Origin of the sequence: Burkholderia sp. 9775_39, from assembly GCF_015712225.1 — a bacterium.
In the GTDB taxonomy this organism is placed as follows: Bacteria; Pseudomonadota; Gammaproteobacteria; order Burkholderiales; family Burkholderiaceae; genus Burkholderia; species Burkholderia cenocepacia.
Genome location: NZ_JACCQC010000003.1, coordinates 227,125 through 284,795 on the forward strand (window position 1 = coordinate 227,125; position 57,671 = coordinate 284,795).

The 57,671-nt window shown below is 69.0% G+C and carries 46 protein-coding genes (1 of these 46 running past the window's edge); 32 read left to right on the forward strand and 14 right to left on the reverse strand.

Features of this window, described 5'->3' with window-relative positions:
• The 9 genes from H0X90_RS06190 to H0X90_RS06230 all read left to right on the forward strand — a co-directional run.
• On the forward strand, positions 1-474 hold the 3' portion of the coding sequence (locus tag H0X90_RS06190; RefSeq protein WP_077189660.1) for a DUF3304 domain-containing protein. 147 nt of this gene lie to the left of the window's left edge; the window shows 474 of its 621 coding nt (coding positions 148-621); its start codon lies off the left edge, out of view; its stop codon occupies positions 472-474.
• On the forward strand, positions 471-2,870 hold the full coding sequence (locus tag H0X90_RS06195; protein WP_077189661.1) for a DUF2235 domain-containing protein: 2,400 nt from the start codon (positions 471-473) through the stop codon (positions 2,868-2,870). Before H0X90_RS06190 ends, H0X90_RS06195 begins: the two co-directional genes overlap by 4 nt.
• Positions 2,871-2,931: 61 nt before the next feature.
• Positions 2,932-6,579, forward strand: coding sequence for a type VI secretion system Vgr family protein (locus H0X90_RS06200; RefSeq protein WP_196438134.1), 3,648 nt, complete (start codon positions 2,932-2,934; stop codon positions 6,577-6,579).
• Positions 6,576-7,502: a hypothetical protein gene (locus H0X90_RS06205; protein ID WP_048989008.1), complete on the forward strand. Its 927-nt coding sequence runs from the start codon at positions 6,576-6,578 to the stop codon at positions 7,500-7,502. Before H0X90_RS06200 ends, H0X90_RS06205 begins: the two co-directional genes overlap by 4 nt.
• A gap of 343 nt (positions 7,503-7,845) precedes the next feature.
• Complete coding sequence (locus H0X90_RS06210; RefSeq protein ID WP_077191093.1) at positions 7,846-10,638, forward strand: type VI secretion system Vgr family protein; 2,793 nt, start codon at positions 7,846-7,848, stop codon at positions 10,636-10,638.
• Between the two features lie 5 nt (positions 10,639-10,643).
• Complete coding sequence (locus tag H0X90_RS06215) at positions 10,644-11,534, forward strand: DUF4123 domain-containing protein (protein WP_206532957.1); 891 nt, start codon at positions 10,644-10,646, stop codon at positions 11,532-11,534.
• Positions 11,531-11,905 carry a DUF805 domain-containing protein gene (locus H0X90_RS06220; protein ID WP_077191092.1) on the forward strand — a complete coding sequence of 125 codons (375 nt, stop codon included), beginning with the start codon at positions 11,531-11,533 and terminating at the stop codon, positions 11,903-11,905. Before H0X90_RS06215 ends, H0X90_RS06220 begins: the two co-directional genes overlap by 4 nt.
• 8 nt (positions 11,906-11,913) lie before the next feature.
• A complete protein-coding gene (locus H0X90_RS06225) occupies positions 11,914-12,393 on the forward strand; it encodes a DUF3304 domain-containing protein (protein WP_077191091.1) in 480 nt (159 codons plus the stop codon).
• A 5-nt stretch (positions 12,394-12,398) separates the two neighbouring features.
• Positions 12,399-14,522, forward strand: coding sequence for a DUF2235 domain-containing protein (locus H0X90_RS06230; RefSeq protein WP_077191090.1), 2,124 nt, complete (start codon positions 12,399-12,401; stop codon positions 14,520-14,522).
• A gap of 65 nt (positions 14,523-14,587) precedes the next feature.
• Here the strand turns inward: H0X90_RS06230 and H0X90_RS06235 are convergent, their stop codons facing one another.
• The 3 genes from H0X90_RS06235 to H0X90_RS06245 all read right to left on the reverse strand — a co-directional run bounded on the left by H0X90_RS06235 (position 14,588) and on the right by H0X90_RS06245 (position 17,384).
• Positions 14,588-15,811, reverse strand: coding sequence for a transglycosylase SLT domain-containing protein (locus tag H0X90_RS06235; RefSeq protein ID WP_077191089.1), 1,224 nt, complete (start codon positions 15,809-15,811; stop codon positions 14,588-14,590).
• Positions 15,812-15,898: 87 nt separating this feature from the next.
• Positions 15,899-16,201, reverse strand: a complete 303-nt coding sequence (locus H0X90_RS06240; protein WP_155123395.1) for a hypothetical protein — start codon at positions 16,199-16,201, stop codon at positions 15,899-15,901.
• Between the two features lie 22 nt (positions 16,202-16,223).
• Positions 16,224-17,384 carry a porin gene (locus H0X90_RS06245; RefSeq protein WP_077191087.1) on the reverse strand — a complete coding sequence of 387 codons (1,161 nt, stop codon included), beginning with the start codon at positions 17,382-17,384 and terminating at the stop codon, positions 16,224-16,226.
• Positions 17,385-17,878: 494 nt separating this feature from the next.
• Between H0X90_RS06245 and H0X90_RS06250 the strand changes: the two genes are divergently transcribed.
• The 4 genes from H0X90_RS06250 to H0X90_RS06265 all read left to right on the forward strand — a co-directional run bounded on the left by H0X90_RS06250 (position 17,879) and on the right by H0X90_RS06265 (position 22,995).
• Positions 17,879-18,388, forward strand: a complete 510-nt coding sequence (locus H0X90_RS06250; protein WP_077191086.1) for a sigma-70 family RNA polymerase sigma factor — start codon at positions 17,879-17,881, stop codon at positions 18,386-18,388.
• 3 nt (positions 18,389-18,391) lie between these two features.
• Positions 18,392-19,375 carry a FecR domain-containing protein gene (locus H0X90_RS06255; protein ID WP_077191085.1) on the forward strand — a complete coding sequence of 328 codons (984 nt, stop codon included), beginning with the start codon at positions 18,392-18,394 and terminating at the stop codon, positions 19,373-19,375.
• A 295-nt stretch (positions 19,376-19,670) separates the two neighbouring features.
• The gene (locus H0X90_RS06260) at positions 19,671-22,190 is read left to right on the forward strand and encodes a TonB-dependent receptor (protein ID WP_077191084.1); all 2,520 of its coding nucleotides are present in this window, start codon (positions 19,671-19,673) and stop codon (positions 22,188-22,190) included.
• Between the two features lie 55 nt (positions 22,191-22,245).
• On the forward strand, positions 22,246-22,995 hold the full coding sequence (locus tag H0X90_RS06265) for a hypothetical protein (protein WP_077191083.1): 750 nt from the start codon (positions 22,246-22,248) through the stop codon (positions 22,993-22,995).
• Between the two features lie 15 nt (positions 22,996-23,010).
• On the opposite strand, the gene H0X90_RS06270 is transcribed toward H0X90_RS06265, so the two are convergent.
• On the reverse strand, positions 23,011-23,901 hold the full coding sequence (locus tag H0X90_RS06270) for a LysR family transcriptional regulator (protein ID WP_077191082.1): 891 nt from the start codon (positions 23,899-23,901) through the stop codon (positions 23,011-23,013).
• A 112-nt stretch (positions 23,902-24,013) separates the two neighbouring features.
• Here H0X90_RS06270 and H0X90_RS06275 point away from each other — a divergent pair, with 112 nt between their 5' ends.
• Positions 24,014-24,439 (forward strand): VOC family protein, encoded by a 426-nt coding sequence (locus H0X90_RS06275; protein WP_059721295.1) that lies wholly within the window; start codon positions 24,014-24,016, stop codon positions 24,437-24,439.
• A gap of 132 nt (positions 24,440-24,571) precedes the next feature.
• Positions 24,572-25,156 carry a flavin reductase family protein gene (locus tag H0X90_RS06280; protein WP_006481567.1) on the forward strand — a complete coding sequence of 195 codons (585 nt, stop codon included), beginning with the start codon at positions 24,572-24,574 and terminating at the stop codon, positions 25,154-25,156.
• A gap of 39 nt (positions 25,157-25,195) precedes the next feature.
• Here H0X90_RS06280 and H0X90_RS06285 read toward each other — a convergent pair whose 3' ends face one another.
• Positions 25,196-26,092: a LysR family transcriptional regulator gene (locus H0X90_RS06285; RefSeq protein WP_006497545.1), complete on the reverse strand. Its 897-nt coding sequence runs from the start codon at positions 26,090-26,092 to the stop codon at positions 25,196-25,198.
• Between the two features lie 97 nt (positions 26,093-26,189).
• Here H0X90_RS06285 and H0X90_RS06290 point away from each other — a divergent pair, with 97 nt between their 5' ends.
• From H0X90_RS06290 to H0X90_RS06300, 3 genes are read left to right on the forward strand one after another with little or no spacing between them, the layout of a single operon-like run.
• Entirely contained in the window at positions 26,190-27,488 is a 1,299-nt protein-coding gene (locus tag H0X90_RS06290) for a CitMHS family transporter (RefSeq protein ID WP_077191081.1), read from the forward strand.
• Positions 27,489-27,527: 39 nt separating this feature from the next.
• Positions 27,528-28,886, forward strand: coding sequence for an acyclic terpene utilization AtuA family protein (locus H0X90_RS06295; RefSeq protein ID WP_077191080.1), 1,359 nt, complete (start codon positions 27,528-27,530; stop codon positions 28,884-28,886).
• Entirely contained in the window at positions 28,886-29,197 is a 312-nt protein-coding gene (locus H0X90_RS06300) for a hypothetical protein (protein WP_058901356.1), read from the forward strand. The genes H0X90_RS06295 and H0X90_RS06300 overlap by 1 nt, the downstream gene beginning before the upstream one ends.
• 33 nt (positions 29,198-29,230) lie before the next feature.
• Here H0X90_RS06300 and H0X90_RS06305 read toward each other — a convergent pair whose 3' ends face one another.
• The gene (locus H0X90_RS06305) at positions 29,231-30,052 is read right to left on the reverse strand and encodes a carbon-nitrogen hydrolase family protein (protein WP_077191079.1); all 822 of its coding nucleotides are present in this window, start codon (positions 30,050-30,052) and stop codon (positions 29,231-29,233) included.
• 387 nt (positions 30,053-30,439) lie between these two features.
• On the reverse strand, positions 30,440-31,237 hold the full coding sequence (locus H0X90_RS06310; RefSeq protein ID WP_077191078.1) for a LuxR C-terminal-related transcriptional regulator: 798 nt from the start codon (positions 31,235-31,237) through the stop codon (positions 30,440-30,442).
• 260 nt (positions 31,238-31,497) lie between these two features.
• Here H0X90_RS06310 and H0X90_RS06315 point away from each other — a divergent pair, with 260 nt between their 5' ends.
• Positions 31,498-32,322: a hypothetical protein gene (locus H0X90_RS06315; protein WP_006497539.1), complete on the forward strand. Its 825-nt coding sequence runs from the start codon at positions 31,498-31,500 to the stop codon at positions 32,320-32,322.
• Between the two features lie 40 nt (positions 32,323-32,362).
• Here H0X90_RS06315 and H0X90_RS06320 read toward each other — a convergent pair whose 3' ends face one another.
• The 3 genes from H0X90_RS06320 to H0X90_RS06330 all read right to left on the reverse strand — a co-directional run bounded on the left by H0X90_RS06320 (position 32,363) and on the right by H0X90_RS06330 (position 34,352).
• Positions 32,363-33,292 (reverse strand): phosphatidate cytidylyltransferase, encoded by a 930-nt coding sequence (locus H0X90_RS06320; RefSeq protein WP_006481850.1) that lies wholly within the window; start codon positions 33,290-33,292, stop codon positions 32,363-32,365.
• Between the two features lie 37 nt (positions 33,293-33,329).
• A complete protein-coding gene (locus tag H0X90_RS06325) occupies positions 33,330-33,962 on the reverse strand; it encodes a lysophospholipid acyltransferase family protein (RefSeq protein WP_006481857.1) in 633 nt (210 codons plus the stop codon).
• Positions 33,963-34,064: 102 nt separating this feature from the next.
• A complete protein-coding gene (locus tag H0X90_RS06330) occupies positions 34,065-34,352 on the reverse strand; it encodes a hypothetical protein (protein ID WP_153260034.1) in 288 nt (95 codons plus the stop codon).
• A gap of 76 nt (positions 34,353-34,428) precedes the next feature.
• Here H0X90_RS06330 and H0X90_RS06335 point away from each other — a divergent pair, with 76 nt between their 5' ends.
• The 13 genes from H0X90_RS06335 to H0X90_RS06395 all read left to right on the forward strand — a co-directional run bounded on the left by H0X90_RS06335 (position 34,429) and on the right by H0X90_RS06395 (position 54,346).
• Positions 34,429-35,034, forward strand: a complete 606-nt coding sequence (locus tag H0X90_RS06335) for a CDP-alcohol phosphatidyltransferase family protein (RefSeq protein WP_077191077.1) — start codon at positions 34,429-34,431, stop codon at positions 35,032-35,034.
• A 78-nt stretch (positions 35,035-35,112) separates the two neighbouring features.
• Entirely contained in the window at positions 35,113-36,882 is a 1,770-nt protein-coding gene (locus H0X90_RS06340; protein ID WP_006497536.1) for a bifunctional alpha/beta hydrolase/class I SAM-dependent methyltransferase, read from the forward strand.
• Positions 36,879-38,288, forward strand: a complete 1,410-nt coding sequence (locus H0X90_RS06345; RefSeq protein WP_077191076.1) for a phosphatase PAP2/dual specificity phosphatase family protein — start codon at positions 36,879-36,881, stop codon at positions 38,286-38,288. Before H0X90_RS06340 ends, H0X90_RS06345 begins: the two co-directional genes overlap by 4 nt.
• The gene (locus tag H0X90_RS06350) at positions 38,288-38,740 is read left to right on the forward strand and encodes a hypothetical protein (RefSeq protein ID WP_048988994.1); all 453 of its coding nucleotides are present in this window, start codon (positions 38,288-38,290) and stop codon (positions 38,738-38,740) included. The genes H0X90_RS06345 and H0X90_RS06350 overlap by 1 nt, the downstream gene beginning before the upstream one ends.
• A gap of 850 nt (positions 38,741-39,590) precedes the next feature.
• A complete protein-coding gene (bcsB, locus tag H0X90_RS06355) occupies positions 39,591-41,924 on the forward strand; it encodes a cellulose biosynthesis cyclic di-GMP-binding regulatory protein BcsB (RefSeq protein WP_034200704.1) in 2,334 nt (777 codons plus the stop codon).
• 3 nt (positions 41,925-41,927) lie between these two features.
• Positions 41,928-43,157, forward strand: a complete 1,230-nt coding sequence (gene bcsZ / locus H0X90_RS06360; protein WP_034195702.1) for a cellulose synthase complex periplasmic endoglucanase BcsZ — start codon at positions 41,928-41,930, stop codon at positions 43,155-43,157.
• The gene (locus H0X90_RS06365; protein ID WP_077191075.1) at positions 43,142-47,047 is read left to right on the forward strand and encodes a cellulose synthase subunit BcsC-related outer membrane protein; all 3,906 of its coding nucleotides are present in this window, start codon (positions 43,142-43,144) and stop codon (positions 47,045-47,047) included. Before bcsZ ends, H0X90_RS06365 begins: the two co-directional genes overlap by 16 nt.
• Before the next feature lie 16 nt (positions 47,048-47,063).
• Complete coding sequence (bcsE, locus tag H0X90_RS06370; RefSeq protein WP_006499000.1) at positions 47,064-49,043, forward strand: cellulose biosynthesis protein BcsE; 1,980 nt, start codon at positions 47,064-47,066, stop codon at positions 49,041-49,043.
• Positions 49,040-49,273, forward strand: a complete 234-nt coding sequence (locus H0X90_RS06375; RefSeq protein WP_012492530.1) for a hypothetical protein — start codon at positions 49,040-49,042, stop codon at positions 49,271-49,273. The genes bcsE and H0X90_RS06375 overlap by 4 nt, the downstream gene beginning before the upstream one ends.
• Complete coding sequence (bcsQ, locus tag H0X90_RS06380; protein WP_077191074.1) at positions 49,270-50,049, forward strand: cellulose biosynthesis protein BcsQ; 780 nt, start codon at positions 49,270-49,272, stop codon at positions 50,047-50,049. The genes H0X90_RS06375 and bcsQ overlap by 4 nt, the downstream gene beginning before the upstream one ends.
• The gene (bcsA, locus tag H0X90_RS06385) at positions 50,046-52,583 is read left to right on the forward strand and encodes a UDP-forming cellulose synthase catalytic subunit (RefSeq protein ID WP_196438135.1); all 2,538 of its coding nucleotides are present in this window, start codon (positions 50,046-50,048) and stop codon (positions 52,581-52,583) included. The genes bcsQ and bcsA overlap by 4 nt, the downstream gene beginning before the upstream one ends.
• Before the next feature lie 27 nt (positions 52,584-52,610).
• Positions 52,611-54,167, forward strand: coding sequence for a cellulose biosynthesis protein BcsG (gene bcsG, locus H0X90_RS06390; RefSeq protein ID WP_077191073.1), 1,557 nt, complete (start codon positions 52,611-52,613; stop codon positions 54,165-54,167).
• Positions 54,149-54,346 carry a hypothetical protein gene (locus H0X90_RS06395; RefSeq protein ID WP_006482672.1) on the forward strand — a complete coding sequence of 66 codons (198 nt, stop codon included), beginning with the start codon at positions 54,149-54,151 and terminating at the stop codon, positions 54,344-54,346. Before bcsG ends, H0X90_RS06395 begins: the two co-directional genes overlap by 19 nt.
• A 50-nt stretch (positions 54,347-54,396) precedes the next feature.
• Here the strand turns inward: H0X90_RS06395 and H0X90_RS06400 are convergent, their stop codons facing one another.
• The 4 genes from H0X90_RS06400 to H0X90_RS06415 are packed head-to-tail and all read right to left on the reverse strand — an operon-like array spanning position 54,397 to position 57,617.
• On the reverse strand, positions 54,397-55,281 hold the full coding sequence (locus H0X90_RS06400) for a pirin family protein (RefSeq protein WP_058901365.1): 885 nt from the start codon (positions 55,279-55,281) through the stop codon (positions 54,397-54,399).
• Positions 55,282-55,313: 32 nt separating this feature from the next.
• Positions 55,314-55,706 carry an OsmC family protein gene (locus tag H0X90_RS06405; protein ID WP_006482674.1) on the reverse strand — a complete coding sequence of 131 codons (393 nt, stop codon included), beginning with the start codon at positions 55,704-55,706 and terminating at the stop codon, positions 55,314-55,316.
• Positions 55,707-55,750: 44 nt separating this feature from the next.
• On the reverse strand, positions 55,751-57,331 hold the full coding sequence (locus tag H0X90_RS06410) for a sodium:proton antiporter (protein ID WP_077191072.1): 1,581 nt from the start codon (positions 57,329-57,331) through the stop codon (positions 55,751-55,753).
• 25 nt (positions 57,332-57,356) lie between these two features.
• Positions 57,357-57,617: a XapX domain-containing protein gene (locus H0X90_RS06415; RefSeq protein ID WP_006482681.1), complete on the reverse strand. Its 261-nt coding sequence runs from the start codon at positions 57,615-57,617 to the stop codon at positions 57,357-57,359.
• Positions 57,618-57,671 lie beyond the last annotated feature (54 nt).

Genomic DNA, 57,671 nt, shown 5'->3' on the forward strand with positions numbered 1-57,671 from the left:
GGCGCAGGTGCGGCGGCCGCATCCGGCACGATGGGGCTGAAGCTGAATGCCCTCAACTACACCGACGTTCCGATCGGCGCGTTCTACGTCGACGGCACCTGGGGCGGGACGGTGCCGGCGCGCATCGGCAGCGGCGGCGGCGCGATCATCTGCTGCGTCGCGTTGCCGAAACAATGGCATCCGGGACTGACCGTCAACCTGCAGTGGCGGGACGACAACCTGTACAGGAAGGATCCGAAGGCGCTTGCGAGCCGGGTCGTACCGGTTGAGCGCTACGACACATTCTCGGACGGCTTCCTGTGGGTCCTGTTCTTTCCGCACGATCGAATCAAGGTCTATGCGTCTCAGTGGATGCCCGGCTACCGGGGCTTCCCCGAAAATCTCCAGGCGCCCGATGAAGCGTGCCCGGGGAACTTCACGTTGCGCAACAGCGACCCGCAGTGCCCGAATCCCGACAAGAGGATCATGCAATGAGTTTCCGCTTCGCGAGTGCCGACCGGCCTGACGTCGGCGTCGTCACCCGGGAGGAGCAGGACGCGATCATGCGTCGGCTGCACGACGACGACGGGATGAGTTGCTGCAAGACGCTGCATGTCGGCATCTTCTTCGACGGCACGCGCAACAACGCCGATCGCGATCGCACGGGCGGCAAGCACAGCAACGTCGCGCGGCTGTTCGACGTGTTTCCGCGCGACAAGTATCACAGTGCCATTTACGTGGCCGGCGTCGGCACGCCGTTCGTCGACGAGATCGGCGACCAGGGCGTCGGACTGCAGGCCGCGGCCGGCGCGGCGACGGGATGGGCCGGCGAGGGGCGCATCAACTGGGCGCTGCTGCAGATCCACAACGTCGTGCATGCGCACGCGTTCGGCAATTCGCTGTCCGCGGCGCTCGGCAAGAGCGACAAGGAGCTCGCGAAGGCCGTCAGCGTCGACCTGAATTTCAAGGGCATCGATCTCGGCGGCACTCCGCCCAAGCCGGGCAGTCTCGGCGACATCAACGCGCGCGGCAGTTCGAGCGTCGGTGCGCTCAAGCTGATGGCCGCCGAGCAGAACGGGATCGAACTGACCTGGGATCGCGACACGATCTGGGCGCAGCTCAAGGGCGAAGTCGATACGGCGAACTGGACCGCGACGATGCGCGCATGGGACGAGAAACGCCGCGTCGCATTGCGGGCCCGGTGCGCGCAGCTGAAGGCGCGCGTCGGCGATCTGCTGGTGAAGGGCAAGCCGAAACTGCAGCGCATTCGGCTGTACGTGTTCGGTTTTTCGCGCGGGGCGGCCGAGGCCCGCACGTTCTCGAACTGGCTGGCCGATGCGCTGGACCCCGATTTCAGCCTGTGCGGCGTGCCCGTGTCTTACGACTTTCTCGGCATCTTCGATACGGTCGCGTCGGTCGGCATCGCGCAAAGCACGGCCGCGACGCTGTTCGACGGGCACGGCGGCTGGGGGCGCAAGGAATTGATGGGCGTGCCGCGCTACGTGCGCCGCTGCGTCCATATGGTCGCCGCCCACGAGCCGCGCGGATCGTTCCCGCTCGACCTGATCGATGCGTCGCGGGACGGGCATGAGGAAATCGTCTATCCGGGCGTGCATTCGGATGTCGGCGGCGGTTACGGGCCAGGCGAGCAGGGGCGCGGCACCGGCGACGCGGACAAGCTGTCGCAGGTGCCGCTGCTCGACATGTATCGCGAAGCGCGCAAGGCCGGTGTTCCACTCGATATCAAGGGGCCCGGTGTCGCTGCCGAAGCCGCGGCGGCATTCGCGATTTCTCCCGCGCTCAAGCGCGCCTTTTCCGCCTATGTGAGCACGAGCGCCGACTATTACTACGCGAAGGAGCACGGCACGCCGGGCCTGATGCGCGCGCACTACGGGCTTTACCTGCGCTGGCGCAAGATGCGGCTCGACAATTTGCGTTCGCAACCGTCGTTTCTCGCCGCCAAGGCTGCCTATCCGCAGGATGCCGTCGATCTCGACAGCGCGAACGAGGAACTGCGGCTCGAATGGCGCGACCTGCTCGAATGCGAGAAAGAAGGCGGACCGACCGTGAGCCGGTACGCGGGCAACACGGTCAGCCGGAAGATCACCCAGAACCCGAAGGCGGCGGCCGTCATTTCGCCGGCCGTCCTGCCGATCGCCGCGGGCCTGCAGTCCGCGATTCCGTTCGTGGGCCCGCTCGTGCGCGCGAGCGCCAAGCGCGCCGAGGATTTCTTCCAGCTGCAGCTCGAAGAGAAATGGAAGCAGTGGCTCGAGGTGCGCGGCGACTGGAACATGGGGCCGCCGGAAGCGCCGATCAGCGCGCTGTACGACAACTTCATGCATGACTCGCGCGCATGGTTCAAGCCGCTGGGCGACGACGACGACGTGTGGAACCACAACCAGATCAAAGCGCTGAAAACGCGCCAGGCCGAGTTCGAGCGCAAGCACGCCGAGTGGAAGAAGCGCCAGCAACTTGGCGTGCCGGGACCGTCGCAGATCATGCAGATGATGGGGGCGGGTGCGCTCGGGCTCGGGCCGGCCGCCAACGTCGCGCCGGAGCCCGAACCGCGTTCGCCGCTGACCGCGCAGCAGGCCGGCATCCTGAAACGTTACGACGCCGCGCAGCAGGCTGCACAGAAAGCCCGCGCGGCCCGGGATGCCACCGCGCCGACCGACAGCGCCGTGCTGACCGACCCGAAAGTCATCGGTGGTCTCGCGCTGCAGGATTCAGGGCGCGAGTTTTCGTTCGTCTGGGGCTACCTGCGCTGGCGCACCGTCTACGTGAACGGCGTGCGCTGGGACGCGCCCCATGTGCCGAGCGTGCAGGAAGACATGGAGGCGATGCGTCAGCAGATGCAGCGCAACGTCGACATGAGCAAGCTGTTCCGATGAACCGATTGGACACGAACCAGCCGGCGCGACACGCATTCGCGCGCGATTGCCGAGAAACGACATGGATCTAGTTGCCGCATTAACGGGGTACGGGCAAGCGACCCGTCATATCCAGATCGATACCGCGATGCCGGACGCATTCGTCGTAGAGCGCTTTCACGGTCGTGAAGGGATCAGCGAATCGTTCCGGTTCGAGATCGACGTGCTGTCGAGCGAGCCGTTTCTCGATCTCGCGCCGCTGATCGGCAGCGCCGTGCGGCTGCGTCTCGCGACGGCGGCGGGCGAACGATGCTGGAACGGCTACGTCACGCATGCCGCTTATGCGGAGAGCGACGGCGAGTTCACGCGCTATCGGCTCACGATGGAATCGTGGCTCGCGCTGCTGAAGCTGCGCCGCAATTGCCTCTATTTCGTCGACCTCGATGCCGCGGGGATCTGCGAGCGTGTGTTCGGCGACTATCCGGAAGCGCACTGGCGCTATGAACTCGTCGAGCCGCTGCGATCGTTTCGCTTGCGCGGCCAGTATCGCGAAACCGATCTCGATTTCGTGTCGCGGCAGTTGTCCGAGGCCGGGTTGTCGTTTCGCATCGAGCACGGACAGGACGCGGGGAAGGCGCCGTCGGGCGACCATACCGTCGTTGTGTTCGACCGCCATGCGCGGCTGCCCGACGGCAGCGCCATCGCATTCAATGCGCAGGACGTCGGCGACCCGGACGGCGTGATGACGCAATTCTCCGATCGGCGTCAGCTGGTGCCGGATCGCGTGGTGGCGACGAGCTGGAAAGCCAGCGAACTTCATGCGCTTGCCGGCCATGCGCAACAGCCCGCCGATGCCGACGCGCCGTTGCTGCCGGTGCGGGAGATCTACGACGGCCAGCGCGCAGGCCGCTTCGACACGAGCGGCGATGCGCAGCGTTACGCCGAACAGCGTCTCGACGCGCTGCAGCTCGCGAAACGGGTCTACCGTGGCGGCGGGTCGTCGCGCACGCTCGAGACCGGCAAGGTCCATACGCTGAACGACTATCTGGGCGGCACCGTGCGATTCGTACCGCTGTCGATCGAGCACGAAGCCGTCAACAACCTCGGCGCGCAGATCGGCCAGCTGTTCGGACGCGGCGAGCTCGACAAGGGGCTGTATCGCAACCGCTTCGTCGCGGTGCCGGAGGGCACGCCGATCGTGCCGCCGTTCCGCGACCGGCCGACGGTGTACGGGGTGCAGACTGCGATCGTCGTCGGCGAGCCGGGTGGGCGCGTCAGCAGCACGCGCGATCACCAGGTCCGCATCCAGTTTCCGTGGATGCGCGGTGTCGCGCCGCTGCCGGGCGGGTTGACGGATACGGCAAGCCGGTCCAATCCGACCGGCCACGCGCCGGGCGATCACCGTTCGGGCATTCTGGTTCGCGTCGCCGAACAGGCGGCCGGGCCGAATTTCGGTCATGCGTTTGTACCGCGCGTGGGGGCGGAAGTGGTGGTCGGCTTCGAGTCGGGCAACATCGATGCGCCGGTCGTGCTCGGCCAGGTGTACGGCGGGCGTGTGCGTCCGCCGTTCTCCGCGGGCGAAGGCAGCGACGCGAATCATTCGGGAACACTGACGGGCCTGCAGACGCAAACCCTCGATGGGCAACCCGGCAGTCGCTGGGTGATGGACGACGCGGCCGGACAACTGCGTCACGAGCTGAGCAATTCGACTGCCGACACGCGCCTCGCGCAGGGCTATCTGATCGACCAGCAGGGGACGATGCGCGGCGCCTATCGCGGTGAAGGCTTCGAACTGGCGACGCAGGGATGGGGTGTCGTGCGGGCCGGCGCGGGCGTGCTGATGTCGAGTACCGCGCGCCGGCTCGGCGCGTCGACGCAGATGGATGTCGCCGAGCGCGTGGAGCAATTGAAGGACGCGGCGAAAACGGCGCAGGAACTCGACACGGCGGCGACCGGTGCGGAGGCGGCCGGCCTGAGCGCGAACAAGGCGCAGACTGATTTCCTCAAGGCGATCGATCCTGCGCAGGACGGCAAGTACGCGGGCAGCGTGGGTGGTCAGAGCGCGACCAAGCCGACCGGGACGCAGCGCGACGGCGGCGATCCCGTCGAGCGATTTGCGACGCCCGTGGTGCTGATGGAGTCGCCGGAGAACATCGTGGTGACGACGCCGGAGAGTGCGGTGTCGTATGCGGCGCAGCACGTTCATCTGACGTCGCAAGGCGATGCGCATGTGGGCGCCGGTGCCACCGTGGCCGCGGCGACGGGCGATGCGATGAGCTTGTACAGCGTGGCGGGCGGGCTCAAGGCAATCGCGGGCGAAGGGCCGGTGAGCGTCGAGGCGCATGCGTCGACGATGGAGATTCTCGCGGACCAGACCGTGCGCGTGACGTCGACCGACGAGCGCGTCGACGTGCTCGCGCAGGACGCGATCGTGCTGCAGCAGGGGCCGAACCGGATCACGTTGAAGGGTGGCGATATCGTCGTCGAGACGCCGGGGCAATTCGCGGTGAAGGCGGGCGGGCATCCGTTCCCGGGGCCGCGGGCGACGAGCGTGAAGCTGCCGGCGCTGCCGGTGTTGCCGCAAGGCGATCCGTGCGACTTTCTCGTGCAGGCGCTGGCGGCGAGTTCGATCGTCGGTGCGACGCTACCGACAGCGAGCGGTGCCATGGGCGCGGCGCAGGCATTTTCCCGTGCGCCCGGTCAACCGCTGCCCGCGCCTTCCGCGGCTGCACCCACGGCGGCGGAGAGGGGATCCGGTCCCTCTCTCGGTTATTCGACGCCACCACCCGTGTCCAGTGAGCTGGAGGGCATGCCGAAAAAAGGCGCGGCTGCGCACAGTGGACCGTGCAACCTTCACGTCCCCGCGATCAAGAAGGAAGAGCATACCGTCAGTATGGGGTCCGCCGACTATTATGAGACGGATGAGAGTGGCAATCCGAAGTTGAAGAATGGGCAACTCAACTGGCTTCAATATGCGGCATCGACCGGGACGTACGATATCGGCTATGCACCTGCGACGGCGACGTTGACGGCAACCGTCCGTATCAAGGTTCATCTGAAGGATCAATACTGGATCAACCAGGGGCGCGTCCATATGGATCCGGCGACGGGCAAGCCGTTTTCGGTGCCGTACAACAGCGATGGCATACGGCAAGGCTTGATCATCAGGGTAGTGGACCGACCCGGTGGTCTTGCTGCCGTGTCGGGCTTCAAGAAGCGCATCGAGGAAGGACTGAACCGGGGGAATTACTCGATGCAGCCGAAGGCGTGTCCGCTCGGCAAGGCATGTACATGCAAGGTCAAGGTGAAACTTGAAGTCGAACTCGTTCAAAACGGGAGATGCCATGCCGAGATCAATCTTTTTCCCAAGGTGACGCGAGCGAACTCGGAGAATTGGGGGGAAGTGCAAGTCGAGTGGAACCCGCAGCAGCAACGGTTTGTCCCGGTATCGACCCAGAATGCGATCGCGCATGAGAGCGGGCACTTGTTCGGCTGGCCGGATGAGTACTTTGTTGACGGCGGCGCCGTGTTCGGGAAGTACATCAACTCGCGACATCTGGTCGACGTGACGATGGCACAGCTCGACGACAACTGGCAGCGCTCCACCGAAACGAACTTGATGGGCCGCGGAATGTACACGCAAAAGCCGGAAATTCCGAAGTACTACATGTACGGCTTCCGTGACTGGTTCAACGAAAAGACCGGAATTGACTGGGAAGTGCTGAAATGAAGCGCTTTTTTCTCGTTGTTGTGATGTCGATGATTTCTTTCGGAGTGTTGGACATGGCGCTTGCGCAAGATCGCCCGGATTATTTCGAGATTCGTAGTGGACAGGGGCAGATGAATCCGTCGCCGTCGATGGTCTTCACGGCCGATGGCCACACGGTGTCGTATTTTTCGCGGGGCCGGGATATCGACCCGATGCCGCCATCGAGTTACTTTGGAATCGGAAAATATACGGCGAGTCTCACAGGAACCTATCGCCAGCATGTCGACCTGGTGAAGGCGACGTTGAGCAGCAGGGCGATTCCCCAGATCCATGCAATCAACAAGGGGGCCGTGCTCGTCTATTCGTTTGACAAGGGCGGCCACCATTACGAGGGCACGTACAACTACCAGTTCGACGATCAATTCAACGACAAGCTGTCGGTACTTTACGATCTTGCCCATGATTTGCTGGCGCGCGGCACCCCGGAAATCAATCTGCATCCGACATTATCGGTGCGGCCCGCGCAAGAGCATCTTGTGATCGAGGTAACGTTCTCGAACGATGGCAAGCAGGACGTGACGGTCGATGGTCCGGATCATTGGTCGGCGGATTTGGCGCGTCCCGATTTGCAATATGTGCAGATCGGTGGCGGCAGCGACAATGTGGAATTCGACGTCAGGCTCGTCAGCAAATATCTGAGCGACACGTCCCGCCGTTACCGCCGCGAAATCGTCGTCAAGCCGGGCCAGCCCGAGCGGGTGGAATTCGTGGTGCCGTACTCTGCGCTGACCTTTACCGATCATTCGGCGATGCGGCGCGTCGATGCCGGCAACTATATTTTCGTCGGCACGGTGAACCTCGACATTCTTCGTCCGAAGGAAATGGACGGGCGGTTCTTTACGCCGATGGACCGGCTGGAAAACGTGAAACTGACGGGAAAGTGACCCTGACGTGGCGCAGGCCACACGCATCGTCGTCGGGCACTGTCGATTCGCTCCGACTCGAATCGCATGCCGGTCGAACTCGAATTCAGGCGGTGAAGGCGGCACGGGGCGCGCATCGATGGAATGGACATTTGGACAAGCAATCTTGCGATCCCGAGTCGGCAATATGCCGAGGTCGGGCAAAGCAACGGCGCGGGAGCGGCGTGATGCGGATTGACGTTTCCCCGTGTGCGGAGCCGATCGGGATATGGACATCATGCCGGCGGCGAAATATACGGGCATCGAAAAAATACATGGCAGAACTGATTTGAGAAATCGCCCAGCGAACCCCGAGCCAAACATCATGTCGACCCAATCCGATCTCATCCAGGCATTCTTCCGCGGCTGGTCGCAGCACGACCGGTTTCTGTGGCTGACCACGCCGCTCGGCGCGGACAAGCTTGTCGCCGAGAGCCTGCAAGGATGGGAGTCGCTCGATCGCGGCGGCTTCCGGTTTCAGCTCACCGCGCTGACCGAGCGGCCCGACCTGCCGCTCGACAAACTGATCGGCGCGTCGGTCCTCATCGAATGGCAGGTCGCGGACGGGCAGGACGCACGACGCCCGTTCCACGGCCATGTGACGGCCGCGGAACGCGTCGGCTACAACGGCGGGCTCGCGCGTGTGCGGCTCGTCGTCGAACCGTGGCTCGCGCTGCTGCATCAGCGCGTCGACAGCTACAACTTCGTGAACGCGAGCGTGGTCGAGATCAGCGAGCAGATCTTTGCGCACTATGCGCGTGGCGCGATCGCGCCGGCATGGCGCTGGGCGCTGGCCGACCCGGCGAAATATGCGAACCGCAGCCTGACCGCACAGGCCGGCGAATCGGATTTCGCGTTTCTCGAACGACTGTGGGCGGAAGAGGGCATCTTCTACTGGTTCGAACACCAGGGCGACGCGCACTCGACTGACCTGGGCAAACACACGCTCGTGCTGGCCGATACGAACCAGCGTTTCGCCCCGGCTGAACCCGAAGTCATCGGCTTCCATCAGACGAGCGACGGCGACCCGCGCGGTGGCATTCGGCAATTCATGAATGCGCGCCGCTGGCGCATCGGCAGCATCGCACGCGCAAGCTGGGATCACCGAAGCCTGTCGACCCGTCCGTCCAGTGTGCGTGCGAGCGGTGCGGTCGCGCCGGGCGAGGATCGCGATGTCGCAGGCCCGTACGCGTTCCAGACCGCCGCGATCGGCGACCAGCGCGCGCAGCAGCAACTCGACGCGCAGCGTGTGCCGGCGCTGCAAACCGAAGGCAGCGGCACGCGTCGCGATTTGCGGCCCGGGCTGCGTTTCGCGATGTCGCGGCATCCGTCACTCGATCCATCGCGCGCGTTCGTGTGCCTGCGCGTCGAGCACGACGCGCGTGCGAACGTGAGCGCCGATGTGCACGGCGCGATCGCGCAACGGCTCGGCGCGATTCCGCCGGGACTCGATATCGCGCCCGGCGAGCCGGGCGGCGCGCAGGCGCTGCACGCGGCATTCGACGCCACGACGCACGCCGGCGGCGCGCTGGTAGACGGCGACGAGGTGTACCGGAACCGCTTCGCCGCGCTGCCGTTCGACCAGGCTTACCGGCCGTTGGCGCCGAGCGGGCATGGCGCACGCGTGCATCCGGTCGCGGTGATGCCGGGCGCCCAGACGAGCATCGTGGTCGGCGCGGGCGATCCGGTTCATACCGAACGCGATCACCGGATCCGGATCCAGCATCATGCGCAGCGCGGGCAGAATTCCGCGAGTCGCGACGAACATCCGCGCGCGGCGAACGCGCCGGCCGATCGTGGCGCGGGCACCTGGACGCGCATGGTGACATCGATCGGCGGCGACAACTGGGGCGGGGTGAGCGTGCCGCGCGTCGGTCAGGAAGTCTGGACCGAATGGCTAGAAGGCCAGCCCGACCGGCCGGTCGCTGTCGCCGCGCTGTACAACGGGCAAGGCAACGCGGACGCGCAGCACAATGCGCTGGCGGGCGGCCCGAGCGGCAGCACGGCCAATGCGGCGGCCTGGTTTGCCGGCAACGACCACGCAGCCGTGCTGACCGGGTTCAAGACGCAGGACCTGAATGCGAGTCAGACCGGCGCGGGTGGCTCGCGACAATTCATGCTTGACGATACGGCTGGGCAGTCGAGTGCGCGCCTTTATACGACCGATCACGGCAGCGGCCTGACGCTCGGGCACATCAAGCAGGTGCAGGACAACCGGCGTCTGGCCGATCGCGGCTACGGCGCCGAACTGTCGACGCAGGCAGCCGCCGCGCTGCGCGCCGGCGCCGGCTTGTTGATCAGCACGGCGCCCGGCGTGAACCAGATGGACGCGAGTGCAGCGAGCCAGGTGCTCGCGCAGCAACGCGAGATGCTGCAGGGGCTCGCGAAATTCGCGCGCAAGCAGGGTGCGGAGCCGGGCGCGAGCACGGCGCAGCCCGATGGTGTCGCGTCTGTCGGCGACACGACATCGCCGCTCGTGGCGATCGAGGGCCTGCAGCAAAGCCAGGTGTCGCTCGGCGCAACGCGCGAAGGCAGTGGCGCGGGCGGTGCGGTTGCGTGGCAGCATCCGCATCTCGTCGCGCACGGCGCGGCCGGCGTCGCCGCGCTGACGGCGCAAAGCCACGTGTGGACGTCGGGCACGCAAACCGTACTGAGCGCCGGACGCGACGTGCAGGTCACGGTCCAGGGCAAGTCGAGCATCGTCGCGAAGGAAGGCATTGCGCTGTACACGCACGGCACCCCGGGCGGCAGCCGTCCCGTGCCGGCCGCCGGGATCGCGCTTCATGCTGCGACGGGCGCCGTCACCGTGCAGGCGCAGAACGGCGGCACGCTCGACGCCAGTGCGCAGCGTGCGGTGACTGTATCGAGCGCGAAGGCAAGTGTCGCGCTGCAGTCGCCGAAGCGGCTGCTGCTGACGGCGGCCAACGCGTTCCTGAAGATGGAAGGCAACGACATCGTGATCGGCGCGCCGGGCAAAGCGACGTTCCATGCGGCCCAGCACACGCTGACTGGCCCGCGATCCGCGAACGTCCAGTTGCCGTCGATGAACAAGCCCGCATGTGTCGAATGCATGCGGGATCTCGCGCATCGCCACGAAGCGATCGCCACGCGCGGGTGACGACGATGACTGCGCTGCTCCAGACATGGGAAACGACGGCGGCCGCCGAGCATGCAGCGTTTCCGGATGCCCATCGCTACCTGTTGGCCGATGCGTCGCAGTTGCCGATCAACGCGGCGCCCTGGCGCGAGTTGATTGCGGCGGGACAGGTTCACAACGTGCTGGCTGGCCAGCCCGAGGCGAGCAATCCGGAGGTCTGTGCGCTGGTGTGCGACTATCGTGCACCGCACGTGCCGGCGTTGCTCGAACGGCAGCTCGCGCGGCGGCCGTTCGCGTTTCTGTCGCTGGTCAGCGTCTATCCGCTCGATGAACTCGTGCCGAAACTCGGCGTCAGGACGCGCGTGACGCTGCCCGACGATCGCGACGGACTGCTGCGGTTCTACGACGCGGCGGTGTTTCAGACACTGGCGGGCGCGCTGTCCGAGTCGCGTTATCAGGCGCTGTTGTCGCCGTGCGTGTCATGGACCTGGGTGCGTCGCGATGGCACCGTCGGTACGGTGCGACATCCGCGCCGGCACGAACGAATCTTCTACGCATGCGTGGATGCACGCGAGCTCGACGCTTTGCGGCGCGGCAGCCGGCCGGACGCCGTGCTCGCCGAATTGCGACGCAACGGCCGGATCCCCGTCGACGCGGATCCGTTCGATACTTACGCGCGCATGCGTCGTCTGATCGGCGTGCTGGATGCGCAGGGATTGGGTGACGACCGCCTTGCCTACCGGATCGGTGCGACACTGGCGATGGTCGGCCACGTGGAGCTCGACGATGAGCGCGTCGTTGCCGAGTGCATTGCTGCGTATCGGCATGATCACGACGCGTTGTGCGACGCATTGCTCGATCGCCTGATCGAGATCGATGCCGCGAATGCCGAGACGAAACAGGAGGCGCGGCAATGAACGCGGCCGCCCTGTTTTCGTTCCGCGGCCGGGCCGGGCGCATCGAGTGGTGGGGCGTGACCGTGCCGTGGCTGATTGCGGGCTCCGTGTTGGACGTGCTCGCCGACCTGCCTGCAGCGCAACGTATCGCGACGTTCGTCGATGTCGTCGGCTGGGCATTCGCGATCGTGATGATCTGGATGCTCGTCGCGGTGTCGGTGCGGCGCTGGCACGACATCGGCAAGTCCGGATGGTGGACGCTTCTTCATGCGACCCCGGTCGGAGGCGCGTTCATCACCATTGCGATGAACGGGTTTTATCGCGGGGACGACGCGCGCAACCGCTTCGGTCCGCCATCGCCGGATGCAGGCAACAACGACGCAAGTTTGTGAGGGTATCGATGAAATTCAGAGCAGGGATGCACGTTGTGGCGCTGGTCGGGCTTGGCGTGCTTGCCGCATGCAGCAAGCACGGTGTCGACGTATCGGCGGAGCCGCATAACGTGTGCGTCACCGGGTACAACGAGTACGGGCGCAAGCTCCACGAATTCTGGCTCGACAACGAGCACAAGTCGGGATGCTTCGGCAATCCGTCGGCGCGCGAGGACGGCGAGGCATTCGGCGGCGGCGGCGGCTTTGCCTGTGGTTGCAAGGTAACGCCGGGACAGAAGGTGAAGCTGTTCTGGGAATTTGCGCAGCCGCTGGACGACATTCAGCGCGGCATCCAGCCCGAGCGCAAGACGATCGACGTGACCATTCCACAGCCGCAATCGCCGACGTCGCGCTATCTGCGTGTGTATTTCCGCAAGAACGGCACGGCCGAGCTGCAGTGGGTCGACGACATGAACGCGCCTGAACTCAAGCCGACGCAGGAGAAGTAAGTGCCATGGCCGAAATCAATCTGAAGAAGGACGCCGTCTCCGCAGAGACGGACCGCGTCAAGGCGGAGGCCGAGCAAATGTGTCCCGCATGCGAACACATGCTGTGGGTCAGCTTCTATTTCGACGGATTCGGCTTCGGCGAGAAGGACGGTCCGCGAACCAATATCCTGAAGCTGTTCAACGCCGCGTACGACAAGAAGAACAAGAACATGCGGCGCTTCTACTATCCGGGACTCGGCGCGAATTTCGACCCAGAGGCCGGTGTGCTGCGCGAGGTCCTGAAGGACAAGGCGACGGATACGGTCAGCGAGAAAGCCGGCGACAAGCTCAAGGAGCAGACGGTCGACAAGGTCAAGGAAAAGGCGCAGAAGGCCGCCGAGGACGCGTGGAAGCAGAGTGGAAAGATCAGTGATCCTACGTTCGGAAAGCGCGTGAGCGACACGTTCGACACGCTGGTCGGCAAGACGAAAGACGGCTTGGGCGACGCGCGCAAGCGGATCGAGCGCGCGATCGAGCGGCCCGGGTCGGAAAAGAATCGTGCGCTGCGCTATCTGCGGCACGAATGGAAGGGCTTCTGGCGCGACGTCGTCAAGTATCCATACCGGATTCCGAAAACCGTGCTGAAGGAGGTCGGCAAGGAATCGCTGGGCGCGGCGGCCGAGTCGTTCCAGCTCACGCGCGATACGAAGCTGGGCGCCGCGCTATTCAATACGGGCGTGGATACGCGCCTGAAGGCGGCGGTAGAGGATTTCAAGGCGGCGGTGGCCGGCGCGAAGCAGGCCGGCACGGTGAACAAGATCCATGTCGCGATCTTCGGCTACGACATGGGCGGCGGCCTTGCGCTCGCCTTTGCCAGGCAATTGCTCGACGAGGTGGCCAAGGGGGGGAAATACGATGGCGTTTCGGTCAAGATCAAGTTCATGGGGCTGTTCGATTGCGTGACGAACCGCTTCGACGACAACCTGCTGACGGGCTACATCCCGCTGAGCAACGCGGTGTCGTCGGATCTGATCCTGTCGCCGGACATCGAGAAATGCGTGCACTACGCGGCCGCCCACGAACTGCGCGTGTACAAGCCGCTGACGATGCTCGGCGTCGACCCGTCCGACATGCGCGGTCGGCGGCAGGAGCGCCTGTTTCCCGGTGCGCAGGTGGACGTGGGCGGCGGCGCGATCGAAGGCGAGGACGGCATTTCCGACAAGCTGGCGCGCGTGCCGCTCGAGATGATGTACCACCGCGCGTACGGCGCCGGCATTCCGATGCCCAGCCTGACCGCGCTGGCCAACGAGGACGGTGCGCTGTATCAGCAGATCGTCGCGCCGCCCGAGATCCAGAATTTCCAGCTCGACTACCGGCTGGCAGTCAAGAAGCTCGTGGCGACGACACGCGAGATTCCGCCGCTCACGCCGCTGGGCACAGGTATCGGCTATCCGTCGGCGACGCTCAAGCCGTCGATCGGGCCGCTCGATTTCCTCAATCCGAAGCCCGTGCCTGACATGACGGACGGTTGCCGCGTGCCCGATCCGGCGCCGCCGCGCCCGATCGTCGTGACCGATCTGCCGAAGGACATCCAGGGCGAACTCAAGGGCCACATGGTCGTGTATATCCAGTGGCTGCGCATGTGGTACGACCAGGCCGAGAATCGCGCGGCCGCGGCGCAGCGCAAGCCGGGCTGGCTCGGCGGCGCGGCCAATCCGCTAGCGTACGGACGTTACGAGAAGCTGGTGCGCGAGATCGATTTCCAGAAGCAGCACGGTACGCGCCCGGGATATGGGTTCGATGGCAAGCAGGCAATGAAGCAGCTCGGCGGCGAGTTGCCACCATCGATATTCAACACCGATCCGCAGGCGCAGGCGCTGTTCTGGCTCTGGAACAATCCGGGCGAGCGCCTGCCCCAGGTGGAGGCGATGTATCCGCTGTTCGTGAAGCACGTGCACGACAGCATGGCCGAGAGCGATGTCGAGGCGGTGTGGAGCCACCTCGTGTCGATCAAGAACTACCTGAACACGAGGGCGATGCAGAAAATCGCGACCGCACCCGACAAGTCGTTCCTGGACCGCGTCGCAGACATGTATCAGTCGCTGGTATCGACCGTATCGGCACCGTCCGGCACGACGGCCGTTCGATAGGCCCGATCGTCCGGTAGTCCGCCGCTCGCCGACGCCGGCTGCCTACAGGCAGCCGGGCCCGCGCGTTACTTCGAGATGTACCACAGCGCATCCGCGCTGACACGCGACGGCTGCGCGGCCGCGGCCGGTGCTTGGGCCGGCGCGGGCGGCGGCGTGTTCGACGTGATGGCCGTCGGCAGCGTGGCCGGAACATTCGCGGTCGACGGCGACGCCGTCGCGGTGCCCGACGTCGACGGCGTATTCACGTACCACAGCGCATCGGCCGAGGCCGTGCGTTTCGCGGCCGTATTGGCTGCCGCGTTCGTCGTCGTATTCGCCGCCGTACCGGCCGACTTCTTCGATGCCGATGCCGATGCGCCGGCTGTCGCCGCACCCGCCGTTCCGGCCTGCGCGGTCATGCCCGCGGCTGCCGCGCCGCGCTGCGCGCGCGCTTCGAACGGCCCGAGCTGGAAGATTAACGTTTGCGCGGGACGCGTCACGACGGCATACGGAAACTGCAGCTCCCACGACATCAGCACGCGCCCGGCCGACGTCTCGGTGAAGATCGCCGGCACGTGCTTCATGTCGCTGAACTGCACGTAGATTCGCGCGCCGTCGTCGAACACCTGGGTCGGCTTGGCCTGGTCGGCGCCGGTGACCGTCCAGCCGAAGTTGTACGTGCCGGCCGGACCGGCGGGGCCGCCCTGCGGCGGGGGCGGCGGGGCCGGCGATACGGTGCGCGCACGCGTGACGGGCGGCGCCGACACGCTCAGGCTCGCGAACGGGTTGTATGTCTGCGCCTGTTGCGGCGGCGTAAAGGACGGTGGCAGGATGGGCATGGGAGTATCCGGCGAATCCGGCATGGTCCGGATTGCATCATAGACCTTGCGCGCATACGCGAGGCGCTTGTCGGGCGACGCGGAGTTGTACGCGCCGATCGCGTTCCAGTTGGGGCCGAGCTGGCGGATGTTCTGTGACAGGATCCACGCGCCGACGTACGCGTTCGTGCACGCATCGAACAGGCTTTCCCGCGTGATGCCTTCGCGCGCGAGCGTCGGCAGCCACGTGCTGTTGATCTGCATCAGCCCGATGTCGACCGTGCCGTTGGTATTCGTGTTCACCGCGTTCGGATTCATCCCCGATTCGACTTGCGCGATGCCGCGCATCAGGCTGACGCTCACGTGCTGGAACGCGGCCGCGTCGTCCAGGCAATCGGCCCGCGCGACGCCGCAGAGCGCGCACGACAGCGCGATCGTCGAGACGAGGGTCAGCGTGTCGCGGCTGAGCGGGCGAGTAGTATGACGCGGCATGGCAGGTTGGGGCGGAATCCGGCCGCCCGGTGCAAGGAAATTACGCAGACGCGAAGTGTGCCATAGCGGGCGGGCAAATGGCTCGCGTCAAACTTTCCTTTGCATTTGCCGGCGCGTTCGCCGCGCATTTTTATCGCGCCGGATCACGGCCCGCGGCGATGCGTGATCGGTAAAAACGGCCGGCATTTGCGCAAATGCCGTTGCAATGGTGGCGTCCCAAACCTGACGTATTGCGTCACTCGCGCGATGAAACTGGAGATCGAGCGAGCGAAAGGGAAAATCGCTTGTCGGCCGTTCACCGAAGCGAAAGAAAGCGACAAAAAATTGGCGGCCGAAGCCGCCGTCTGCGAAATCCGAAGTCGACCGGCCGCGCGGCGCGCGGTCAGCCATTTCCCGGTATCGCGATGCGCGATCAGAAGCGGTGACGCAGGCCGAGGTTGACCATCGTCTGCGAGCTCGTGCCCGCATAGCCGTACGAACCGATCGACGCCTGCGCGGCCATCGAGCCGCCCTTGCCGTCGCCGGTCTGGCCGCTGGCGTGCTGGTACGCGGCGGTCAGGTAGACGTCGGTGCGCTTCGACAGGCTGTAGTCGGCGCCGGCCGAGACCTGGTGATAGGTTGCCGACGTGTCGCCGCCCGAGCGCGTGTAGCTGTAACCGACGCCGACGAGCAGCGCATTCGTCGCCTGGTAGTTCACGAAGCCTTGCCCCGTGTTGTAGTGCTCGTTCGAGCCGAACACCGAGCTGGCGTCGCGGCGGTACTGCGCGTTGCTGTAGCCGACGCCGAACGTGAACGGGCCGGCGACGTACTGGCCCGCGATGCGGCCGATGCCAATCGAGTGCGCGCTCGCGTAGCCGTTGTTGATCGGGCCGTCGAACGTGCCGTCCGACGAGCTGGTCCAGCCGGTGCGCAGGCCGCCCGACGCGGGGCTGTTGGTCGCGTGGAAGTAGCCGCCGGCGACGCTGAACGGCCCGTTGTTGTACGACACGGCGGCCGAGTACGACTGCGCGGCGCCGGTGCTGCCGGCGATGCCGCCGAACGAATACATCGCCGAGAACTGCAGGCCCGAATAGACGGCCGACGTGTACTTCACCGCGTTGTCGACGCGGAAGCTGTTGTCGTAGTTGTCGACGTCGCCCGGCGTCGCGAACACGCTGCCCAGATAGTTGTCGGCGGTGATGCCCTGCACGAGATCGACGAGCGGGTCGTACTGGCGGCCGAACGTGAGCGTGCCGTAGCGGTCGCTCGTCAGGCCGACGAACGCTTGCCGGCCGAACAGGCGGCCGCCCTGACCCTGCCGGCCGCTGCTCGGATCGAAGCCGTTCTCCAGCTGGAACAGCGCCTTCAGCCCGCCGCCGAGATCCTCGGTGCCTTTCACGCCCCAGCGGCTGCCGGCGAGGTTGCCCGCGCTGCTGTTGCCGAGCATCCACGCGTTGTCCTTGCCTTGTTCATGGTTCACATAGGTGATCGACGTGTCGATCACGCCGTACAGCGTGACACTCGACTGCGCATGCGCGACGGGCATCGCCGCGAACGACGCGAGCGAAATCAGCGAGAGGGTCGTGCGTTTCATGTCATCTCCTTGGCGCATTGGTGTGGGTTCGTGATCCGGAATGGCAGGAGACTACAGAGCCGCACTAAAACGGCAAAAATGAAATTCTTCGTTGTGGTCTGATGCAGACAGGGACGTTCCTGGAAATTCACCATTGAGGGATTTGCACTATTGATAGACGCGTATCAATGGGTTGTCATTCCATCGGTTTTTCATTGCATTTTGCGTGTGCCGTGATAATTCGGCGTGATTGTCGGGCGATTTACCGCAATCCCAATATTGTTATCGATCCGTCAAATTACTATTTAACGAATCGAATTGGCCCGGCCGGAGCGAATGTGATAACCGAACGGGCGGTTCGCATCCGGCGGCGGTATCGCGGTATCGCGGTTGCGCCAGGCGTCGCGGCGTCGGCGTCACCCTCGTGCCGAAACCGGGTCGCTATCTCACTTTTGTATATAATAATCATTCTCATTTACAAAGTGGTTGATGCTCGCGCACCCCGGAACCCGGCCATGTCCGCTGACAAGCTGTCCCTCCATCGAGAAATCGACGCCCTCTATGCCGACCACCACGCGTGGTTGCGCGGCTGGCTGAGCCGCAAGCTCGGGTGCGCGCACCGCGCCGCCGACCTCGCGCATGACACGTTCGTACGCTTGCTCGCGCGCGACGAGCCGATCGGCGCCGACGAGCCGCGCGCGTTCCTGACGACCGTCGCGCAGCGGGTGCTGAGCAACCACTGGCGGCGCGAGCAGATCGAGCGCGCGTATCTCGACGTGCTCGCGCAGCGCCCGGAAGCAGTGGCGCCGTCGCCGGAAGAGCGGGCCGTCGTCGTCGAGACGCTGCTCGAGATCGACCGGCTGCTCGACGGCGTGCCGCTCGCGGCGAAGCGCGCGTTCCTGCTCGCGCAGCTCGACGGGCTCACGCAGGCCGAGATCGCGCGCGAACTCGGCGTATCGCTCGCGACGGTGAAGCGCTATCTCGTGAAGGCCGGCACGCAGTGCTTTTTCGCGATGGCGGCCTGACCGATGGCCGCCCCGGGAGCGCCGGCGGTGCCGCCGCACGTTGCACGTCGCGCGGTCGAATGGTGGGTCGACCGGCAATCCGGCCGTACCGACGACGCATTCGTCGCCGCGCTCGCGCGCTGGCGCGCGGAAGATCCGGCGCACGACGCGGCGTGGCGTCACATCGAAGCGATGCAGGGCCGGTTCGGCCGGCTGGCGGCCGGGCTCGATACGCAGGCCGCGCACGCGGCGCTGTTGCCGAAGCGGGCAGGCCGCCGCGCGGCCGCGAAGGCGCTGGCCGTGCTGCTGTTCGCGGGCGGCGCCGCATGGATGGCCGAACCCGCGCGGCGCGCGGCGATCTGGCCGGCCGACCTGCGCACGGCGGTCGGCGAGCGGCGCACGGTGACGCTCGCGGATCGCACGGTCGTCGTGCTCGATACCGACACGGCGCTCGACGTGCGCTTCGACGATGCGGCGCGCCGCCTGCGCCTGCTGCGCGGCACGATCATGGTGACCAGCGGCCACGACGATCGTCTGCCCGCGCGGCCGCTCGTCGTCGTGACCGCGCAAGGCGAGCTGCGGCCGCTCGGCACGCGCTTCGCGGTGCGGCAGCGCGACGGCGCGACGCGCGTCGAGGTGTTCGCCGGCGCCGTCCAGGTGCGGCCGGTCGATGCGTCGGCCGGCATGCGCGTGATCGCGGCCGGGGAGGGCGCGGATTTCACGCGCGATGCGATCGACGCGCCGGCGCCGCTCGATCCGTATGCAGCCGCATGGACGAACGGCATGCTCGTCGCGTCGCGCATGCGGCTGGCCGATCTCGTCGCCGAGCTCGACCGCCATCGCCGCGGCAGCCTGCGCTGCGATCCGGCCGTGGCCGAGCTGCGCGTGTCGGGCACCTATCCGCTCGACGAGCCGCAGCGCGTGCTCGATACGCTGGCGGCGACGCTGCCGATCGACGTCCACTACCTGACGCGTTACTGGGCGACCGTCGTGCCGGCCCGTTCGTGAGCGCGCCGGAAAATTTTTTCGCCGACCTGAGCTGTTTCTCGATGTTCGCGTGACATGGGTCATGAAAGCAGCCTAGGGCCTGTTCACGCTAATAACGGGCTTGCGAACGTGCCTTTCCGCCCGCAGTGCAAGGAATAAGGAGCGCCGTGTGGCCGTGCCAAACAAGCGACGCACGACGCCGCAATGTGGGCGGAAAGGCACGTTCCCCTGTTTGGAAAAATGCATTCGTGGGGCCAGCGCAAGCCCGTTATTAGCGTGAACAGGCCCTAGCCCATCGTCCACCGACTCTCCGATCATGGCTTCCATCCGTCTCACGTATCGGCGCCGTCCGGCGCCCGCCCGTCATCTGCCGCGCGCGTCGCGCCCGGCCGCGCCGGGCCGTCTTGCCCGCCGGCTCGCCGGCGCGGTCCTGCTGTCGGCACTGCTGCCGCTGCCCGCGCTGGCCGACACCGACGCCGATGCGGCGCCCGCGGCGCAGCGCGCGTCGCGCCGCGCGTTCGACATTCCGGCCGGCCCGCTCGAAGCGGCGCTGAACCGGTTCGGCCGCGACGCGGGCATCCTGCTCGCGTTTCCGGCCGAGCTGACGGCGGGCCTGACGAGCGGCGGCGTGCACGGCCGGTTCGACGTCGACGGCGCGTTCGATCGCCTGCTGGCCGGCACGGGGCTCGTCGCGCTGCGCCAACCGGGCGGCGGCTACACGCTGATGCGCGCCGACGGTTCGGCGGCCGGGCCTGTCGCGGCCGGCGCCGCGCCGGCCGCCGAGTTGCCGACGATCAACGTGCGCTCCAGCGCATTGCGCGCCGAAAGCTATCGCGCGCCGAAGGAGGCCGGCGTACTGCGCTCGGACATTCCGCTGCTCGACACCGCGCAGGCCGTCAACATCGTGCCCGCGCAGGTGCTGCGCGACCAGCGGCCGCGCAATCTCGACGACGCGCTCGGCAACGTGAGCGGCATCACGCAGGGCAACACGCTCGCGGGCACGCAGGACACGATCATGAAACGCGGCTTCGGCGGCAACCGCGACGGCTCGATCATGCAGAACGGCATGCCGCTCGTGCAGGGCCGCGCGTTCAACGCGGCGACCGACAGCGTCGAGGTGCTGAAGGGACCGACGTCGCTGCTGTACGGGCTGATGGACCCGGGCGGCGTCGTCAACGTCGTCAGCAAGCAGCCGCAGCTCACGCGCTACAACGCGATCTCGCTCGGCGCATCGACGTTCGGGCACGGCAAGAACGGCGGCAGCGCGACCTTCGACTCGACCGGGCCGGTCGGCGATTCGCGGCTCGCGTACCGGCTGATCGTCGACCAGTCGAACGAGCAGTACTGGCGCAACTTCGGCGAGTACCGGCAGACCTTCGTCGCGCCGTCGCTCGCGTGGTACGGCCGCGATACGCAGGTCGCGGTGTCGTACCAGTACCGCAAGTTCCATTCGCCGTTCGATCGCGGCACCGCGCTCGATCCGCGCACCAATGCGCCGCTCGACATTCCCGCGCGGCGGCGCATCGACGAGCCGTTCAACAACATGGACGGCGAATCGCATCTCGCGCAACTGAGCGTCGATCACCAGTTCAACGCGGACTGGAGCGCGCATGTCGGCTACAGCTACAACCGCGAGACCTACGATGCGAACCAGTTGCGCACGACCGGCGTCGATCCGGTGAAGGGCACGATGACGCGCAGCAACGATGCGACGCACGGGTCGCTCAGCACCGACAGCTACGGGATCGGCTACGTGACCGGCAAGCTGTCGCTCGCGGGGATGCGGCACGACGTGCAGGTCGGCTTCGATACCGAATACCGCCGCATCTATCGCAAGGACATGCTGCGCCAGGCCGTGAAGACGCCGTTCAGCTATGTCGACCCGGTGTACGGGTTGCTGCCGCCGTCGAGCACGGTGTCCGCGAGCGACAGCGACCAGACCGACACGCTGCACGATGCGTCCGCGTTCTTCCAGGACACCGTCCACCTGACCGACAAGTGGATCGTGTCGGGCGGCATCCGCTACATCACGTACAACCAGGTCGCGGGGCGCGGCCGGCCATTTACCGCGAACACCGATCTCAGCGGCTCGAAGTGGCTGCCGCGCGCGGGCGTCGTCTACAAGTGGACCGATTCGTTCTCGCTGTACGGCAGCTATTCGCAGTCGCTGAAGCCGTCGTCGTCGATCGCGCCGATGACGGGCTACATCATCGACGGCGCGACGCCGCCAGAGGAAGCGACCGCGTGGGAAGTGGGCGGCAAGCTCGACTTGGCCGGCGGGATGACCGGCACGCTCGCGCTGTTCAACATCGACAAGAAGAACGTGCTGGTGTCGCAGTACAACGACGCGACGAAGCTGACCGACTGGCGCACGTCGGGCAAGGCGCGCTCGCGCGGCGTCGAGCTCGACGTCTCCGGCAAGCTCGGCGAACGCGTGAACGTGATCGCGAGCTACGCGTACATCGACGCGAAGACGACCGAGGATCCGCTGTACGCGGGCAACCAGCTGTGGAACGTCGCGCGTCACACCGCGTCGTTCGCGGCGGTCTACGACTTCGGCACGGTGGCGGGCGGCGACGACCTGCGCCTCGGCGCGGACGTGCGTTACGTAGGTGCGCGCCCCGGCGATTCGGCGAACAGCTTCACGCTGCCGTCGTACGTGCTCGCCGATGCGTTCGCGACCTACGACACGCGGATCGGCAAGCAGAAGCTGTCGTTCCAGCTCAACGTGAAGAACCTGTTCAACCGCACGTACTACCCGTCGAGCGCGAACCGCTATTTCGTCGCGGTCGGCGACGCGCGCCAGGTGTCGCTGCTGACCACGCTGCAGTTCTGACCATGCAATCGCCGCGCGGCCGTGACGTCGGCGCGCGGCTTCGGAGAAGATTCAGATGAAGCTGAAGATGAAGAACGGCGCGCGCCGCCGCCTGTTGCGCGCGATCGCGGGCTCGGTGCTCGCGCTGGGCGCGGGCCTCGCCGCCGGCGTATCGGTGCCCGCATTCGCCGCCGATGCGCCGCCGGCGGTGACGCGCGTCGCGATGCTCGTGCAGCTGCACGGCCCGAACCTCAAAGTCGACGAACGCATCGGCCAGCATCTCGGCGAACGCGGCTACGCGGTGCGCCTGATCGACGAGGCGGCCACGCCCGATGCGGCGCGCGACGCCGATCTGGTCGTGATCTCGTCGACGGTCTCGTCGAAGAACGTGCGGCCCGGCTGGCGCACGCTCGACAAGCCGCTCGTGACGTGGGAAAACGACCTGCTCGACGATCTCGCGATGACGGGCAAGCGGCACGACGCGGACTTCGGCGAAACGGGCAAGGAGCGCTACCTGTGGCTCGTCAATGCACCGCATCCGATCGCGGCCGGGCTGCCGGCCGGCGCGACGAACGCGTATGGCAAGCAGGCGCCGATGAGCTGGGGCAAGCCGGGGCTCGGCGCGATCACGATCGCGACCGTGTACGGGCAGCCCGACAAGGCCGCGATCTTCGCGTACGAGAAGGGCGCGACGATGGACTACGAAACGCTCGCGCCGGCGCGCCGCGTGATGTTCTTTCTCGACAACGACACGTTCACGAACCTGTCGCCGGCCGGCGTCGCGCTGTTCGACGCGGCGGTGGACTGGGCGGCCGGGCGGCGTTGAGCCGCCATGTGTCGATCACGCGGCCGGCCGCGGCGCGCGCCGCCGCGATGCCGCCTCGATCAGTTGCGCGAGCGTTTGCGCGGGTTCCGACATCGTGCGCCGCGCGCGATGCACGAGCCCGATGTCGCGATGGAACGTGTGATGCCCGAGGTCGATCGCGCGCACGCCGGCCGGCCAGCGGCGATACACGGCGGTGTGCGGCACGATCGCGACGCCGACGCCGTGCTCGACCAGCTTGACGATCGCGTCGAGCTCGTCGAGTTCGCAGGTGTCGCGCACCGCGATGTGCATCTTGCGCAGAAAGCGGTCGACCTGGCGACCGCCGAACGACGCGCGGTCGTAGCGCACGAATGGCTCGTTCGCGAGCAGCGCGGCCCAGTCCTTGCCCTTCACGCCGCGCGGCACGATCAGCCGGAACGGTTCCTGCGCGAGCGTCGTCCAGTGCAGGTCGCTCTGCAGCGCGAACGGCGGCCGGATGATCGCGGCCATGTCGAGCTCGCCCGCGTCGACCCGGTTGACCAGCTCGATCGACAGCCCCGGGATCACGCGCGTGCGGCACGCGGGGTGCCGGCGATGGAAGTCGGCCAGCGCGGCCGGCAGCAGCGCGCTCTGCACCGACGCGATCGCGCCGATCGTCACGCGCACGGCGGCCGGCGAGCCGGGTGCGGTCGAGCTGAGGTTCTCGTACAGGCCGATCAGCGCCTGCGCCTGGTCGAGCACGTGATGGCCGCGCTCGTTGAGCCGCGCCGAGCGCCCTTGCCGGTCGAACAGCGCGAAGCCGAGCTCGGCCTCGAGGCGCTGCATCTGCGCGCTCACGGCCGCCTGCGTGAGCCCGATACGATTGCCGGCCGCGGCGAAGGTGCCTTCCCGGGCGACGGCGACGAGGGTTTTCAGTTCGCGGATCATTCATCGATTCCATTTGTGAATCGCAAAACTATATATTGATTTAATTTTTGCTCGGCCTTGTCTACCATGATGCCGTCCTCGCGCCACGCGAGCGTTTCTTCACGAGGCCATCATGAGTCTTTCCCCGTTTCACCTGGCGATTCCCGTCCACGACCTGCCGGCCGCGCGCGATTTTTACGGCCGCGTGTTCGGGCTGGAAGAGGGGCGCTCGAGTGCGCAGTGGGTCGATTTCAACTTTTACGGGCATCAGCTCGTGATTCACGAGCATCCGAAAACGGCGTCGCAGGAAGGCGCGCATACGAATGCGGTCGACGGCCACGACGTGCCGGTGCCGCATTTCGGGATCGTGCTCGACTGGGCGAGCTGGGAAGCGCTGGCCGAGCGGCTGCGCGGGTTCGGCGTGACGTTCGTGATCGAGCCGTACGTGCGGTTCCAGGGGCAGGTTGGCGAACAGGCGACGATGTTCCTGTTCGATCCGTGCGGCAATGCACTCGAATTCAAGGCGTTCCGCGACATCGGCCAGCTGTTCGCGAAGTGACTGGCCGCGGCGCCAGCGCCGATCGACATTGGGTGCGAGAATGCGGCCTTCGGCCCGGCCGCGCGCAGGTGCGGCGACCGGCGCCGCGCCGCACGGCATCCGTCCGTGCGCGCCGTTTTCCAAGGAACCCGTATGGACAGTCACATCGCGCCGGTGGCGCTGAACAAGGCCTACCGTCTCCTCAATCACGGCCCGACCGTGCTCGTGTCGGCCCGCCACGACGGCGTCGACAACGTGATGGCCGCCGCCTGGGCGTGCGCGCTCGACTTCCTGCCGCCGAAGCTGACGGTCGTGCTCGACAAATCCGCGAAGACGCGCGAGCTCGTCGAGCGCAGCGGCACGTTCGTGATCCAGGTGCCGACAGCCGCGCAACTGCAACTCACGCATGCGGTCGGCAGCCACAGCCTCGCGGAGCGGCCCGACAAGCTGCGCGAAGCGGGCGTCACGCTGTTCGACGTCGACGGTCACGACCTGCCGTTCGTCGCCGGCTGCTCGGGCTGGCTCGCATGCAGGCTGATTCCGGAGCCGCACAACCAGCAGACCTACGACCTGTTCATCGGCGAGGTGGTGGCTGCGTGGTCCGACACGCGCGTGTTCCGCGACGGCCACTGGTATTTCGAGTCGGCCGATCCCGCGCTGCGTAGCCTGCACTACATCGCGGGCGGCAATTTCTATGCGATCGGCGAATCGCTGCACGTCGATCCGGACGCGCAGTAAGCGCCGAACGACGACCTTTCCTGCCTCGGGGTGCGCGGCTTACGCGCGCTTTTTCAATTCCGCCAGCATGAGGTCGGCGAACGCCTGCGCGACACGCGGCAGTGTGCGCCCGCGCTTCGCGACGAGCGCGATCGGCCGCACGAACGCCGGATCGTCGATCGGCTTCGCGACCAGGTCGGGTTCGGCGCGCACCTCGCGGGCGGTCGCGGGCAGGATCGTCACGCCGAGGCCGCCGCGCACCATCGCGACGGCCGTCATCATGTAGGTCGGTTCGCACGCGATGTCGGGCGTGCAGCCGGCTGCTTGCAGCGCGGCATCGACGACGCTGCGCACGCTCGTGCCCTGCGCGGTGAGGACGAGCGGCACGCCGGCGACGTCGGCGGTGGCGACGCGGCGCTTGCGCGCGAGCGGATGATTTTTCGGGCACACGGCGACGAGCCGGTCGGCGCCCGCATACAGCACCTCCAGCGACGCATCGAACGTATCGCCGCCGGTCAGCCCGAGATCGGCTTCCTCATTGCGCACCAGCGCGGTGACGAGGCTCGCGACGCCGTCGCGGATCTCGAAGCCCGCGCGCGGCACGTCGCGCCGGAACGACTGGATCAGCTCCGGCAGCACGCTGGACGCGAAGGTCGGCAGGCACGCGAGCCGCACCGTGCCGCTCGTGCCTTCGCCAAGCGCGCGCGCATCGCGCAGCACGCGTTCCATGTCGTCGAGCGAGCGCTGCAACAGCGGCAGCAACTCGCGCCCGGTCTGCGTGAGCGCGACGCTGCGGCTGTTGCGGTCGAACAGGCGCGCGCCGACGATGTCCTCGAGCCGGCGGATCTGCACGGTCAGCGCCGGCTGCGACAGATGCAGCCGCGCGGCGGCGCGCGTGAAGTTGCCGGCGTGCGCGACGGTGACGAACGCGCGAATGTCGCGAAGATTCAGATCCATAACGGTTCGTGATTGCTGCGATCAAATCATTTCAATTGTGCTATCGCTGCGCCGACCTTACGCTCGTCTCCAACAAAAGACAAGGTAGGAGACACGGATGCTGCCGTTACTCGGGCTGGGCACGATCGTCGTGCTGCTGGCCGCGATTCTGTCGAAGCGGATGTCGCCGCTCGTCGCGCTGATCGTCGTGCCGATCGCCGCATCGCTGCTCGGCGGCTTCGGGCTGCACACCAGCAAGTTCGTCATCGACGGGCTGAAGGGGCTCGCGCCCGTGGTCGGGATGTTCGTGTTCGCGATCCTCTATTTCGGGACGATCACCGACGCCGGCACGCTCGACCCGATCATCGACCGGATCCTGCGCGCGGTCGGCACGCGGCCGACGCGCATCGTGATGGGCACGACGCTGCTCGCGCTGCTGATTCACCTCGACGGCTCGGGCGCCGTCTGCTTTCTCGTGACGATTCCGGCCGTGTTGCCGCTGTACGACCGGCTGAAGATGGACCGGCGCGTGCTGGCCGCCGCCGTGTCGATGGCCGCCGGCATCAACTTCCTGCCGTGGACCGGGCCGATGATCCGGGCGTCCGCGTCGCTGCACCTGCCGGTGTCGGCACTGTTCAATCCGCTGATTCCGGTGCAGGCGATCGGGCTCGTGTTCGTGTTCGGCGTCGCGTACTGGCTCGGGCGGCGCGAGGAGAAGCGGCTCGGCCTGTCGCGCGACGACGCGTCGATTCCGCTGCCCAAGCGCGAACTGACGGCCGACGAGCAGGCGTTGCGCCGGCCGCACCTGTTCTGGTTCAACCTCGTGCTGACGCTCGTCGTGCTCGGCACGATGGTCGTGATGGGCGAGAAGATTCCGCCCGCGATCATGTTCATGGTCGGGCTGTGCATCGCGCTGATGGTGAATTACCCCGACGTCGACATGCAGCGAAAGCGCATCGACGCGCATGCGCGTGCCGCGCTGATGATGGCCGGCATCCTGCTCGCGGCCGGCGTGTTCACCGGCATCATGCAGGGCAGCGGGATGCTGAAGGCGATGGCGCAGGCGGCGGTCGGCTTCGTGCCGCCGTCGATGGCCGGCCACATTCCGGTGGCGCTCGGCCTCGCGTCGATGCCGCTCAGCATGCTGTTCGATCCCGATTCGTTCTACTTCGGCGTGCTGCCCGTGATCGCGGAAGTGGCCGGCCAGCTCGGCGTGCCGGCCGTGCAGGTCGGACAGGCGGCGTTGCTCGGCCAGATGACGACGGGCTTTCCGGTCAGCCCGCTCACGCCCGCGACGTTCCTCGTCGTCGGCCTGTGCGGGATCGAGCTGGCCGAGCATCAGAAATTCACGTTTCCGCTGTTGTTCGGCGCGTCGGTCGTGATGACGATCGCGTGCGTCGTGCTCGGCGTCTTTTGATTCTTCCCGGCGGGCGTTTCGCCGGACGACGGTACGGACATGACAGCAAAGCAACCTGAACGGCGCGTGCGCATCGGCGCGGGCGCCGGCTACTCGGGCGACCGGATCGAGCCCGCGGTCGAACTGGCCGAACACGGGCAGCTCGACTACCTGGTCTTCGAATGCTTGGCCGAGCGCACGATTGCGATCGCGCAGCAGGCGCGGCGCAACGACCCGGCGCTCGGCTACGATCCGCTGCTCGATGCGCGGATGCACGCGGTGCTGCCGGTCGCGGCGGCCCGGCGCGTGCGCATCGTGTCGAACATGGGCGCGGCGAACCCGCGCGCGGCCGCACGGCGTACCGCGCGGATCGCGCAGTCGCTCGGCATCGCGGGGCTGAAAGTCGCGGCGGTCGAAGGCGACGACGTGCTCGACGTCGTGCTGCGCGGGGCGTTCCGCTTCGAGGAATCGGGCGACGCAGTCGCCGCGTATCGCGACCGCATCGTGTCCGCGAACGCGTATCTCGGCGCCGCGCCGATCGTCGACGCACTCGCGGCCGGCGCGGACGTCGTACTGACCGGGCGCGTCGCCGATCCGTCGCTGTTCGCCGCGCCGCTGATCCATGCGTTCGGCTGGCGGATGGACGACTGGGACCGGCTCGGGCAGGCGACCGTCGTCGGCCATCTGCTCGAATGCGCGGGGCAGGTGACGGGCGGCTATTTCGCCGATCCCGGCTACAAGGACGTGCCGAATCTGGCGCGGCTCGGGTTCCCGTTCGGCGAGGTCGCGGCCGACGGCGCGGTCGTGATCACGAAGGTGCCGCATGCGGGCGGCCGCGTGAGCGCGGCGACCTGCAAGGAACAGCTGCTCTACGAGATTCACGACCCGGCACGGTATCTGCAACCCGACGTCGTGGCCGATTTCACGCGCGTGGCGGTCGCCGAGGAAGCGGCCGATCGCGTGCGCGTGACGGGCGGGCGCGGCACCGCGCGGCCCGATACGCTGAAGGTGTCGGTCGCGTATGTCGACGGCTGGATCGGCGAAGGCCAGATCTCGTACGGCGGCCCCGGCGCGCTCGCCCGGGCGCGTCTGGCGCTCGACATCGTTCGCGAGCGGCTCGCGCTGACCGGCGTCGCGGCGAGCGAGCTGCGCTTCGACCTGATCGGCGTCGATGCGCTGTATGGCGACGCGACGCCGGCCGTGCGCGGCGAGCCGGCCGAGGTGCGCGTGCGGGTGGCCGGCCGCGCGGCGAACGCCGCCGAAGCCGCGCGGATCGGCAACGAAGTCGAGACGCTCTATACGAACGGGCCGGCCGGCGGCGGCGGCGCGTTCAAGTCGACGCGCGAGGTGATCGCCGTGCAGTCGGTGCTGCTGCCGCGCGCGGCCGTGACGCCGTCGTTTTCATTCGTGGAGGCCTGATGCAACTGCGTGAACTCGCGCATGCGCGCACCGGCGACAAGGGCAATACGCTGAACGTGTCGGTCATCTGCCGCGATCCGCGTCATTACGACCATCTGCGCATGCATGTGGATGCGGAAACGGTAAAGGCATGGCTCGCGGGCATCGTGCACGGCGACGTCGTGCGCTACGAACTGCCGGCGCTCGGTGCGTTCAACTTCGTGCTGCGCGATGCGCTCGGCGGCGGCGTGACGCGCTCGCTCGCGCTCGACGCGCACGGCAAGTCGGTCAGTTCGGCGCTGCTCGCGATCGAGGTGCCCGACCCGGCGTGACGACGGCGTCGCGGCCCGGACGCGGCAGGGCGCTTACGGAATCAGCAGTTCGCGACGGCCGTCCGCGTGCTCGATGCGCTCGCCGGCGATCTGCAGGCGCTGATCCCGACGATAGTCGTACACCGCCCGCGACGCGGCGAGCTGATCGAAATCGAGTTCGATCGCGTGCCGCGATTCGGTGTTGCCGGCTTCGAAGATCAGGTCGCCGAACGGGTCGACCGCGAGGCTGCCGCCGGCGAACACGACGTCGTGGCTGCCGCCGCCGACGCGGTTGGCGACCGCCGCGAACACCTGGTTCTCCATCGCGCGCGCCGTCACCGACGTGCGGTGGACGTTGCGGTACGGCTCCATGTTGCCGTCGGTCACGAGGATCAGTTGCGCGCCGAGCGCGGCGAGCGCGCGGCCGGTTTCCGGGAATTCGCTGTCGTAGCAGATCAGCAGGCCGATCCGCACGCCGCGCCATTCGACCGTCGCGTAGCGGTCGCCGGGCAGCACGACGCCGTGCTCGCTGACCCACAGGTGCGTCTTGCGGTAGCGCAGCGCGATGCCGTTCGGCGTGACGAACACGGTCGTGTTGTAGAAGCGGCCGCCATCGTTCTCGATCAGCCCGACCACGACCGCGACGTCGCGCGCGCGGGCGGCCGCGATCACCGCACCGACGCTCGGGCCGTCGAGCGGCTCGGCGAGTTCGGCGAGATTCGACGGATCGAGGAAGCCGGTGAGCTGCGCTTCCGGGAACATCACGAGGTCGGTGCCGGGGGCGCAGGTCGCGATCGCTTCGAGCGTGCGCCGCAGGTTGGTGGGCGTGTCGCCGTCGCGGCCGGCGAGCTGCACGATGTCGAGCTTCAGCTTCATGGGTGGTTTCGGGGGCAGTGGCCCGTCGCGACAGGCGGCGGAGCGGTTGGAACGAGGTCCTAGTATGCGCCGAACCCTGTCGTTGCCCATCCCGCCGACGTGCTAACCCGTTGGGGGTATTGATCTCGTGAACGACGTGCGGGCAGCCATGAAAAAAACGCCGACCCTTCGGAAAGGGTCGGCGAACAGGTCCTGACTGACGAGGAGGTGCCATCAGAACCCAGGCCAGCGTCTGCCGCCCGTTTCGTGTCGAACGGGCAGACCGGATCGGATCGCGCAAGGATAGGGGCGTGCCGTTCGTTTGCACAGAAGGCGCAGCCGATAGCGCGTATCGGCGGTACGGGAGGGGCGCAATGCGGGCCGCGAACGCGTCACGCCGCCCGATCGTCACGTATCGGTCTGCGCCTTCAGGAACAGCGCAAACAGTTCAGACTGCGAATTGATCGCGAGCTTCGCGTAGATGTTGCGCCGGTGCACCTTGACCGTTTCGGCCGAGATGTCCAGCTTGCTCGCGACTTCCTTGTTCGAGCGTCCGCTCAGGATCAGCCGGATCACGTCGAGCTCGCGCGCGGTGAGCGGCGTGCCGAGCCGTGCCATCGCGTGCTCGAAGCCGTTCCCGGCATCGGCGCCGGGCCGGCGCGACGGAGCCGGTTCGGCCAGCATGGGCTCGTATGCGAGGCGCTGGCGCATCAGCGCGGCGACCCACGGCCGCACCAGGTCGAGCAGTGCCACGTGTTCGGGGCTGAAGCGCCGCTTGCTGCCGAGCGACAGGCACAGCGTGCGCGTGTCATGGAGCACGACGTTGAACTGCACCTCGTCCTCGACGACGTTGTGCGTGAAATAGCGCGTGTAGTACTCGGTGTCGCGAAAGCACTCGGGCGCGACGTCGGACAGCCGGAACAGGCCGCTCGTCGGCGCGTCGCGGTTCGCGATGTAGAACGGGTCCAGCAGGTACAGTCCCTGCACGTAGTCGCGGAACAGCGGATCGGGGCCGCCGCCTTCGTACGCGCATTCGGCGAACACCTGCGGGCGGCCGTCGCCGAACGTCAGCGCGACCCAGCTGTCGACCGCGACGTATTCCTCGATCAGCCGGATCAGCGACAGCCAGAAACCGGGCTGGTCGAGCGTCTCGATGAGCCGCCCGACCGAGCGGTGCCAGGCGACGTCCTGCAAGGTCAGGTTCATGCGGGTGTCCATGTCGGGGGGGCGGCCGTACGGCGCGTGCGGCGCCGCGCCGTGCGTGGACGCGACGGCCTCGCCGGCCGATTCCCGCGCGCATCGTACGGAGCCTGGAGTGAAGAACGAGATCGTAACGCCGGCCGACGCGATTGGCGAGGCCGTGCGGCGTGGCCGGTGCGCGGCACCGGCATCGCGCCACGGCAACCGTGATCGTGCACACTTGCAACTTTCCGCAACGTTTCTTTCCGACCAGAACGAACCTCGTCATGACCGTCCCGCACCGGAACACACGTCTCGAGCCGCTCGCGGCTTCGCTCGCCGCACTTGGCGCACTCGCGGTACTCACGGCGCTCTCCGCGCCGTCGCCCGTTCATGCGGCCGAGCCGGTCCGGCTTGACCGTTCGTTGAAGACCTTCGTCCACGACACGTACGGCAACTGGCGTGCCGACCGCAAGGGTTGGCAGGCAGACGGCGACGATTTCATCTATGCGCCGTGCGGTTCGCTGCGCGTCGCGACCGCGGACGGCCCGCGCACGCTGCTCGCGATGTGCGGCGAGACCGAGGCTGCGGTACAGAACGGAATGCCGGGCATGGATTCGGACGCTTCGACCGGCGCGATCGATTTGTACGTGCTGAAGCCGACGGCCGGCGGCAAGACGCTCGAGCCGATCGTGAAGAAGACGCAGATCGCGTCGGGCCAGCGCGGCGAGCCCGGCACGGTGCGCATCGAGCGGCTCGGGCCGCACCTGTTCGGGTTCGTCATCGGCGAAGGGGACATGCGGCAAGGCTATACGCAAACCTTCCGGTCGATCTGGCTGCCGTACGGCAATGCGCTGGTGCTGGCGGCGGCGCGCATCGACGAGGCGCTCGACAATGCCGAATCGAGCGAATGTGCGAATGCGCGGGCGCGTTGCGAGGAACGGCGCTTCGAGATCGCGCCGGACCTGACCGGCGCCGGCGACGTCTATCCGCTGACGGTCACGGAAACGGGCACGCGCGGCGGCAAGGCCATCCACGCGCGCCATACGGTGAAGTTCGACGCGGCACGGGGCCGCTACGTCGTGCCGAAGGCATTGCGCGAAGGATACTGATGCTTCTCGCAGGCACGGGCGGCATGGCGCCGCCCGCGCCTCACACGTACAGATAGCGCACGAGGTGGAAGAACACCGGCGCGGCGAAGCAGATCGAATCGACGCGATCGAGCATCCCGCCGTGGCCGGCGATCATCGAGCCCCAGTCCTTCGTGCCGAGCGAACGCTTGACGGCCGACAGCACGAGCCCGCCGACGAAGCCCGCGATCACGATCGCGAGCGAGATCCCGAACGCCGCGCCGAAGCTGAACGGCGTCACGCGATACAGCGAGGCGCCGCACAGCGTGGCCAGCAGGCCGCCGCCGACGAAGCCCTCGATCGTCTTCGACGGCGACAGCTGCGGCGCGATCTTGCGGCGTCCGAACAGCTTGCCGACCACGTATTGCAGCACGTCGCTGATCTGCACGACGAACAGGAAGAAGAACAGCAGCAGCGCGTTCTGCCCGGCGTAGCGCGGGATGTCGAGAATCAGCACGGCCGGCGCGTGGCTCAGCCCGTACACGCACACCATCAGCGCCCAGTTGATCTTCGCGTTGCGGCTCAGGAATTCGCGCGTGTCCTGCGTGAGCGCCGACACGAGCGACATCGCGAAGAACAGGTGCACCGGCACGAAGATCGAGTACATCCCGTACCAGTTGATGCCGAGTAGCAGGTACTGCACGGGGATCGCGACGAAGAACGCGATGAAGAGCGTCGTGTGGTCGCTCGCGGTGGTCGGCGTGAGCGTGATGAATTCGCGCAGCGTCAGGTACGACAGCAGCGCGAACACCAGATACGTGACGTTGTTGCCGAGGCCGATCGCGACGGCCATGATCGCGATCATCGCCCACCACGCGCGGATGCGCTGGTTCAGGTTGACGATGGTCGCGCTCGTGCCGCCGCTGCGCGCGCCGAGGATCGCGCCGATCACGGTCGCGACGACGAGCACGCCCGTGACGCCCGCGACCAGTTCCCAGAAGAGGGTTCGCATGGTTGATGTCCGGAAAAGGAAGAAGGGGGCGCCGCGTTCAGCCGGCGGGCCGCTGCGGCGGCGCGAGCGCGATGACCGCGTCGCGCATGCGGGCGAGGAACGTCGGCTTGTCTTCCTGAGCGCCGAGCGCTTCGTTCGCGCCGAAATGCACCTTGCAGATCAGCGGCACGGGCCAGATCGCGCCCTTCGGCATGATGCGCTGCAGGTTCTCGAGATAGACGGGCGCGAGCGCCACGTCCGGGAACTCGGTCGCGAGATGGAACAGCCCGCTCTTGAACGGCTGCGGCAATACGTCGGCGCCGCGCGTGCCTTCCGGGAAGATGATGATCGAGTGACCCTGCCGCAGCGCGTCGCGCACCGGATCGAGCGGGTCGCCCCCGGATTCGCGATGACGGTCGATCAGCACGACGTTCAGCAGCTTCTGCGCGATGTGGCGCTTCAGGTCGCTGCTGTCCCAGTAATCGCGCGCGGCGACCGGCCGCACGACCGCACGCACGTCGCGCGGCAGCGCGGCGAGGATCGCGAGCGTGTCGATGTGGCTCGTATGGTTCGAGAAGTAGATCTTCTGCGTCGGGGACGGCGGCGCCTGATGCCAGACCGGATACGCGCCGGCGACGAGCCGCACGATGGACAGCAGGAAATCGCGCTGCCAGACGTTGAGGATGTTCATCGGCGCGCTGCCTCCTGCGTGCATGCCCGGCCCGCTGCGCATGCGCGGCGGGCGGAACCCCGGAATGCCGGCGCGGCAGGATGCGCGCCGGACGGCTCTTGTTTAAATTTTTTCAAATTCGTGGCTGCCTGTCGCAGGTCCGCGATAATCGGACGATTCGCCGTCGCACGCTGTTGCGTCGCGGCGAATGCGCCGGTCGGCGGCGTGATAATCGGCTGTTGCACGAGTGCCCGTCTGCAGTTCGAATCGATCTCGCTGCGCTCGGGCCAGCGGATTATCGCGAGTTTCGCCAAAAAACGCCAGATTGGCGCCGCGCGGCCGGCCGGCCGCATGCTTGACGCATCGGGGCGGCTCGGCGACGATGAGGGCCGTTCCAGCCAGGCCGGCCAAGGCCGTTTCGCCGCCCGGGGCATCGCGGCGGGAAATGCATCCGACCGTGCCGCACGAATAAAACGAATACGAAACGATGAGCCTCTACGCACTCAAACCCAAATTCCAGAATCGTCTGCGCCCGTTCGCGAATTCGCTCGCCGAACGCGGCGTCACGGCCAACCAGGTCACGCTGTTCGCGGCCGGCGGTTCGATCGTCGTCGGCGCGCTCGCCGGGCTCGGCGTGTTCGCCCGCGCGCTGTTCCTGCTGATTCCGCTGTGGCTGTTCGCGCGGATGGCGCTCAATGCGATCGACGGGATGCTCGCGCGCGAGCACGGGCAGAAGAGCACGCTCGGCGCGTACCTGAACGAGCTGGGCGACATCGTGTCCGATGTCGCGCTGGTGCTGCCGTTCCTCGCCATTTCCGCGTTCGCTCCGGCGGACGTCTGGCTGTTCGCGCTGACGGCGGTGATCGTCGAATGCGCGGGGCTGATCGGCCCGCTCGTCGGCGCGACGCGCCGCTACGACGGCCCGTTCGGCAAGAGCGACCGGGCGCTGGCACTGGGCGCGTTCGCGCTGTGGATCGGCTTCGGTTTGCCGGTCGGCAGCGTCGCCGCATGGCTGTGGCGGCTGCTGATCGTGCTGTCGATCGTGACGGTGGTGCGGCGCGTCCAGGCCGGCATCGCCGAAGCGGGCGGCTGACGGCAGCCGACGCGAAAGCCGGACCGGCGCCGGAGGGCGGCGCCGCACACATTCGAATAACGAAACGAGAGAGATCGCATGAGCGCACGCACGGCCCGTGAGGCCGACTTCATCACGCACGACGGCGAAACGCTGTTCTATCGTCACTGGCCTGCCACAGGCGCGCGCTGCCGCGGCGCCATCGTGCTGCTGCACCGCGGCCACGAACATTCGGCGCGCGTCGCGCACCTCGTCGACGAGCTCGACCTGCCGGAGTTCGCCTTTTTTGCATGGGACGCACGCGGCCACGGCCGCTCGCCGGGCGCGCGCGGCTACAGCCCGAGCGCGGCCGCGTCGGTGCGCGACCTGCAGACCTTCGTCGAGCATATCCGCGACACGCACGGCATCGCGATCGAGGAGATGGCCGTGGTCGGCCAGAGCGTCGGCGCGGTGCTCGCGGCGACCTGGGCGCACGACTACGCGCCGCCGATCCGCGCGCTGGTCGTCGCGTCGCCGGCGTTCCACATCAAGCTCTACGTGCCGTTCGCGCGGCCCGGGCTGCGACTGATGCACAAGCTGCGCGGGCTGTTCTACGTGAACAGCTACGTGAAACCGAAATTCCTCACGCACGATCCCGAGCGAATCGCGAGCTACGCGTCCGATCCGCTGATCACGCGGCCGATCGCGGTCAACATGCTGCTCGACCTGCACGATACCGCGCAGCGGATCGTCGCCGACGCGGCCGCGATCACCGTGCCCACGCAACTGCTGATTTCGGGCGCCGACTGGGTCGTGCATCGCGGCCCGCAGGACCGCTTCTTCGAACGGCTCGGCTCGGCGCGCAAGGAGCGCATCGTGCTGCCGGGCTTCTATCACGACACGCTCGGCGAGCGCGACCGTGCGCAGGCGCTCGCGCCGCTGCGCGCATTCGTGCTGCGCGAATTCGATGCGCCGAGCCCGCGCGTGTCGCTCGTCGATGCCGACCGGCGCGGCGCGTTCCACGACGAATATGCGGCGCTCGGCCGGCCGCCGGCCAACGTGTTCGCGCGGGCGTACTGGGCGCTCACGCGCGCCGGCCTGAAAGCCGGCGGCGCGCTGTCGGACGGCATCGCGCTCGGGCTGCGGCTCGGCTTCGATTCGGGCTCGACGCTCGACTACGTGTACCGCAACCGCGCGCAGGGGCGGCTCGGCGTCGGCGCGCTGATCGACCGCACGTATCTCGATTCGCCCGGCTGGGTCGGCATCCGCCAGCGCAAGGTGCATCTGCAGGAACTGATCGGCGCGGCGATCGGCCGCCTGCGCGGGCACGGCTCGCCGGTGCGGATCGTCGACATCGCGGCCGGCCACGGGCGCTACGTGCTCGACGCGATCGCAATGGCCGCCGAGCGCGACGGCGCGGCGCCCGACGACATCACGCTGCGCGACTACAGCCCGCCGAACGTCGAAGCCGGGCGCGTGCTGATCGCGCAGCGCGGCCTCGAGCCGATCGCGCGCTTCGAGCGCGGCGACGCGTTCGACGAGGCGTCGCTCGCGACGCTCGAGCCGCGGCCGACGCTCGCGATCGTGTCGGGCCTGTACGAGCTGTTCGGCGAGAACGCGCTGATCGAGCGTTCGCTGCGCGGGCTCGCGCAGGCCGTGCCGCCGGGCGGCTATCTCGTCTATACGGGGCAGCCGTGGCATCCGCAGCTCGAATTCATCGCCCGCGCGCTGAACAACCACCGCGGCGAATCGACCTGGGTGATGCGACGCCGTTCGCAGGCCGAAATGGACGAGCTCGTCGCGCGGGCGGGCTTCCGCAAGCTCGACCAGCGGATCGACGAGATGGGCATCTTCACGGTGAGCCTCGCGCAGCGGGTCGACGCGTCATGAGCGCGCTCGGCGGCGGCGCGGGTGCGGGCGACGGGCTGACCGAGCCGGCGGCCGGCGCGCGCGACGCGTCGTTTGTGCTGCGCTTCGGCTGGCTCGCGGCGATGGGCGCGGTGTTCTTCTCGACCTACGGCTTCGCGAACTGGCTCGCGGCGCGCCGCGCCGCGGTGCCGACCTTCGCGTTCGGCTGGGAGCAGGCGATCCCGTTCGTGCCGTGGACGATCGTGCCGTACTGGTCGATCGACCTGCTGTATGCGCTGTCGTTCTTCTTCTGGACGCGCCGCGACGATCTGCTCGATCACGTGAAGCGGCTGCTGACCGTGCAGCTGGTGTCGGTCGCGTGTTTCATCGCGTGGCCGCTGCGCTTCGGCTTCGAGCGACCCGACGCGGGCGGCGTGGCCGGTGCGCTGTTCACGCTGCTGATGGGTTTCGACAAGCCGTTCAACCAGGCGCCGTCGTTGCATATCGGGTTGCTGGTCGTGCTGTGGGCCGTCTATGCGAAGCATCTGCGCGGCACGTTCGCCCGCGTCGTGCTGCATCTGTGGTTCGCGGCGATCGGCGTGTCGGTGCTGACGACCTACCAGCATCACGCGATCGACGTGCCGACCGGGGCGGCCGTCGGCTGTCTCGCACTGTTCCTGTTTCCGTTGCGCGATGCCGCGGGCCGACTGCCGGGCGCCGAGGCGTCGCCATCCGCGGCCGGCCGCGCGCTCGCGCGCCGCTACGCGTGCGGCGCCGCACTGGTCGCACTCGCGGCGCTGGCGTGCGTGCCGCGCGCGCCGGGCTGGGCGCTGGCGGCAGGGTGGGTCGCGCTGGCGCTCGCCTGCGTCGCATGGGCTTATCGACGTGGCGCGCCCGGCGCGTTCCAGAAGGATGCGCACGGACGGTTGCCGGTCTTCATCGGCTGGCTGCTCGCGCCGACGATCGCCGGCGCGTTCGTCAATTCGCGGCTGTGGACGTTCCGGCAGCCGGCGCCGGTGCGGATCGACGAGCGTGTGTCGATCGGCCGGACGCCGACGACGCGCGACATCCGGCGCGACGGCTTCACCGCGCTGGTCGACCTGACCGCCGAGATGCCGCGCTGGGCGGCGGCCGATGCAGCGCTCGCGTATGCGTCGGTGCCGCAGCTCGATCTCGTCGCCCCGACCGCGGCGCAGCTCGCGCAGGCCGTCGCGGCGCTCGAACGCCTGCACGGCGAGGGGCGCGACATACTGGTCTGCTGCGCGCTCGGCTATGGCCGCAGCGTGCTGTGCGCGGCCGCGTGGCTCGCCGCGCGGCGCGGGCTGGCCGATGCGCGCGACGCGCTGGCCGCGGTGCGCGCGGTCCGGCCGCACGCGGTGTGGTCGGATGACGGCGTGGCCGTGCTGCAGCAGTGGATCGATCGCCGTCGCGATGCGGGGCGCGTGTGATGCGCGATCCGTCGGCACCGTTCAGGATTGCCGCCGCCCGCGGCGCGCTCGACGCGGGCGCATGGGCGCTCGTGGCCGCGCTCGCCGCGGCCGGCGCGGGTGGCTGGATCGCGGCGGGCTGGGCGCCGGCGACGCTCGCCCGCGTGCTGCTGGCCGTCGTCAGCGCGGGGGCGGGGATCGCGGCGCTGTGGTACGCGGTTCGTATCGAGATCGACCGGCGGTTGTTTGCCGCGCTGGCGCGGACGGTGGGCGACGACGGGGCGGTCGACGACGGGCTCGCGGCGCTCGATCGCGCGCTCGCCGATCTGGGCTGGATCGACGCGGCGAAGGCCGGGCGCACGCTCGACGCGCGCGTGCGCGGCGCGGTCGGGCTGTGCCGGACCGCCGTGCTGGTGGCGATCGTGCAGTGGCTCGTCGTCGGGATCGCGATCGCGGTGTCGCCGATCGGTTAGCGAGGGGCGGTGCCGGTGCGCCGCGATCGTGTTCGATGGGTTTCCTGCAGCGTCTGGTTCGGATGCGCGGTGGGTACGTTCTTCGTATGGGCGCCGTTGGCCGACCGTTTCACACTGCCGGTGCGGATAGCCGGCCGTAGCGCCCCTGTCGTTCGACCGATGTGCCGACCGGCCGCGCGCGGGCCGCGTGCGTCGCGCATGCGCGTCATCGCGGAGGCCGGGGGCGGGCGCAGCCGGAGCGCGCGCGATCGACGGCAACCGGCCCTGCGCCAGCGTGCTCGCAGGGGCCGGCCTCGGATTTCGCGATTTCGACCTGCGTCGCGCCGTTGCCCGCCCCGGTGGCGGATGGCGGCGTCGACGAATTGATCCAGGTCAGTTTTTCACGAAGAAAATACGTCGCGCGACGCGCGCTTGCGGTAGCATACGCGCCGCTCGCGGCAGCGCGTTCCGGGCGGCCTGCAACGGGCCGCCACCGGTGCCCCGGCCGGCCGCCGTGCGTCGGAACGACGCCGTTCCGGCCATCCGGCAGCAACGGCGCAATTCTTGCCATTCACTCTTCCTGCGCAGCATTTCCGACCGAATTGAGATTTTTTTCGCTTCTCAGTCGCGAATCACGGTAAGTTCTGTTCTATTTTTGAGATAGTGTGACGAATGGGCGGCCGCCGGTGCCAGGCGCGCCGCCGCGCGGCGAACCGATCATTGAAGAATCCGCCGCGTCGTTCCGATAAATGCAATCAGGCCATGAATGAGGGGAAGCAGAGGGGATGTGCACTTACGGGCATAGCTGCTTTGCGCGCGTCGCTTTCGACGCGCAGAAGGACGGGACCATCGTGACGAAGCGGAGCGGTGCATGAAGCCGGCCGTGTCGCTGTTCGTCCTCGCGACCGCGATGACCGGCGCTTTCCATGCGGCCGCGCTGTCGGCCGCGCCGATGCCGGCGGTGCCGGCCGCCGCTTCGACGGCCGCTGCCGGTCACGCGGCGGCGGCCGATGTCGCGCCCGCCGCGGGGCCCGTGGCCGCGCCGGCGGCGGCCAGCGCGCCGGCCGCCGGCCTGCCGGCGACGACCGTGCATGTGCCGTTCGCGTCGCTCGGCGCGTTCGATCCGCTGCGCCTGCGCGGCGCCGACGACGCGCGCACGATCAACGCCGGCGTGCGGCTCGACCGCGTGATCACCGGCGCGCGGTTGCGCCTGACCTACGCGTATTCGCCGTCGCTGGTCTTTCCGCTGTCGCACCTGAAGGTGTCGGTGAACGGCGAGGTGGTCGCGACCGTCCCGTTCGACGCCGCGCGCGCGGGCCGCACGGTGACGCAAGAGATCCCGATCGATCCGCGCTACTTCTCCGATTTCAACCAGATCGGCCTGCGCCTGATCGCGCACTACACGCTCGACCATTGCGAGGATCCGTCGAACTCGGCGCTGTGGGCCGACGTGAGCCCGACGAGCGAGCTGATCCTCGACGAATCGCCGGTGCGCCTGCCGAATGATCTCGCGCTGCTGCCCGCACCGTTCTTCGACCGGCGCGACAACGGCCGCGTGCGGCTGCCGTTCGTGCTGCCGGCGACGGCCGATTCGGCGACGCTGCGCAGTGCGGGCGTGCTCGCGTCGTGGTTCGGCGCGCTGGCCGACTACCGGCATGCGCGTTTCCCGGTGTCGGCCGCGTTGCCGGCCGACGACCAGGCCGTCGTGGTCGGCACGGCCGCGACGCTGCCGGCCGGTCTCGCGCTCCCACCCGTCAACGGCCCGCTGCTCGCGGTCGCCGACAACCCGGCCGCGCCGGGGCGCAAGCTGCTGGTCGTCACGGGCCGCACGGCGGCCGAGGTCGACGACGCGGTCGCGACGCTCGTGCTGGGCCGCGCGGCATTGTCGGGGCCGGCGGCGTCGGTCGCGCACGTCGATCTGGGCGCGCCGCGCAAGCCGTACGACGCACCGCGCTGGCTGCCGGTGAACCGGCCGATCGCGTTCCGCGAGCTCGTCGACGATCCGCGCCAGCTCGAAGTGCGCGGCACGACGCCCGACGCGATCCGGCTGAACCTGCGCGTGCCGGCCGATCTGCATTCGTGGAACGGCGCGGGCGTGCCGATCACGCTGCGCTACCGCTACACGGCGCCGACCGTGCAGGACAACTCGACGCTCGCGGTCGAGATCAACGATCAGCTCGTGAAGTCGTACCGGCTCGGGCCGGCCCACGCCGAAGACGCGCACGGCCGCATGCAGCTGCCGCTGCTGTCGGTGCCGGAAGGGCGCGTGACGAGCGACGTCGACATTCCCGCGTTCCGCGTCGGCAGCGGCAACCAGCTGCAGTTCCGCTTCTCGCTCGATTCGCAGAAGACGGGCCTGTGTTCGAGCACGGCCACCGAGCCGCAGCGCGCGGCGATCGATCCGGATTCGACGATCGACTTCTCGCACTTCGTTCATTACGCGCAATTGCCGAACCTCGCGTTCTTCGCGAACAGCGGCTTCCCGTTCACGCGCTTCGCCGACCTGTCGCAGACGGCCATCGTGCTGCCCGAGCGGCCGTCGCCGCAGGAACTCGAGGCCTACCTGACGATGCTCGGCCACATGGGCGAATGGACCGGCTTCCCGGCGCTGCGCGTGCAAGTTGCGCGGCCCGGCGACGTCGCCGCGCTGTCCGGGCACAAGGATCTGCTCGTGATCGACGGCTCGCCGGCGTCGCCGCTGCTCGCGCACTGGCGCGCGGCGCTGCCGCTCGCGATCGGCGAGCAGGGCGGCGCCGGCGGCGGCGCGACGCGCGTCGCGTTCACGGTGAAGGAGCGCTGGCGCAACGGCGTGGGCCTCGCCGACGGCGGCGCGCACATCGAACAGACGGGCCCGCTCGCGGCGCTCGCCGGTTTCGAGCTGCCGGGCAGCCGCGGCCGCAGCGTCGTCGCGCTGACGGCGACCGACCAGGCGCGCCTCGGCGATCTGCTCGACGTGTTCGAGAACGCCGGGCTCGTGTCGCAACTGCAGGGCGACCTCGCACTGGTGCGGCCGGGGCAGGTCGACAGCCTGCGGGTCGGCGAGCCTTACGTGGTCGGCTTCGTGCCGTGGTATGCGCGCGTGTGGACGGAGGCGGCGCGGCATCCGGTCGTGCTCGGCGCGGTCGGCGTCGTCGCGGGGCTGCTGCTCGCGCTCGGCGTGTTCAGCGTGCTGCAGCGCATCGCCGCGCGTCGACGGGGGATGTAACGGATGGCGCGGGCAATGACGAAGCGACGGGCAACGCGGCCGGCGCGGCGTGTCGGCGCGACGTTCGCGCTGGCGCTGGCGGTGACGTGCGCGGCGGCCGGCATGGCCACGCGCGCGCACGCCGCCGGGACTGGCGCGGCCGACGCGGCCGGCGCCGGATGCAGCGTGGCGTGGCCGCGCTGGGACGCGTTCAAGCGCGATTTCATCTCGGCCGACGGCCGCGTGATCGACGTCGGCTCGGCCGATTCGCGCACGGTATCGGAGGGGCAGGCGTATGGACTGTTCTTCGCGCTGGTCGCGAACGACCGGCGCATGTTCGACACGATCCTCGCATGGACCGAGAACAACCTCGCGCAGGGCGACCTGAGCGCGCACCTGCCTGCGTGGCTGTGGGGCCGCGCGCCCGACGGCGCGTGGCGCGTGCTCGACGCGAACCCTGCGTCGGACGCCGACCTGTGGATCGCGTATGCACTCGTCGAGGCCGGACGGCTGTGGCGCGAGCGCAGCTATACGGCCCGCGGCGCGCTGCTCGCGAAGCGCGTGCTCGACGCCGAGACGGCGACCGTGCCGGGCCTCGGCCTCACGCTGCTGCCGGGGCCGACCGGGTTCAAGCTGGCCGACGGCCAATGGCGCGTGAACCCGAGCTATTCGCCGCCGCAGGTGATTCGCGCGCTCGGCGCGCGGCTGCCCGACGACCGTCGCTGGGCCGCGCTGGCGTCCAGTACCGGGCGCGTGCTGCTCGACACCGCGCCGAAGGGGTTCTCGCCGGACTGGGCGCTGTATCGCGCGGGCAAGGGTTTCGGGCCCGATCCGGACACGCATGCGCAGAGCGCGTACAACGCGATCCGCGTGTACCTGTGGGCCGGCATGCTCGACCGTGCCGATCCGCTCGCCGCGCCGCTGCTCGCGAAGTTCGCGCCGTTCGCCGATGCCATCGCCGCGCACGGCGCGCCGCCGGAGCGGGTCGATACGACGACGGGCGTCGCGGGGCCGAACGACGGCAACGGCGGCTTCTCCGCGGCGGCCGTGCCGTTTCTCGACGCGCGCGGCCAGCACGCGCTCGCGGATGCACAGGCGGCCCGCGTCGATACGCTCGCGCGCCAGTCGGCGCCCGGCTACTACACCAGCGTGCTGACGCTGTTCGGCCTCGGCTGGCGCGACGGCCGCTACCGGTTCGGGGCGGACGGCACGCTCGACACCCGCTGGGGAGACCGTTCGTGCGCCGCCCGCTGAAGTGCGCCGCGCCGCACGTCGCGGGATTCGCATGGCTCGCGTCGTCGGTGTGCGCGGCGGCGTCGGGCCCGGCGATCGCGAACTCCGCGACTTCGGCGACACCGTCGACCTCGGCCGCCGCCGATGCGCGGCGCGAACTCGACACCGCGCGGATGTGGGGCATCAAGCATCGCGACGATCTCGCGCGCGATGCGCTGCGCAAGGGCCTGCTGATTGCGCCGGGGGATCCCGAGCTGCTGGCCGAACAGGTGCGCGTGCTGCTGCGGTTGGGCGATGCGAAAGGCGCGCAGGCGTCGCTGGCGCGGCTGCAGGCGCAGTCGCCGAATGTGCCGGCCACGCGGCGGGTGGCCGACGAATACCGGGTCGCGACGAGCGGGCGCGGCGAGATGGCGCAGATCCGGCTGCTCGCGCGCAGCGGCCGTGCCGACGAGGCGGCACGGCGGATCGTCGCGCTGTTTCCGAACGGCGCACCGGCGGGCGCGCTCGGCGCCGAGTATTACCAGATCGTGTCCAATGCGCCGGGCGGGCGTGAGCCGGCGATCGCCGCACTGCGCCGCGCGATCGCGGCCGATCCGGGCGACACGAGCGCATCGGTCGCGCTCGCGCGGCTGTTGAACCAGCGCGACGACACGCGCGCGGAAGCGAACCGGATCGCCGCGTCGCTCGCGCAGCGCAACGACGCGGACCACACGGAAGCGATGGCGCTGTGGCGGCGCGTGCTGCAATCGGCCGGCAGCGATCCCGCGTATCTCGACGCGCTGCACGCGTATCTCGCGCTCGCGCCGGACGACACCGAATTCCGCGACCGCGCCGCCGGCCTCGATCGGCAGCGCGACGCGCGGCGCCGGCTCGAACGCGATCCCGACTACATCGCGCAACAGCGCGGGCTGCAGGCACTCGCGCGCGGCGATCTGGCCGCCGCCGATCCGCTGCTCGCGCGCGCCGCGCGGGCGCGGGCGGACGACGCCGATGCGCTGGGCGGGCTCGGCCTGCTGCGGCTGCGCGAGGGGCGGCACGACGAAGCGCGCGTGCTGTTCGCGCGGGCCGCGACGCGTGCGACCGACCAGCGCGGCAAATGGCAAAGCCTCGCGCGTACCGCGCAGTTCTGGGGGGTGCTCGCCCAAGGCCGTGAAGCGGCCAGTGCGGGGCGCCCGAAGGAGGCCGAGCGCGCCGCGCGGGCGGCGCTCGCGATGCAGCCGGACAACCCGGACGCGAAGTTGCAGCTCGCCGATGCGCTGCTCGCGCAGCGCGACTGGGCGCAGGCGGAGCCGTTGCTGCGCGGCTTGCTGGCCGCGCGTTCGCCGAGCCTGTCGGCCGTGCGCGACACGGCCACGCTGTACGAAAACACCGGCCGCGCGGACCGGATCGGCCCGTTGCTCGACGCGCTCCAAGGGCGCGTGACGGGCGCCGACGATCGCCGCGCGCTCGACGGCCTGCGCGGCGACCTGCTCGCGAACGAGGCGCGCGCGCTGGCCGACAAGGGCGCACGCGGGCCGGCCGCGCAGCGCTACGAGGCGGCCGTGCGCGCGGCGCCCGACGCGCCGTGGACGCGCTTCGCGCTCGCGCGCCTCTATCGCGACATGGGGCTGCCGCAGCTCGGCCGCACGGTGATGGACGACGGGCTCGCGCAGCGCGATACGCCCGAGATGCGCTACGCGAACGCGCTGTACCGCAACTCGCTCGACGATGTCGCGGGCGCTCAAGCCGTGTTGGCGCCGGTCGACGACGCGCACCGTTCGGACGGGATGCGCGCACTGGCGCGCAAGCTCGATGCCGAAAGCGCGCTGGCCGACGCACGCAGCGCGCACGCACGCGGCGACCGCGCGGCATTCGCCGCCACGCTCGCGCACGCGCAGGCGAGCGCACCGGACGATCCCGACATGCTCGCCGCGATCGGCGCGCAGTGGATCGACGCGGGCGAACCCGAGCGCGGCCTCGCGCCGCTGCGCGACTGGATCGCCGCGCATCCGCGCGAAGCCGACGCGGACGTGCGGCTGCGCTACGGCGACCTGCTCGGCCGCGCGGGGCGCGACGACGCGCTCGCCGCGTGGCTCGACACGCTGCGCCGCGACTCGCCGCTGACGCCCGCGCAGACCGCGCGGCTCGAGGATCAGTCGCTGCGGCTCGTGCTGCGGCAGACCGACGACGCGATCGCGCGACAGGACTACGCACAGGCGCGCACGCTGCTCGACCGCGCGAGCCCGGCCGGCCGGGCGGACAAGCGTTACGCGCTCGAACTCGCCGATCTCGAACGCGCGCAGGGCCATTACGATGCCGCGCGCGATGCGCTCGCGCCGGTCGTGGCGCCCATGCCGGACGATGCCGATGTGCAGCTCGCGCTCGCCAGGATCGACGAGGACAGCGGCAACCGTGCCGCCGCACGCGCGCGCGTGCAGGCCGTGCTGGCGCGCACGCCGGACGACGACGTCGACACGCAACTGTCGGCCGTGCGCCGCCTGAACGCGCTGCGCCGCCCGGACGAAGCCGCGCAGATCACCGACCGGCTGCAGGCCGCGTATCCGGCGCGCGCCGACGTGACGGTCGCGGCCGGACGCGTGGCCGAGGCGCAGGGGCGCTATGACGACGCGGCGTCGCTGTACCGGCTGTCGCAGTCGCAGGAACGCGCGACGGGCGTGAGCCCGGGCCGCGACGGGTTGACGCCCGCGCAGGCCGCGTTCGCGGATCTGCAGCAGCGGCGCAATCCCGAGATCGAGACCGGCTGGATACCCGCGTACAAATCGGGCGACGAAGGCATCTCGTCGTATCGCGCGCAGCAGGTGCCGATCTATATGCAGATGCCGGTCCGTTACGACGGGCACGTGTTCGCGCAGATCGACACCGTGCATCTCGACCCGGGCACGCTCGACACGAGCAACCCGGACGCCTATTCGCTGAAGACGTTCGGCACCTACGCGGCGCTCCGCGCGCAAAACGGGTTGCCGCCGCCATTCCAGCTGAATCAGCCGGCCGCCGCGCTGCTCGCGAATCCGCCGGGTTCGCTGCACCAGTCGACGACGGGCGTCGCGCTCGGCGCCGGCTATCTGTCGGACGCGTGGCGCGTCGATCTCGGCACGTCGCCGCTCGGCTTCCCCGTGCATTACCTGGTCGGCGGCGTGCGCTATCGCTTCGACGCGGGCCCCGCGAGCTTCTCGGTGAATGCGTCGCGAAGGCCGGAAACGAGCAGCGTGCTGTCGTACGCGGGGATGCGCGACCCGTGGACCGGCGCGGTGTGGGGCGGCGTGCGCCGCGACGGCGTGAACCTGCGTGCGTCGGTCGACGTCGGCCGCACGAACCTGTTCGCGGAGCTCGGCGCGGGCGTGCTGTCCGGCCGCAACGTCGAACGCAACGCGGAAGTCACGCTGCGCACCGGTTTCACGGTGCCCGTGTACGAGCGCGCGACGATGAAGCTCAGCACGGGGCTCGTCGGCACTGCGTGGCACTACGCGCAGAACCTGCGTTACTACACGTACGGGCAGGGCGGCTACTACAGCCCGCAGCGCTACCTGTCGCTCGGCGTGCCGATCGAATGGGCGGGGCGGCGCGATGCGCTGTCGTGGGACCTGACCGTTACCGGCGGGATCTCGAACAGCTACGAAAAGGATTCGCTGTATTACCCGACGTTCTCGGACCAGCGCGCCGCGCAGGTGGCGGCCGGGTTCGTCTATGCGGGCAGCTCGACGCGCGGCGTGTCGTTTTCTTACGGCGTGAACGGCATCGTCGAGTATCGCGTGAACCCGCACCTGAGCGTCGGCGCGCAGTTGCACATCGACCGGTCGCACGACTATGCGCCGAGCTCGGCGCTCGTGTACCTGCGCTATGCGTTCGATGCGCGCGCGCCGCGCAGCTGGCTCGTCACGCCGACGCCGGTGCGGCTTTATTCGGATTACTAGGGACTAGGGGAACGCCGTGACTACGGAATTCGATGCCACCCGCCTCGCGCCCGGCGCCACCAGCCTGGTCGATCGCCTGCGCGCGTCGTTGCGCATGGGGCCGGCGGGCGGCCGCGCCGGCGCGTTGAGCCGGCTCGCGATCGACGGCCTGCCCGATACCTGGACGCAACTGGAAGCCGGCGGCCTGTATGCGATCTACGCGGCCGCCGGCACGCCGGGCTGCGATGCGCTCGTGTGGGAAAGCGCGCGCCAGGCGCGCACGCGCGACGTCACGGTCGTGCTGGCGCGCGATCCGGCGCGCGTCGCCGCGCAGATGGCCTCGCTCGGCTTCGCGGGCGGCGCGCAGCCGGCCGGCTGGCCGCGCAACCTGAACGTATTGGCGATGCCGCCGGCGGCCGGGCCGGCCGACGACGGTGTGGATGCCGGTGCGGCCGGCGGCACGCCGCGTCGTGCGGCACCGGGCCCGTTCGCGCGGCTGACCGGCGGCTTGCGCGCGATGAAGCGCTACGGGCTGCATGCCCGTTCGCTGTATTTCGTCGAAGGCGCCCAGCGCTGGTTCAGCTGGGACGATCCGGTCGCGCTCGCGGACGAAGCGCACGCGCTGGCCGACTGGTGCCGCACGCGCCGGATCGCGCTCGTGCTGCTGCTCGACCCCGAAGCGACCCGCGCGGGCGGCGACGCGCGCGCCGACGATGCGCCGCTCGTGCGCGATGCCGATCGCACGCCGCGCAGTGGCTTCCACGGCATCTGCTCGGGCGTCGCGCAGTTGCAGCGCACGCATGGCGAGCTGCTGTGGATCGTCGATTTCTGGCGCGCGGGCGACACGCTCGCGGCCGGCGAGGTGCGGCCGCTGCGCTTCGCGCCGGGCGGCCGGCTGTCGGCGAGCGTCGACGGCGGCGCGACCGAACCGGCGCGCCGGATGAAGCTCGCGAGTGACGAGGATCGCGTGGTGGTCAGCCGCGCGGTGGTCGACGGCGCGAGCCGCGTGCCGGACGGCTGGGAGATCGTCGACGACAATGCGGCCGTCGTCGCCGCGTGCGCGAGCGCGCAGGCCGCGACCGCGGTACTCGTGTTCCGCTCGCATGCGCAACTCGAAGCGCTGTGCGCGGACGTGCACGCGCTGCGCCGGCAGTGCGGCGGCGCGCTGAAGATCGCGGTCGTCGAGCGCGGCGAGGTGCTGCGCCACCAGTTCGAGGTGCTCGTGCTGAGCGTCGGCGCGAACCGGGTCGTCGCGCGCGACTTGCCCGTCTCGCGGATGCAGGCCGCCGTGCATGCGCTGCGCGGCCAGCTCTACGCGCGGCCCGTCGCGGCCGACTATCGCGCGGCGCTCGCGGCCGCGCTCGGCGATTCGGTGCTCGGTTATCTGCCGGTCGGCGCGTTCTGCCAGCGGATTCGCGCGGTGCTCGATCGTGGCGCCGTGCTCGCGCTGCCGCATACGCTCGCGAAGCTCACGCTGTTGCCGGGCGTGTCGCACGTCGATGCGTTGCGGCACTGCCGGCCGCGCCGCGCGGGCGACGTCGTGACGGCCGATGCGGCGCACCTGTTCGTGTTCCTGTTCGCGTGCGAGCCGGTCGACGCCGACGATGCGCTCGCGCGGATTTTCGACGTGCCGGTCGATACGCTGTCCGACCGCGTCGTGTGCCTCGGGCAGGGCAGCATCGATACCGAGCTCGAGACGCTGAAGGCCGCGAACCGGCGCGCGCCGATCGCCGACTACAGCGACCTGTTCGCGGCGCCGCAGCCGGCGGGCGCCGCGCGCGCATCGACCGCGCCCGCCGAGCCCGGTGCGGCGTTGCCCGACGCGAGCGAGGTGAGCGCCGCGATCGACGCGATCGATACCTTGGTCGCGCTCGACGCGATGGGCGTGCCGCAGCAGGCCACGCCCGCCGCCGTCGAGGCCGGCGTCGCGTCGACGCCGGACCCCGTCATTCCCGCCGCGCGTGCGCGCGGCGCCGTCCGCAGCGCGATGCCGCTGCGCAAGCAGGAGGACGCATGATCGCCGAACTCGTCATCGGCTTCATCGTCGGTATCGTGATCGCGGTGCCGGTATGGATCGTCGCGCAGCACCTCGGCGTCGGCCGCGGCTTCCACGCGCCGCGCGGCATCGACCGCCGCGACGCGGTGCCGTGCGCACTCGTGCCGGTCGCGCTGCGCGGCCGCCTGCTGCCGGGCGCCGGCAACGAAGGCGGCGAACTCAACGAGCGCGACAGCAAGGCGCCACGATGAAAACGATCGCCCTCACCTCGACGACGGGCGGCGCGGGCCGCACGACGCTCGCCGCCGCGCTCGCGGTACTGCTCGCGCGCCGCGGCCGGCCGGTCGTCGCCGTCGAATTCGATGCACAGAACCTGATGGGCGCGACGCTCGGCCTCGATACGCTGGCCGAACACGGTCTCGCGCACAGCCTGCTGGGCGGCGCCGAACCGTGGCACGCGCACACGTGGCGCAACGCAGACGGCGTGCTGTTCGTGCCGTACGGGCAAGTCGATGCGGCGGAGGCCGCCGCGTGCGATGCGCGGCTCGTGGCCGATCCGGCGTGGCTGCCGCGCGCGCTCGACGAGATCGCGCTGCCGACCGATGGCGTCGTGCTGGTCGACACCGCCCGCTATCCGTCGCCGCAGGCCGCGCAGGCGATCCGTTGCGCGGACCTGACGCTCGTCGTCGTGCCGCCGGAGCCGGTCGCGTGCGCGACGACGGCCGCGCGGCTCGGCGCGTTGCGGGCCGGCCGCGGCGAACTGCAGATCGTCGTGAACCGGCTGAACCCGGCGCGCGACATGCAGCGCGACGCGCTGGCGATGCTGCGTGCGGTCGCGGGGCCGGCGTCGATGCTCGAGCAGCGCATCCACGTCGACGCGGCCGTGCCCGAGGCGCTCGCGCGCGGCAGCTGGATCTTCGACGACGCGCCGTATTCGCAGGCGTCGCACGACCTGAACGGCGTCGCGAACTGGGTCGACACGTGGCTCGCGGCGACCGTCGCGGGCCGTACCGGAGCCGCGCGATGAAGGCCGCGTTCGGCGCGCGACTGCGTGCGTTCGGCCGGCGCGTGGCCGACTTGTGCGCGCGCGGCATCGGGCTGCCGGCGGAACGCACGCGGGTGGACTGGCTCGTGCGGCTGTTTTTCCACGCGCCGCCGCCTGGCCGGCCCGATCACGTACGCCGCTGGGTGCGTGTCGCGTTCCTGCGGCTCGCGCACGACTGGGGCGTGCTGCAGCCGCTCAGCGTGCGCGAATGGCTGTGGCGCGCGATCGTGCGCGCGCCGCGCGTGGCCGACGGCCGTCCCGCGCGCGATCCGCTCGCGTGGTTCGACACGTTCGTGGTGCCCGTCTACGTGGCGGGGCGCGCGCTCGGCCGGCGCATCAACGCGATGCTCGAGCGTCTGCCGTGGGCGCGCTGGGGCGGCTGGCTCGATGCGCGCGCGAACGGCGTCGGCCGGCGCCGCTGGCTCGCGCCGCTGCTGCTGGTGGCCGGCGCGGTGCTGTGGGCCGCGGCCGGGATGTCGCCGCTGATGCCCGGCGCGCAGTTCGCGTTCTTCGCGATCGTCGCGGTGCTCGCGCTCGCGCTGCGCCGCCTGCCGGGCCATTTGCCGACCCTTGCGCTCGCGTCGCTCGCGCTGCTCGCGGCGGTGCGCTACGTGTGGTGGCGCACGACCCAGACGCTCGACTTCCGCAGCCCGGTCGAAGCCGTCGCCGGTTACCTGCTGTATGGCGCCGAAGCCTATACGTGGATGATCCTGCTGCTCGGCTTCGTGCAGACCGCGTGGCCGCTCGACCGGCCGATCGTGCCGCTGCCCGACGATCCGGACAACTGGCCGACCGTCGACGTCTATATCCCGACCTACAACGAGCCGCTGTCGGTCGTGAAGCCGACCGTGTTCGCCGCGCAGAGCATCGACTGGCCGAGCGCGAAACTGCGCGTATACCTGCTCGACGACGGCCGCCGTCCGGAATTCGCGGCATTCGCGGCCGAGGCCGGCATCGATTACCTGACGCGCGACGACAACCTTCACGCGAAGGCCGGCAACATCAACCGCGCACTGCCGAAGACGCACGGCGAGTACATCGCGATCTTCGACTGCGATCACGTGCCGACGCGCTCGTTCCTGCAGACGACGATGGGCGTGTTCCTGCGCGACCCGAAGTGCGCGCTCGTGCAGACGCCGCACCATTTCTTCTCGCCCGATCCGTTCGAGCGCAACCTCGGCACGTTCCGCGAGATCCCGAACGAGGGCAACCTGTTCTACGGCCTCGTGCAGTCCGGCAACGACCTGTGGAACGCGACGTTCTTCTGCGGCTCGTGCGCGGTGCTCAAGCGCAGCGCGCTGGAGGAGGTCGGCGGCGTCGCGGTCGAGACCGTGACCGAGGATGCGCATACGGCGCTCAAGCTGCACCGGCGCGGCTATACGTCGGCGTACCTGCCGACCGTGCAGGCGGCCGGCCTCGCGACCGAAAGCCTTGCCGGCCACGTGAAGCAGCGCACGCGCTGGGCGCGCGGGATGGCGCAGATCTTCCGCATCGACAACCCGTTCCTCGGGCGCGGGCTCGGCCTGATCCAGCGGATCTGCTACGGCAACGCGATGCTGCATTTCTTCTACGGGATTCCGCGGCTGGTGTTCCTGACGATCCCGCTCGCGTACCTGTTCTTCCACCTGTACTTCATCAACGCGTCGTCGCTGGCGCTCGCGAGCTACGTGATCCCGTATCTCGTGCTTGCGAACATCGCGAACTCGCGGATGCAGGGCCGCTACCGGCATTCGTTCTGGGCCGAGGTCTACGAATCGGTGCTCGCGTGGTACATCGCGCTGCCGACCACCGTCGCGTTCTTCAGCCCGAAGCACGGCAAGTTCAACGTGACCGACAAGGGCGGCAAGATCGACGAAGGCTACGTCGACTGGTCGACGTCGAAGCCGTATCTCGTGCTGTTCGCGCTGAACGTGCTCGCGATCGCCGCCGGCCTGTGGCGGCTCGTGGCCGACCAGGGTGACGAGGCGTCGACGATCCTGATCACGCTCGGCTGGACCGTGTACAACCTCGCGATGCTCGGCGCGGCGCTGGCCGTCGCGCGCGAGACCAGGCAGGTGCGCGTCACGCACCGGATCGCGATGCGCGTGCCGGCGATGCTGCTGCTCGCCGACGGCTCGACCGCCGCGTGCTTCACGAGCGACTACTCGACCGGCGGTCTCGGGCTCGAAGCGGTGCCCGGGCTGCCGCTCGCCGTCGGCGACACGCTGACGGTGTGCGTGACGCGCGGCGACCGCGCGTTCCCGTTCCCGGTGCGCGTGACGCGCGTGACGTCGACCCATGTCGGCGTGAGCTTCGACGAACTGACGCTCGAACAGGAACGCCAGCTCGTGCAATGCACGTTCGGTCGCGCCGATGCGTGGCTCGACTGGCATGAAGGCGCGCGGCCCGACACGCCGCTCGGCGGGCTCAAGGAAGTGCTGCGGATCGGGCTGGACGGTTACGTACGAATGTGGAAGGGTGCGGCGCGCGGCGTGCAGACGATGCTCGCGCCGAAGCTCGATCGCGCGCGCGACTGACGCGGCGCGCATCATGGAGTGGGTTAGATGACGTTCTGGAATCTGTATTTCATCCTGAAGTTCGCGCTGTTCGCGACCGGGCACCTGCAGCCGTTCTGGCTCGCGAACCTCGCATTCGCGGTGGCGCTGGCGGCGAGCGCGCCGCTGCGCGCGCGTGCGTGGCGCATCGTCCGGCAGGTCGTGGCGATCGCGATCGCGGTGCCGCTGCTCGCGCGCGAGCTGCATGCGCCGCCGCTCGCCCGTCTCGCGGAGGCCGCGCGCGAAGTCAGCACGTTCCGCCTCGACTACTGGATGGAACTGCTGCCGCGTCTGTTGCCGCCGGTGCTGGCGCTGACGATCGTCGGCGTGCTGATCGTCTATTTCATCGTCAATCGCTGGCTGCGCGTCGCGACGTTCGTGCTGGCCGTGCTGATCGTGATGCCGCTGTGGCAGGCCGGCAGCGGGCTGATGGCGCGCGTCGTCGCGCCGGCCCAGCCGCAGGCGAACGTGGCGGGCGCCACGCGTGTCGACCAGCCCGAGGACCACAACGCGGCGCTCGCAACGTTCCGCGCGCAGGAATCGCAGCGGCAGGTCGCGTTCGGCCATCTCGGCAGCGATCCGGCCGCGCAGTTCGACGTGATCGTGCTGCACATCTGCTCGCTGTCCTGGGACGACCTCGATGCGGCGAAGGTGCGCAACCACCCGATGCTGAGCCACTTCGACTACCTGTTCACGAACTTCAGCACGGCCGCGAGCTATAGCGGCCCGGCGGCGATCCGCGTGCTGCGCGCGAGCTGCGGGCAGGAAGCGCATGCGGACCTGTACAAGCCCGCACCGCAGCAGTGCCATTTGTTCTCGCAACTGGCGGGCGCGGGCTACACCGTGCAGTCGCTGCTGAACCACGACGGCCATTTCGACAACTTCCTGCAGGTGATCCACGACAACATCGGCGTGCCCGATGCGCCGATGATCTCGAACGCGGCCGCGCCCGTCGCGATGCACGCGTTCGACGGCTCGGCGATCAAGGACGACTACGCGACGCTCGCGAACTGGTACGCGCAGCGTGCGGCGGTGCCGGGGCCGGTCGCGCTGTACTACAACACGATCAGCCTGCACGACGGCAACCGCGTCGTCGGCAGCGCGCTGACGAGCATCGACTCGTATCCGCAGCGCGCGACGAAAATGATGACCGATTTCGATCGTCTCGCCGACCTGATCGCGCAATCGGGCCGCCGCGCGGTGATCGTGTTCGTGCCCGAGCACGGCGCCGCGTTGCGCGGCGACAAGAACCAGGTCGCGGGCCTGCGCGAGATTCCGACGCCGCGCATCGTGCACGGGCCGGTCGGCGTGCGGCTCGTCGGCTTCGCCGGCAACCACGGCGCGACGACCGTGATCGAGCAGCCGACCAGCTTCCTCGCGCTCGCGCAGTTGCTGTCGAACCTCGTGTCGAACAGCCCGTTCAAGCCGGGCGCGACGCTCGCGCAATACGCGGCCGATTTGCCGCGCACGCGGATGATCGGCGAGAACGAGGGCACGGTGACGATGCAGACGGCCGCGGGTTACGCGGTGAAAACTCCGGATGGCGTATGGATCGACGAACGGTAACAATCGCCGGCGAAGGCGACGACGAGCGCCTGTCGCAACCGAACGACGTGATCGGCCTCGCGCGGCATCTGCCCGCGCTCGATCCCGAACGCTATGTCGACGAACAGGCGCGCCGCGCGTTCGATGCGTCGCTCGATCGCTGGCCGACGCTCGCGAAGCTGATGGGACTGAAGCGGTAAACGCACGACGGCCGGCGTGGCGGCCGGCCGTCGTCGGCGGGGCGCGCCGCTTACTGCGTCCGGCGTTCCGGCTGGCGCGTCCATTCGCCTTCTTCGCCCGGCACCTTGCCGAACGTCTGATCGGCCCATGCGGCACGCGCCGCGTCGATCTTCGCGCGGTCGCTCGACACGAAATTCCATTCGATGAACCGCTCGCCCGGCAGGTGGGCGCCGCCGAGCAGCATCGCGCGTGCGCCGTGCGCGCTCGCGAGCGCGACCGTCGCGCCCGGTTCGAGCACGGCCATCGTCGCCGGGGCGAGCGGCGTGCCGTCGACGGTGAGGTCGCCGTCGACGAGATATACGCCGCGTTCGTCGTGCTCCGCATCGAGCGCGAGCTGCCCGCCCGACGCGAATTCCGCAACCGCATAAAGCGTGGGCGAGAACACGGCGACCGGCGACGCGAGCCCGAACGCGGTGCCCGCGATCACGCGCACGGTCGCGCCGTCGCGCGTGAACGACGGCAGCGTGTCGGCCGCGTGGTGGACGAACGCGGGCGCGGTGTCTTCATGCTCGACCGGCAGCGCGACCCAGGTCTGGATGCCGTGTACCGGCTGCTCGCGCGGCCGATCCTCGTCGGGCGAGCGCTCCGAATGCACGATGCCGCGGCCGGCCGTCATCCAGTTCACGTCGCCCGGCACGATCTTCTGCCGGAAGCCGAGGCTGTCGTGATGCATCAGCGAGCCGTCGAACAGGTAAGTGACGGTCGCGAGCCCGATGTGCGGATGCGGCAGCACGTCGATGCCGCGGCCGGCCGGCAGCACCGCGGGCCCCATTTCGTCGAAGAAGATGAACGGGCCGACGAGGCGCGCGGCGCGCGCGGGCAGCACGCGGCGCACGACGAGGTTGCCGATGTCGCTTTCGCGCGGCGTGAGCAGGGTCTTGATCGAGGCGGACATGACGGGAATCTCGTGACGGTGGCGGGCAGCGATCAGGCGATCGCCGTGTCGATCGTGATCGGATGCGTGAGGATCTTGTGGACCGGGCACGCGTTCGCGATTTGCAGCAGGCGTTCGCGCTGCTCGTCGGTCAGGTCGCCGTCGAGCGTGATGCGGCGCACGATCGTGCTGCCGGCGCTGCCCGATTCGTGCGCGAGCTTCACGTGCACTTCGGCGAGCGGCCAGCCTTTTCGTTGCGCATACATCTTCAGCGTGATCGCGGTGCAGGCGCCGAGGCTCGACAGCAGCAGCGCGACGGGCGTTGGCGCCGCATCGCCGCCGCCGAGCGACGCGGGTTCGTCGGCGCGCCACTGATGGACGCCGTCGGTGAAGTGGACGAGGTAATCGACCGAGCCGATGCTCGCTTCGACGGACAGTTCGCTCATTGCGGTTCCAGGTGGGAAAGGGGACGGGCCGGGCAGGCCGGACGTTACGGTTCGAGCAGGCGCTGCAGCCGCAGCTCCTCGAAATCGAGTTCCGATTCTATGCGGTGCAGCACCGCGTCGTCGACCTTGCCGTCGCGATGCAGGTCGAGCAGCGCGCGGCGCGATATGCCGACGAGCTCGAGTTCGACGCGCAGCATGCGGGCGCGCACGCCGGCCGGTTCGGCGCCTTGCCGGTGCGCGCGTTCGTTGAACGTGACGCGGTTGCGGTATTCGGCGAGCAGGCGGTCGAGCGACGGCTGCTCGAGCGCCGAGCCGTGCTGCCCGAGCGTATCGAGTTCGGCGAGCGCCGCGCCGAACGTGTGCGCGCGCACCGCATGTTCGGACATCGTGTGGCGCGCGGCCGGGCGCAGCTTCAGCACGCGAATGAGCGGCGCGAGCGTGCCGCCCTGCACGACGAGCGTCGCGATGATCAGCAGGAAGGTACTGAACAGGATCAGGTCGCGGCCGGGGAAGTTGGCGGGCAGCGCGATCGCGGCCGCGAGGCTCACGACGCCGCGCATGCCCGACCAGCCGAGCACGACGGCTTCGCGCCACGACCACGGCGTGTGGCCCGCGCGCCGCGCACGCAGGCGGCCCGGCAGCCACATCGCGACGAACACCCACACGACGCGCGCACCGATCGCGGCGGCCGTCGCCGGCAGCGCGACCCGCAGGCCGGCCACCAGCACCGCGCCTTCGTGGTTCACGCGTGCGAGGATCGCATGCAGCGCGAGGCCGATCAGGATGAACACGAGCGCGTCGAGCACGAACACGATCGCCTCCCACGTCGCCTTCGCCTTGATCCGCATGTCGGCGTTGAACACCCGATGCTGGCGCACGCCGAGCACGAGCCCGCAGGTGACGACCGACAGCACGCCCGAGCCGTCGACGGCTTCCGCGATCCCGTAGCTGCCCCATGCCATCGCGAACGTCACGACGATGCCGAGCATCGGATCGCGCAGGCGCGGCAGCACCCAGCACATCGCGTGGCCGCACGCGAGGCCGACCGCGATGCCGATCAGCGTGAGCGAGAAGAACAGGCCGGTGGCGCTGGCCGCCGTGATCGACACGGCGAGCGCGGCCGACACGGCCATCTGGTACAGCAGCAGGCCCGACGCATCGTTGACGAGACTTTCGCCTTCGAGCACCGCGACGAGCCGCGCGGGCAGCGGGTGGCGTTGCAGGATCGCCTTCGCGGCGACCGCGTCGGGCGGCGACACGATCGCGCCGAGCGTGAAGCACGCGGCCCACGGCAGCGCGGGGTTCGCCGCATGCACGGCGAGCGCGACCGCGACGGTCGTGAACGCCACGGCGCCGAGCGCGAGCGACGCGATCGACGCGAGTTCCTGCCGGAATTCCTTCCACGCGGTGTAGAACCCGCTCGACATCAACAGCGGCGGCAGCACGGCCGCGAGCAGCAGCGCCGGGTCCATGTCGGGCACGCGCTTGCCCGCGACGGCGACCACGCAGCCGCCGAGCAGCAGCACGACGGCCGGCGGAATCGAAATCCGCTCGGCGAGCCAGGTGAGGGCGCCCGCGCCGCAGATCAACAGCAGCAGGTAATGGAACAGCTCGACGTTGGTCATGCGCGGCCGGCGGCGATGGGGTGGATCACGAAGGCTTGCGGTCGTTCGCGGCGCCGCCCGGCAGCGCGCCGAACATGTGCTGGCTGCACTGTGCGTCGCGCCATGCAGTGTTCAGCCGATGGCCGGACAACATCCGGCGCGCGACGGGCAGGATCTGTTCGCCGGCCAGCATGCCGAGCAGGCCGGTGAGCGCGATGAGCGGCGGCGCCGGCGAATTCACGCCGAGTGCGCCGTAGATGACGCCCGCGAGGAGGCCGGCGATCAGCGACAGGAAATACGGTTTCATGGTGAGCTTCCGTGAGGGCCGACGGGCGGCGCGGTGCATGCCGTCAAGAACTTG

Excerpts from the sequence above, each read along its gene's own strand:
- H0X90_RS06195 (WP_077189661.1), top strand. The coding sequence starts at position 471 with ATGAGTTTCCGCTTCGCGAGTGCCGACCGGCCTGACGTCGGCGTCGTC.
- H0X90_RS06200 (WP_196438134.1), top strand. The coding sequence starts at position 2,932 with ATGGATCTAGTTGCCGCATTAACGGGGTACGGGCAAGCGACCCGTCAT.
- H0X90_RS06205 (WP_048989008.1), top strand. The coding sequence starts at position 6,576 with ATGAAGCGCTTTTTTCTCGTTGTTGTGATGTCGATGATTTCTTTCGGA.
- H0X90_RS06210 (WP_077191093.1), top strand. The coding sequence starts at position 7,846 with ATGTCGACCCAATCCGATCTCATCCAGGCATTCTTCCGCGGCTGGTCG.
- H0X90_RS06215 (WP_206532957.1), top strand. The coding sequence starts at position 10,644 with ATGACTGCGCTGCTCCAGACATGGGAAACGACGGCGGCCGCCGAGCAT.
- H0X90_RS06220 (WP_077191092.1), top strand. The coding sequence starts at position 11,531 with ATGAACGCGGCCGCCCTGTTTTCGTTCCGCGGCCGGGCCGGGCGCATC.
- H0X90_RS06225 (WP_077191091.1), top strand. The coding sequence starts at position 11,914 with ATGAAATTCAGAGCAGGGATGCACGTTGTGGCGCTGGTCGGGCTTGGC.
- H0X90_RS06230 (WP_077191090.1), top strand. The coding sequence starts at position 12,399 with ATGGCCGAAATCAATCTGAAGAAGGACGCCGTCTCCGCAGAGACGGAC.
- H0X90_RS06235 (WP_077191089.1), bottom strand. The coding sequence starts at position 15,811 with ATGCCGCGTCATACTACTCGCCCGCTCAGCCGCGACACGCTGACCCTC.
- H0X90_RS06240 (WP_155123395.1), bottom strand. The coding sequence starts at position 16,201 with ATGGCTGACCGCGCGCCGCGCGGCCGGTCGACTTCGGATTTCGCAGAC.
- H0X90_RS06245 (WP_077191087.1), bottom strand. The coding sequence starts at position 17,384 with ATGAAACGCACGACCCTCTCGCTGATTTCGCTCGCGTCGTTCGCGGCG.
- H0X90_RS06250 (WP_077191086.1), top strand. The coding sequence starts at position 17,879 with ATGTCCGCTGACAAGCTGTCCCTCCATCGAGAAATCGACGCCCTCTAT.
- H0X90_RS06255 (WP_077191085.1), top strand. The coding sequence starts at position 18,392 with ATGGCCGCCCCGGGAGCGCCGGCGGTGCCGCCGCACGTTGCACGTCGC.
- H0X90_RS06260 (WP_077191084.1), top strand. The coding sequence starts at position 19,671 with ATGGCTTCCATCCGTCTCACGTATCGGCGCCGTCCGGCGCCCGCCCGT.
- H0X90_RS06265 (WP_077191083.1), top strand. The coding sequence starts at position 22,246 with ATGAAGCTGAAGATGAAGAACGGCGCGCGCCGCCGCCTGTTGCGCGCG.
- H0X90_RS06270 (WP_077191082.1), bottom strand. The coding sequence starts at position 23,901 with ATGATCCGCGAACTGAAAACCCTCGTCGCCGTCGCCCGGGAAGGCACC.
- H0X90_RS06275 (WP_059721295.1), top strand. The coding sequence starts at position 24,014 with ATGAGTCTTTCCCCGTTTCACCTGGCGATTCCCGTCCACGACCTGCCG.
- H0X90_RS06280 (WP_006481567.1), top strand. The coding sequence starts at position 24,572 with ATGGACAGTCACATCGCGCCGGTGGCGCTGAACAAGGCCTACCGTCTC.
- H0X90_RS06285 (WP_006497545.1), bottom strand. The coding sequence starts at position 26,092 with ATGGATCTGAATCTTCGCGACATTCGCGCGTTCGTCACCGTCGCGCAC.
- H0X90_RS06290 (WP_077191081.1), top strand. The coding sequence starts at position 26,190 with ATGCTGCCGTTACTCGGGCTGGGCACGATCGTCGTGCTGCTGGCCGCG.
- H0X90_RS06295 (WP_077191080.1), top strand. The coding sequence starts at position 27,528 with ATGACAGCAAAGCAACCTGAACGGCGCGTGCGCATCGGCGCGGGCGCC.
- H0X90_RS06300 (WP_058901356.1), top strand. The coding sequence starts at position 28,886 with ATGCAACTGCGTGAACTCGCGCATGCGCGCACCGGCGACAAGGGCAAT.
- H0X90_RS06305 (WP_077191079.1), bottom strand. The coding sequence starts at position 30,052 with ATGAAGCTGAAGCTCGACATCGTGCAGCTCGCCGGCCGCGACGGCGAC.
- H0X90_RS06310 (WP_077191078.1), bottom strand. The coding sequence starts at position 31,237 with ATGAACCTGACCTTGCAGGACGTCGCCTGGCACCGCTCGGTCGGGCGG.
- H0X90_RS06315 (WP_006497539.1), top strand. The coding sequence starts at position 31,498 with ATGACCGTCCCGCACCGGAACACACGTCTCGAGCCGCTCGCGGCTTCG.
- H0X90_RS06320 (WP_006481850.1), bottom strand. The coding sequence starts at position 33,292 with ATGCGAACCCTCTTCTGGGAACTGGTCGCGGGCGTCACGGGCGTGCTC.
- H0X90_RS06325 (WP_006481857.1), bottom strand. The coding sequence starts at position 33,962 with ATGAACATCCTCAACGTCTGGCAGCGCGATTTCCTGCTGTCCATCGTG.
- H0X90_RS06335 (WP_077191077.1), top strand. The coding sequence starts at position 34,429 with ATGAGCCTCTACGCACTCAAACCCAAATTCCAGAATCGTCTGCGCCCG.
- H0X90_RS06340 (WP_006497536.1), top strand. The coding sequence starts at position 35,113 with ATGAGCGCACGCACGGCCCGTGAGGCCGACTTCATCACGCACGACGGC.
- H0X90_RS06345 (WP_077191076.1), top strand. The coding sequence starts at position 36,879 with ATGAGCGCGCTCGGCGGCGGCGCGGGTGCGGGCGACGGGCTGACCGAG.
- H0X90_RS06350 (WP_048988994.1), top strand. The coding sequence starts at position 38,288 with ATGCGCGATCCGTCGGCACCGTTCAGGATTGCCGCCGCCCGCGGCGCG.
- bcsB (WP_034200704.1), top strand. The coding sequence starts at position 39,591 with ATGAAGCCGGCCGTGTCGCTGTTCGTCCTCGCGACCGCGATGACCGGC.
- bcsZ (WP_034195702.1), top strand. The coding sequence starts at position 41,928 with ATGGCGCGGGCAATGACGAAGCGACGGGCAACGCGGCCGGCGCGGCGT.
- H0X90_RS06375 (WP_012492530.1), top strand. The coding sequence starts at position 49,040 with ATGATCGCCGAACTCGTCATCGGCTTCATCGTCGGTATCGTGATCGCG.
- bcsQ (WP_077191074.1), top strand. The coding sequence starts at position 49,270 with ATGAAAACGATCGCCCTCACCTCGACGACGGGCGGCGCGGGCCGCACG.
- bcsA (WP_196438135.1), top strand. The coding sequence starts at position 50,046 with ATGAAGGCCGCGTTCGGCGCGCGACTGCGTGCGTTCGGCCGGCGCGTG.
- bcsG (WP_077191073.1), top strand. The coding sequence starts at position 52,611 with ATGACGTTCTGGAATCTGTATTTCATCCTGAAGTTCGCGCTGTTCGCG.
- H0X90_RS06395 (WP_006482672.1), top strand. The coding sequence starts at position 54,149 with ATGGATCGACGAACGGTAACAATCGCCGGCGAAGGCGACGACGAGCGC.
- H0X90_RS06400 (WP_058901365.1), bottom strand. The coding sequence starts at position 55,281 with ATGTCCGCCTCGATCAAGACCCTGCTCACGCCGCGCGAAAGCGACATC.
- H0X90_RS06405 (WP_006482674.1), bottom strand. The coding sequence starts at position 55,706 with ATGAGCGAACTGTCCGTCGAAGCGAGCATCGGCTCGGTCGATTACCTC.
- H0X90_RS06410 (WP_077191072.1), bottom strand. The coding sequence starts at position 57,331 with ATGACCAACGTCGAGCTGTTCCATTACCTGCTGCTGTTGATCTGCGGC.
- H0X90_RS06415 (WP_006482681.1), bottom strand. The coding sequence starts at position 57,617 with ATGAAACCGTATTTCCTGTCGCTGATCGCCGGCCTCCTCGCGGGCGTC.